Source organism: Nocardioides pyridinolyticus, from assembly GCF_054653575.1.
Genome location: NZ_BAAIFY010000030.1, coordinates 1 through 51,822 on the forward strand (window position 1 = coordinate 1; position 51,822 = coordinate 51,822).

The following is a 51,822-nucleotide window of genomic DNA, read 5'->3' on the forward strand; positions in this document are numbered from 1 at the left end:
ACAACGTCTCCACCCACGCCCGCGGCGGGGCCTTCGACACCGGCGGGGCGGCCATGTCGGCGGTGATGCGGGGCATCGGCGCGGTGTGCTGGCCGGCGTGGCGGTGCCAGTCGCTCTCGGACTCGATCAGCGCGCCGAGGTCGGCGCGAGCCAGGAAGACGCCGTGGCCGTCCGGACACTGGCTGAACTCGCCGTCACCCAGCGAGGCGCTCAGCGCCCGCGTGACCATCTCGGTGCCGCAACGAGGACAGGTCAAACTCTCCATGCGTAGACGCTACCGCCCCACCGCTCCCTGGCCGTGGAGCCCGGGCCGTGGATACTGCACCCCGTGGCCAGCTCGCGCACCGGGTTCCCCTACCTCGACGACCCGGGACCGGTGATCGCGTTCGCCCACCGCGGGGGCGCCTACCACCCCGAGGTCGAGGGGCTCGAGAACACGCTGGCGGCGTTCCGGCACGCCGTGTCCCTCGGCTACCGCCACCTCGAGACCGACGTCCACGTCACCCGCGACGGCGTCCTGCTGGCCTTCCACGACAGCGTGCTCGACCGGGTCACCGACCGCCGCGGCGAGATCGCCGCGCTCAGCCTCGCCGAGGTCCGCGAGGCGCTGGTGGCGGGCCGCGAGACGGTGCCGACGCTGGCGGAGCTGTTCGACGCCTTCCCGGACGCCCGGTTCAACATCGACCTCAAGTCCGAGAGCGCGGTCGCCGCGCTGGCCGACTTCATCGCCGACCGCAACGCCTGGGACCGGGTGCTCGTCGGCTCCTTCTCCCCCCGACGTACGGCGAGGTTCCGCGCGCTCACCGGAGGGCGGGTGCCGACCTGCGCCACGCCGGCCGAGATCGCGGCGTACCGGCTGCTCCCCCGGCGCCTCGCCGACCTGGTCACCCGACGCCGGTTCCAGGTGTTCCAGGTGCCGCTCACGCGGAGGTCGATTACGGTCGTCACGCCGGGCTTCGTGCGCCGCGCGCACGCGGCCGGCCGCCAGGTGCACGTCTGGACGATCGACGACGATGCGGAGATGAACGCGCTACTGGACCGGGGCGTCGACGGCATCTTCACCGACCGGACCGACATACTCAGGGACGTGCTGATCGCGCGCGGCGAGTGGCGAGGACCCCGATGACGAGCACCCGGCCCGACCAGAGGGCCGAGCAGAAGGCCTGGTACTGGTACGACTGGGCCAACAGCGCCTTCGTCACCACGACCGCGGCGGTGCTCTTCGCGCCGTACCTCACCTCGGTCGCCGAGAGGGCCGCGTGCGGTCCGGAGGAGGGCGAGGTCGGCACCTGCACGACCGACCTGCACGTCCTCGGGCTCGACGTGTCGGCCGGGTCGCTGGTCTTCTACATCGTCACGGTCTCGACGATCCTCTCGGCCGTCGTCCTCCCAATCGTCGGCGCGGTCGCCGACCGCAGCGCCCACAAGCCTCGGCTGCTCGGCGGGTTCGCCTGGACCGGCAGCGCCTTCGCCGCCGCGATGTTCTTCGTCGCGGGCACGAGCTGGCAGCTCGGCGCGGTCCTGCTGCTGCTCGCCACCCTCTGCCTCGGCGCCAGCCTGGTCGTCTACGACTCGCTGCTGGTCGACGTCGCCGACCCCGACGACCGCGACCGGGTCTCCTCGCGCGGCTGGGCTCTGGGCTACCTCGGCGGCGGCCTCCTGCTGGCCGCGAACTTCGTGCTGCTCACGGTGATGAGCGACGACACCGAGATGGCGGTCCGGATCAGCCTGCTCTCGGCCGGCCTGTGGTGGGCGGTGTTCACGATCATCCCGGTGCGCGGCATCCGGTCCCGCCCGCCGGTGAACCCGGCCGCCGAGCGCGGCGGGCTGGTGGCGGCGAGCTTCGGCCAGCTCTGGCACACGCTCAAGGACCTGCGGCGCTACCCCGTCACGCTGACCTTCCTGCTGGCGTACCTGTTCTACAACGACGGCATCCAGACCGTGATCTACGCCGCGTCGGTGTACGGCGAGAAGCAGCTCGGCTTCGAGAAGAGCGACGTGCTGCTCGCCTTCCTCGTGGTCCAGTTCGTGGGCATCGGCGGCGCCCTGCTCTTCGGTCGCGTGGCGAAGGGTCGCGGGGCGTACCGCGTGATCCTCGTCGGCCTGTTCATCTGGCTGGTCGTGGTCGTCGCCGGCTGGTTGACGCCCGAGAAGAACCTCCCGCTGTTCCTGGCCCTCGCCGTGGCGATCGGCGTCGTCCTGGGCGGCACCCAGGCGCTCTCCCGGTCGTTCTACAGCCAGCTCATCCCCCGGGGCCGGGAGGCGGAGTACTTCTCGCTCTACCAGGCGTGCGAGCGCGGCACGAGCTGGATCGGCACCCTGGTCTTCGGCCTCGTGCACCAGCTGACCGACTCCTACCGGCCCGCGCTGCTGGCGCTGGTCGTCCTCTTCGTGATCGGCATCGGGTTCCTGCTCCGGGTCGACCCGCGGCGCGGGATCGAGGAGGCGGGCAACCCGCTCCCCCGCGTCGTCTGAGCGCACGCCGAGGTGACCGAGCTGCCTGCGGTGCCGCCGCGGCGGTCCGGGGCCTGGGTGGGCGCGGGTGAGGCGGGCTGCTCCGTTCGCCGCCGATTCATCACGGTAGGTGGGTGAGCCCCCGCTCCCCGTGCTCGGTACGCCACGGGAAGTGCCGACCCACCTGCCTACCGTGATGATTCGCCACGAGGCGCCGCCGGCCCGAACAAGCAGCGACCCGGCAGACGGGACACCTGAGAACCTCCTGTGAACGAGGTCCGGGGCGCCGATTCCCGGAATCTTGCCCCGGCCCGTACCGTTGAACGGGTTGAGACGTGCACCGCCTGGGTACAACCCGGGCACGGAAGAGGCGTCACGAGCGCCGGCAGCACACGTCTCGGACACGCACGGGGGATCCAAGGAAATTCGGGAGGTGGCTCCATGGCAGAGCGCACGCTACGGGGAGCGCGGCTCGGCGGCCAGAGCTTCGAGGACGAGCGCGGCATCGAGTTCGCGGCTCGCCAGCAGGTCGGCTACCGGTGCCCGCAGGGGCACGAGTTCGAGATCACGATGTCGGTCGAGGCCGACGTCCCGGCGGTCTGGGAGTGCCCGCGCTGCGGCGCGGAGGCCCTCAGTGTCGCCGGCATCCAGCCCGAGGTGAAGGCCGAGAAGCCGGCCCGCACCCACTGGGACATGCTGCTCGAGCGTCGGTCCGAGAAGGAGCTCGAGGACATCCTCAAGGAGCGGCTCCAACTGCTCCGCGACGGGGAGATCGGCCCCGCGCACCTGCACCGCGCGAACCAGAAGAAGACCAAGAAGGTCTCCTGACGCGGCTGAGCCCCGCTCAGTCGTCGTCGACGACTTCGCCCCGGACGACCGGGCCCTCGGGTCCACGTCCGGGGCGAGTCACGTCCGGGACGATCCGGCGAGCCAGCATGCCGGACAGCAGGCCCCGGAACATCGGGCGCGTGAACGGCAGGATCAGCAGGATCCCCAGCGCGTCGGTCACGAAGCCCGGCGCCAGCATCAGCGCCCCGCCCAGCAGGATGAGCGCCCCGTCGGCCAGCTCCGTCGCCGGTATCCGGCCGCCCTCGATCGCCTCGCGCAGCGCCCGCCACGCGCGTGCGCCCTCGTGCCGGATCAGCAGGGTGCCGAGGGCGCCGCTGACCAGTAGGAGCACGACGGTCCAGCCCGTGCCGATCACCTGGCCCACCTGGACGAGGACGTAGAGCTCCAGCAGCGGCATCAGCACGAAGACGACGAACGCCACGAGCTGGAGCCTCCGGCGGCGGTTCATCGCCTGCTCCAGGCGCGGCGCAGCTGCTCGCGGCGTTCCCGCAGGCCCCACCGCGTGATCCGGCGCAGCGACTCGGTCGCGACGGAGCCGCTCATCTTCGAGTCTCCCCTGACCCGCTCCACGAAGTCGATCGGGACCTCCTTGACGACCAGCCCGGCGGCCAGCGTACGGGCGACCATGTCGGTCTGGAAGACGTAGCCGGTGGACTCGACCGAGGTGAGGTCGATCGTCTCCAGCGTCGCCCGCCGGAACAGCCGGTAGCCGGCCGTCGCGTCGCGCACCTTCACCCCGAGCAGCATCCGCACGTAGAGGTTGCCGCCGCGCGAGAGCAGCTCGCGCTGGAGCGGCCAGTTCACGACCGAGCCGCCCGGCACCCAGCGCGACCCGATCACCAGGTCCGCGGTCTCCAGGGCGGCCAGCAGCCGGTCCAGCTGCTCGGGCTGGTGGGAGCCGTCGGCGTCCATCTCGCCGATCACGTCGTAGCCGGCGTCGAGGGCGACCCGGAAGCCATGGACGTACGCCGCGCCGAGGCCCGCCTTCGCGGTCCGGTGCAGCACCTTCACCTGAGGGTCGGCGGCGGCGAGGTCGTCGGCGACGGCGCCGGTGCCGTCGGGCGACCCGTCGTCGACGACGAGCACGTCGACCTCCGGCTGCGCGGCGCGCACCCGCCCGACGATCCACGCGAGGTTCTCCGCCTCGTTGTAGGTCGGGATGACGACGACCACGCGTCCCAGACTCACCCGTCCGCCCCTTCGCTCGCGCCGTGCCCCGAGGCGGCCGCGACCGGGACGGCGGAGCCGAGATGGCCGTCGTCCGCGGCCTGCTGCCGGTTCCGGCGCCGACCATACGGCAGGCCGGGCCGGAGGACGGCGAGCACGAGGCCGACGCCGGTGAGCGCGAGGAGGAGCCGGCCGGTCCAGGCCCCGAGACGGACCGCCGGGGTGATGCTGGACTCGAGGCCCACCTGCTCGACCAGCACGTCCTGGGTGCGCTGCTCCGCGCTCGCCACGACCGACCCGTCGGGGGCGATCACGCCGGTGATGCCGTTGGTCGACGAGACCGCGAGCCAGCGCCCCGTCTCCATCGCGCGCAGACGGGTGATCGCGAACTGCTGCTCGACCTGGTCGGTGTGGATGAACGTCGCGTTGCTGGTCTGGACGGTCAGCAGCTCGGCGCCGCGCGCGACCTGGTCGTAGAGGGCGTCGTCGTAGGCGACGTCGAAGCAGATCGCGTCGGCGACCTCGACCCCCGCGACCCGGAGCGGAGTCCGGCGGGTGCCGCTGAGCATGTCGCGCGGGATCTCCGCGAGCCGCCCGAACTGGCGGGTGAAGAGCTCGCGCCAGGGGATGTACTCGCCGAACGGGACCGGGTGGCGCTTGGTGTACCGGTCCCCCGCCCCGGTGACCGGGTCCCACACGATGCCCTGGTTGAGCACGTGCTCCGGCCCGCCGTCGACGATCGCACCGACCAGGATCGGGACGCCGATGGCGGCGCTCGCGGCCTCGATGCCGGCGTTGGTCCGCGCATCCCGGAACGGGTCGACGGCGGTGGAGTTCTCCGGCCACAGCACGAAGTCGGGCCGCGGCTGCTCCCCCGCCGCGACGTCGCGCGCGAGCTGGACGGTCAGGTCGACCTGGTTCTGGGTGACCTGCCGGAAGTCGTAGAGGATGTCGTCCCCGTTGCCGGGCACGTCGCCCTGGACCACCGCGACGGTGACCTCCGACTCGGGCTCGGACTCCCAGGGCAGCGCGACCGGGACCAGCGTGACGACCACCAGCCCGGCGAGCACGCCTCCGGCGATCTTCCGCTCACGGTCGCGGGCCACGACCACCCAGGCGAGCAGCGTGCCGCTGAGCGCGAGCACGAAGCTCACGCCGACCGCCCCGACCCACGGCAGCGCTCCGGCGACGTAGGTGTCCGCGGTCGCGAAGGCGAGCCGGCCCCACGGCATGCCGCTGAACGGCCAGCCGCTGCGCCACACCTCGACGGCGACCCACGCGGCGGCGACCCACAGCGGCCACCAGCGGTGCCGGACGAGGACAGCGGTCAGCGAGCCGAGGATCCCCAGGAACGCCGCCTCCGCGGACGCGAGGGCGAGCCAGGCGTCGGAGCCGACGGCGCGCATCCACACGATGAGGACGAACTGGAAGCCGATGCCGAACGCCAGGCCCGGCAGCCACGCGCTGCGAGCCCGCAGGCCGCGGCAGCAGAGCACGAACGCGGCGACCGCGAACGGGATGACGATCGGGAGCGCGACCGGCTCGAACGCGAGCGACAGCCCGACCCCCGATGCCAGGGCGGCCAGCACGCGGAGCAGCATGGGACGAAACTACCCGTGAGATACCGGTCAGTCGGAAGGGACCCGCACCCTTCGGTCCAGTCCGTCACCGACCGGCTGCCGAGGACGAGGCTGTTGTCTAGGGGACGCGGGTCTCCTCCGAGTCCACCCTCGGGGGCGGACCGACCTCCGCGAACCACGTCTGACGGATGGCTGGCACTTCCATCCTCCGACCCGGCCACTCGGACGTCGGTCCGCCGGCCACGATCTGCACCGGGCGAACGGCACCGAGATTGGAACGTGACCCCCGTGATCGTCAAGAGCCCACTGACCTGCACAAACGCGCGAAACCGCAGGTCAGCGACGGGATCCGGCTCACGGAAATGCTTGAAAATTCCCGCTCCTCCCGGCGTGTCGCGCGCGACGCGCCGGGAAACCTCGCTATCGCGCCGGCACGACGACCGTGCCGGTCGCCGTCGTGGCGACGAGCGGCTCGTCCAGCACGACGGCCGCGCCGGGCCTCTCCGCGGTCGCCGCGCCCCGCGCGACCACGTGCACGGCGAACTCCAGGACCCGCGAACGGGTCCCGACCCGCACCAGCTCGCAGGTGATCTCGAGGACGTCGCCGGCGTGGACCGGCGCCCGGAACTGCACGTCGGAGTACGACGCGAACAGGCCCTCGTCGCCGTCGGTCCGGATGCACATCTCGGTGGCCACGTCGCCGAACAGCCCGAGGCTGTACGCGCCGTCGACCAGGTTGCCGGCGTAGTGCGCATGTGAGTACGGCACGTAGCGGCGGTGCGTGACGACGGTTCCGACCTCGGCAGCCATCAGGACGCCTTCCTCTCGACGAGCCGGTGGACCAGGTACGACGCGACCTCGCCGGGCGTCGTCCCGCGGGTGAACACGCGGTCGACGCCGAGCTCGTCGGCCATGGACTCGTCGAAGCGCGGGCCGCCGACGATCAGCAGCGGCCGCCGATCCGACGGGTAGGACTCGCGGAAGGCCGCCGACATCTCGCGGGTGTTGAGCAGGTGGGCGTCGCGCTGGGAGACGACCTGGGAGACCAGGACGGCGTCGGCCTTCTCGGCGCGGGCGCGCTCGACCAGCTGCGGGACGGAGACCTGCGCGCCGAGGTTCACGACCTTGAGCTCGCGGTAGTACTCCAGGCCCTTCTCGCCTGCGAACCCCTTGATGTTGAGGATCGCGTCGATGCCGACGGTGTGGGCGTCGGTGCCGATGCAGCCGCCCACGACGACGAGCCGGCGGCGCAGCGCCCGCTTGATCGCGGCGTTCGCCTCCTTGGGGGTCAGCAGCGGGTAGTCGCGCTCGACGGCCTCCACCTCGTCGAGGTCCACCAGGTGGCTGACCCGGCCGTAGACGACGAAGAACGTGAAGTCGGGTCCCATCGGCTTGGCGTGCACGACCAGCGCCGGGTCCATGCCCATCTTGCGCGCGAGCTGGGCGGCGGCGCCCTCGGCGACCTTCGAGTGCGGGCCCTGTCCCTTGACGGGCAGCGTGAAGCTGATCTGCACCATCCCGTCGCCGGTGGTGTCGCCGTACGGGCGCACGAGCTGGCTCACTTCGCCTCCAGGATCTCGGTCGCGGGGTTGTAGTAGGCGCTGGACTTCCGCGCCACGCCGTCCAGGCCCTTGCCGCCGTCCTGTGGTCGCTTCATCAGGCCGAAGGTGCCGTCCGCGATCGCGTCGAGCAGGCCGTGCTCGTGATCCAGGATCTGGTCGAGCAGGTCGATCGACTCCCCCAGCACCTGCCGCGCACGGTCGGCGATGAAGCCGTCGGGATCCGGTCGGAAGTCCTCGTGCAGGTTGCCGGCGGCGTTCATGACGTAGCGGACGTTCTGGAGCGCGAGGTCGCGGTCGGAGAGCCACGGCGTCACCACGGCCTCGGTCATCATGCCGACGAGCAGGATGCCCTGCCCGGTCAGCGCGCCGACCAGGTTGAAGAACCCGTCGAGCAGGTAGCCGCGGAACACGTCTCCGGTCATGTGCCGCGTCGGCGGCATCCACTTCAGCGGGGCGTCCGGGAACAGGTCGCGCGCGAGCATCGCGTGGGCCAGCTCGAGGCGGAACGAGTCGGGGACGTCGGGGTCGATCTCGAACGCGTGGCCCAGGCCGAGCTGCCAGTCCTCGAGCCCGGCCTCCTTGGCGAAGTACTCGTTGAGCAGCTGGCTGGTCGTCACCGTGTGCGCGGCCTCCACGGCGTCGGCGGTGGTGAGGTAGTTGTCCTCGCCGGTGTTGATGATGATGCCCGCGCGGGCGTGCACCTGGCGGCTGAACCGCTGGTCGACGAAGGTGCGCACCGGGTTGATGTCGCGGAAGAGGATCCCGTACATCGAGTCGTTGAGCATCATGTCGAGGCGCTCCATGCCGGCGAGCGCCGCGATCTCGGGCATGCAGAGGCCCGAGGCGTAGTTGGTGAGGCGGACGTAGCGGCCGAGCTCCTTGCTGGACTCGTCCAGGGCGGCCCGCATCAGGCGGAAGTTCTCCTGGGTGGCGTAGGTGCCGGCGAAGCCCTCGCGGGTCGCGCCCTCGGGCACGAAGTCGAGCAGGCTCTGGCCGGTCGAGCGGATCACCGCGATCACGTCGGCGCCCTCGCGGGCGGCCTGCTGGGCCTGCGGGATGTCCTCGTAGATGTCGCCGGTGGCCACGATGAGGTAGATCCACGGCTTGTGCGGCGCGTCGCCGAAGCGCGCGATCAGGCGCTCCCGCTCGACCCGGCGCCGGTCGATCAGCGTGATGCCGCGGCCGACCTGCCGGTGCGAGGCGCGGCGGGCGCGGTCGGCGGCCTTGCCCTCGGGCAGGCGGAAGGTCACCGAGCCGGCCGATGCCTTCTCCGCGAGCGTGGCCAGGTCGTCGGCCTCGCCGCGCAGCAGCGCGTCCCAGACGGGCAGCGCGACGCCGTGCTCCAGGCCGGTGTCGGCGCGGACGACGTCCATCAGCCGGTTCACCCACGGGGTGCCGTCGGGGTCGGAGCCCGCGAGGCCGGCCAGGCGCAGCGTGGCGCGCTCGACGGCGACCGTGGTGTGCTTCTTCGCCATCGTCACGATCGGGCGGCCGGCCCGGCGAGCGAGCGCCCGGGCCTGCCGGACCGTGGCGGGATCGAGGTCGAGCTTGCCGTGCCGCCGGGTCATCCCATCCTCCTCTCGAAGAGGCTGCGCACGCCGGGCGTCTCCCGCAGGAGCTCGAGGGCGTACGCCGCGTGGCCGGGCGCGTAGCCGTTGCCGACCAGCATGGTGACATCGGCGGCCAGGCCCTCGGCGCCGAGGGCGGCGGCCGGGAACGACGTGGCCATCGAGAAGAAGACGACCGTGCCGCGGTCGGCGGTGGCCAGGATCGCGCCGCCCTCGCAGCCCGGGACGTCGACGCAGACGACGGTGACGTCGGCCGGCCCTCCGGCGGTGGTCACCGCGTCGCGCAGCGCGATCGGGTCGCGGGCGTCGGAGACCACGACCTCGTCGGCGAGCCCGGCGCCCGTGAGCAGGTCGGCCTCGGCCTCGTGCGGGACCACGCCGATGGTGCGCTTGGCGCCGGCGCGACGGGCCGCGGCCAGGCTGAGCGAGCCGGACTTGCCGGCGCCGCCGATCACCGCGACCGTCGGTTGGTCTCCCCTGTCGACGTAGCCCTCGACGACGCGGGCGGTCAGTGCCGGGGCGCCGCAGACGTCCATGACCGCGAGGCTCAGCTCGGCCGGCAGGTCGTCGGGGAGCACCGCGGCGATCGAGCGACCGAACAGCACGGCGTACCCGTCGCAGGGCACCTGCTCCCCCCGGCCGTCCCAGCCCCGCAGCTCGTCCTCGACGACGAGCGGGGTGAGCGTGAGCGAGACGAGGGTCGCGACCCGGTCACCGACGGCGAGGCCGAGCGGGGACTCCGGGCCGACCTCCTCGACGGTGCCGACGAGCATGCCGCCGGAGCCGGTCTCGGGGTTCTGCATCTTGCCGCGGGTGCGGACGATCTCGAGGACCTCGGCGCGGACCGCGTCCCCGTCGCCCCGTCCGTCAACCGTGTGCTTGCGCTCGAGCTGGCGGAACGACGCCGCGTCGAGGTTGAGTCGCTCGACCCGGATCCGGACCTCGTCGGGCCACAGCTCGGGGCGGGTGTCGAGCCGGTCGGCGGCCTGGGGCAGGCGCACCGCCGCGTCGAGCACCCGGTGGAGCCCGGTGGGATCGCTGGGTCGGCCAGAGGGAACATCTCGCACAACGGCAGCCTAACGAAAGGATCTCCGGCGCGGCAGTCGACAGCCCGGAGAATCGCCACCTACAGTGGCGGGGTGAGCATCGAGACCTCGATCGGCCTGGAGACCGGCCAGCCGTACCCGTACCAGCGGGCCGAGCTGGTCGAGCCCGACTGGACCCGGTTCCCCGGCTGGCGCGACGTCACCGCCGAGGAGTGGGCGTCGGTGCAGTGGCAGCGCGCGCACTGCATCAAGAACGTCAAGCAGCTGCGCGAGCTCATGGGCGGGCTGCTCGACGAGCGCTTCTACGCCGACCTCGAGCGCGACCAGGCCGAGCGGGCCACGATGTCGATGCTGGTGCCGCCGCAGATGATGAACACGATGGTGCCGCACGCCAGGGATCACCAGGGCACCTCCGCTCCGGGCTCGCTGACCGAGGCCTTCTACGCCGACCCGGTCCGCCACTACATGATCCCCGTCTTCTCCGACCGGCGCACGGACTGGTCCTCCCACCCGCACGCCACCCGCGACTCGCTCCACGAGCACGACATGTGGGTGGCCGAAGGCCTGACCCACCGCTACCCGACCAAGGTGCTCGCCGAGCTGCTGCCGACCTGCCCGCAGTACTGCGGGCACTGCACCCGCATGGACCTCGTCGGCAACTCCACGCCGACCGTCGACAAGCTGAAGTTCCTGGGCAAGCCCGTCGACCGGCTCGGCGCGATGCTCGACTACCTGCGCACGACCCCGTCCGTCCGCGACGTCGTGGTCTCCGGCGGCGACGTGGCCAACATGCCGTGGCCCCGCCTGGAGGACTTCCTCGCCCGGCTGCTCGAGATCGAGAACGTCCGCGACATCCGCCTCGCCACCAAGGCACTGGTCGGCCTCCCCCAGCACTGGCTCCAGGACGAGGTCCGGGCCGGCATGGAGCGCGTCGCCGGCACCGCGCGCTCGCGCGGCGTCTCGATCGCGATCCACACGCACGCCAACCACGCCAGCTCGATCACCCCGCTGGTCGCCGAGGCGGCGAAGGCGATCCTCGAGGCCGGCGTACGCGACGTGCGCAACCAGGGCGTCCTGCTCAACGGCGTCAACGCCGACCCGCACGCGCTGCTCGACCTGTGCTTCCGGCTCCTCGATGGCGCGCAGATCATGCCGTACTACTTCTACATGTGCGACATGATCCCGTTCTCGGAGCACTGGCGGGTCTCCGTCGCCGACGCGCAGCGCCTCCAGCACCACATCATGGGCTACCTGCCGGGCTTCGCGACGCCGCGGATCGTCTGCGACGTGCCCTTCGTCGGCAAGCGCTGGGTCCACCAGCTCGCCGCCTACGACACCGAGCGTGGCATCTCCTACTGGACGAAGAACTACCGCACGTCCATCGAGGCGACCTCCGAGGACGCCCTCTCGCGGACCTACGAGTACTACGACCCGATCCACACCCTCCCGGCCGCCGGCCAGGCGTGGTGGGCCCGGCGCGCCGACCTCGACACCTCCGCGCTCAAGGCCGCCGAGGCGTCGCGTCGGACGGCGGCGCTCCAGGCCTGGTGACCGCCGGCCGCTCGTCGTCGATGTCGCGGTTTGGTCACCAACCGCAGGTGGGAGCGCTCCCAGTCCGCGGTTGGTGGCCAAACCGCAGCCCCAGGGGCATCCCCTCAGCTGACCGGGCGACCCTCGTACGGCGTGGAGAGGACGATCGTCGTCCGGGTCGAGACGTTCGCGGCGGCGCGGATCCGGGCGAGGAGGTCCTCGAGGGCGGTCGGGGTGGCGACCCGCACCTTGAGGATGTACGACTCGTCGCCGGCGACGGACCAGCACGACTCGATCTCGTCGATCGCGCGCAGCCGCTCCGGGGAGTCGTCGGGCTGTGAGGGGTCGATCGGGCGGATCGAGATGAACGCCGTCAGCGGCAGCCCGAGCTGCGCGTGGTCGATGGTGGCGCCGTACCCGGTGATGAGGCCGCGCGACTCGAGTCGCTTCACCCGCTGGTGGACCGCGGACGTCGACAGGCCGGTCGCCTTGCCCAGGTCGGTGAAGGACATCCGGCCGTCGGCGGCGAGCAGGCCGAGGATCTTGCGATCCGTCGCCTCGAGCTCTGACGTGGTCACGCGCACAGGCTAGGGCATCGCGCATGGCAGGATCGCGTCCGTGACAGACGCGCCCGGACGCCTGATGCTCCTCGACACGGCCTCGATGTACTTCCGGGCCTTCTTCGGGGTCCCCGAGATCAAGGGTCCCGACGGTACGCCGGTCAACGCGGTGCGCGGGCTCCTCGACTTCATCTCGCGGCTGGTGGCCGACTACCGGCCCACGGACCTGGTCTGCTGCTGGGACAACGACTGGCGCCCGCAGTGGCGCGTGGACCTGCTGCCGTCCTACAAGGCGCACCGGGTCGTCGCGGAGCGCACCGGCGCCCCCGACGTCGAGGAGGTGCCGGACCCGCTGGAGGTGCAGGTCCCGATCATCCTCGACGTGCTCGACGCGTTCGGGATCTGCGTGGTCGGCAAGGACGGCTACGAGGCCGACGACGTCATCGGCTCGTTCGCGGCCCAGGCGCGCCAGCCCGTCGACATCGTCACCGGCGACCGCGACCTGTTCCAGCTCGTCGACGACGAGCGCGACGTCCGCGTCCTGTACATCGCCCGCGGCGTCGGCAAGCACGAGCGCGTCACCAACGACTGGGTGCGGGAGAAGTACGGCGTCGACGCCCGCCAGTACGCCGACTTCGCGACCCTGCGGGGCGACGCCTCGGACGGCCTGCCGGGTGTCGCGGGCATCGGCGAGAAGACCGCGGCGACCCTGCTGGGCCGCTTCGGCGACATGGACGGCATCGTCGCCGCCGCCCTGGACCCGGACGCCGACATGGGCCCCGGTCCGCGCGGGAAGATCAAGGCGGCGGCGCCGTACCTCGAGGTCGCGCCGCAGGTGGTCGCGGTCGCCCGCGACCTCGACCTGGGCCGTCCGGACACCGCGGTCCCCCGCGAGCCCCGGGACCTCGCTAGCGTGGCCGCGCTCGGGACGACCTGGGGCATCGAGAGCCCCGTGCAACGACTCACGGAGGTTCTCTGCCATGGGTGACGGCGACCCGAGACCGGTCCGGGTGGCGATCTCGAACGACTACGAGCTCGCCCTGCTCGGGCTCGCCGCGATGCTGGCGCGCCACCCCGAGCACGTGCGGATCGTCGACATCGGCACGGACCCGCACCCGGCCCACGAGCCGGACATCATCCTGTTCGACACGTTCGGCCGTCTGCCCGACGAGGACGGCAAGCTGCGCCGCATGGTGGCGGAGAACGACGCCAAGGTCGTCGTCTACAGTTGGGACGACTACCCGGAGGCCGCGGCGCTCGCCGCGGGCGCGGTCGGCTACCTGCCGAAGCGCCTGACCGCCAGCGAGCTGATCGCGCGGCTGGTGGCCTTCCACGACGGCACCGCGCCGGCGCCCGCCCCGGACGACCAGGACCCCCAGCAGACCTGGCCGGGCCAGGTCCACGGCCTGTCCGAGCGCGAGGCCGAGATGCTCACGTTCATCGTCCGCGGCCTCGGCAACGAGGAGATCGCCGCGCGCGCCTACCTGAGCATCAACACGGTCAAGACCTACATCCGCACCTTGTACCGGAAGATCGGCGTCACCAGCCGCGCGCAGGCGGTCGCGTGGGGCTTCCGCAACGGCTTCGTGTCGACCGACGACTCCGGGGTCTGACCGGGAGTCTGACCACGGGTCTGACCGGCGCCGTACGCCGCTGGGTCGGCTCCGTACGGTGGACGGCATGACTCGGATCGCGATCGTCGGGGGCCACGGCCAGGTGGCCCGCCAGCTCATCCACGTCCTGCGCCGCGCGGACCACGACCCGGTGGCGCTCGTGCGCCGGGAGGAGTACCGCGCCGACCTCGAGGGGCGCGGTGCGGAGGTGCGCCTGCTCGACATCGAGCGGCAGGACGCCGCCGCGTTCGCCGCGGCCTTCGACGGCTGCGGCGCCGTCGTGTTCGCCGCGGGCGGCGGCCCGGACGGGAACATCGAGCGCAAGCGCACGGTCGACCTCGAGGGCTCGCTCAAGTCGATCGACGGCGCCCAGCGGGCCGGGATCGACCGGTTCGTGCAGGTCTCGGCCATCAACGTCGACGATCCGCTGCCGGCCGACACCGGCGACGTCTGGCGTGCCTACGTCGAGGCCAAGCGGGACGCCGATGCGGCCCTGCGCGAGAGCGGGCTGGCCTGGACGATCGTCCGGCCCGGGAGGCTCACCGACGACCCTGCCACCGGCCGGGTCGCGCTCGGGCCGGACGTGGCCCGCGGCGACGTGACCCGCGCCGACGTGGCCGCGGTGCTCGCGGCGGTGCTGGACGCGCCGGGGACCGTTGGGAAGCAGTGGAACCTGGTCAACGGCGACGTGCCGGTCGAGGAGGCGGTCCGGCAGGGTCAGTCCTCGTCGGCGAGTGCCGAGTAGGCCACCACTCCCCTGCGCAGCCGCCGCACGACCTCGCGAGCGTTCTCGCGGAGCGGGGTCGGGCCGGCCGCGTCGGCGACCTGACCGGCCAGGTCGATGAGCTGCTTCATCCAGCGCACGAAGTCACCGGCGGCCAGGTCGCTGACCATCAGCACGTCGTCGAGCTCGTCGCCCTCGGCCCAGCGGTAGGCCACCCAGGCGAACCCGAGATCGGGCTGGCGCAGGAAGTCGAGCTTGTGGTCGCGCTCGAGCGCGTCCAGGGCGCCCCAGAGCTTCACCATCTCGCCGATCACCTGGCGGATCTCGCCGCCGGGGATCCGCGGCGAGGAGGCGTCGTCGGCCCGGCGCGCCTCGAAGACCAGCACCGAGAGGGCGGCGGCGAGTCCGGACGGGTCGAGGTCGTCCCACAGACCGACCCGGATGCACTCCGCGGCGACCAGGTCGAGCTCGGAGTAGATCCGCATCAGGTGCTGCCCGCGCTCGGTGATCGTGTCGCCGTCGAGGTAGTCGAGCGCCGTCAGCACGTCGCAGACGCGGTCGAAGGTCCGGGCGACGGTGTTGGTGCGCTGCTCGACCCGCCGCTTGAGCGTCTGGGCGTCCCGGTCGAGCTTGAAGTACCGCTCCGCCCAGCGGGCGTGGTCCTCGCGCTCCGGGCAGGCGTGGCAGGGGTGCGCCCTGAGCTGGTCGCGCAGCGCGGCGATCTCGTCGTCGGCCGCGGTCCGGCTGCGGTCGGTCCGCGCGGTCCGCGACGGCGGGGGCGGCGCGAGGTCGTGGGTGCGCGAGCGCAGCGCCGAGGCGAGGTCACGCCGCATCTGCGGGTTGCGCCCGTTGAAGTTCTTCGGCACCCGCAGCCGGGCCAGCGCGGTCACCGGCGTCGGGAAGTCGATCATGGCCAGCCGCCGGGCCTGCCGGTCCTCGGTCACGACGTAGGGACGCGGGCCCTCCGGCGACCAGCCGGGGTCGACCACGACGGCGTACCCCTGGAACTTGCCGGTCGGCACCTGGATCACGTCGCCGGGCTTCAGTGCGCGCAGCGACTCGACGGCCTCCTCGCGCCGGTCGGCCTTGCGGGCGCGGCTGGCGCCCTTCTCGACGTCGCTGATCCGGCGGCGGAGGCCGGCGTACTCCATGAAGTCGCCGAGGTGGCAGGTGGCCGCCTGGCGGTAGCCGTCGAGCGCGTCCTCGGCCTTGCGCAGCTGCCGGGCCAGGCCGACGACGGCCTTGTCGGCCTGGAACTGCGCGAACGACTGCTCGAGCAGCTCCCGGGACCGCTCGCGGCCGAACTGGTGCGCGAGGTTGACCGCCATGTTGTACGACGGGCGGAACGACGACCGGAGCGGGTAGGTGCGCGTCGAGGCCAGGCCGGCCACCTGCCGCGGGTCCATGCCCGGCTGCCACAGGACGACCGCGTGCCCCTCGACGTCGAGGCCCCGGCGCCCGGCGCGGCCGGTCAGCTGGGTGTACTCCCCCGGCGTGATGTCGGCGTGGTTCTCGCCGTTCCACTTCGAGAGCTTCTCGATCACCACCGTGCGGGCCGGCATGTTGATGCCGAGCGCCAGGGTCTCGGTCGCGAAGACGACCTTGCACAGTCCGCGGAGGAACAGCTCCTCGACGCACTCCTTGAAGGCCGGGAGCATGCCGGCGTGGTGGGCCGCGACGCCGCGGGTCAGGCCGTCGAGGAAGTCGTGGTAGCCGAGGACGTGCAGGTCCTCGGAGGGCAGGTGGGAGCAGGCCGCCTCGACGTAGGCGTAGATCTCGTCGCGCTCCTCCGGCGTCGTCAGCCGGATCCCGGCGTTCAGGCACTGGGTGACCGCCGCGTCGCAGCCGACCCGGCTGAAGATGAAGACGATCGCCGGCAGCAGGGCCATCCGGTCGAGCTGCTCGATCACGTCGGGGCGGCTGGGGATCCACACCCGGCGGCCGTTGCCGACGTTGCGCTGTCCGGGCTTGCCCTTCCCCCGCGGGGTACGGCGGTCGCGGACCCGGTTGCTCGCCCAGTCGTCGCGCGCGATCTTGAGCAGCTCGTCGTTGACCGGCGCGCCCTCCTTCACGAACCCGGCGGCGGCGTCGACGTCGGACTTCGCGAACAGGTCGAGGACCCGGCGCCCGACCATCACGTGCTGGTAGAGCGGGACCGGCCGGCGCTCCTCGACGATGGTCTGGGTGTCGCCGCGGACGGTCTCGAGCCACTCGCCGAACTCCTCGGCGTTGGAGACGGTCGCGGACAGCGAGACCAGCGACACCGACTCCGGGAGGTGGATGATGACCTCCTCCCACACCGCGCCCCGCGACCGGTCGGCGAGGTAGTGGACCTCGTCCATCACCACGAAGCCGAGGCCCAGCAGGGTCCGCGACCCGGCGTACAGCATGTTGCGGAGCACCTCGGTGGTCATCACCACGATGGGCGCCTCGCCGTTGACCGAGTTGTCCCCGGTCAGCAGGCCGACGTTCTCGGGGCCGTAGCGGGCCACCAGGTCGTTGAACTTCTGGTTCGACAGCGCCTTGATCGGCGTCGTGTAGAAGCACTTGCGCCCGGTCTGCACCGCGAGGTGGATCGCGAACTCGCCGACGATGGTCTTGCCGGAGCCGGTGGGCGCCGCCACCAGGACCCCGCGGCCCTCCTCGATCGCGCGGCAGCCCTCGAGCTGGAACGCGTCGAGCGGGAAGTCGTAGAGCGACTGGAAGTCCTTGAGCACCGGGTGCCGCTGGTGCTTGCGGTAGTCGGCGTACCGCTCGGACGGGCTGAGGTCCGTCATGCGGTCAAACCTACGCGAGCACCTGCAACGCGCCCGCGGCACACTCCACCGTCAGGGGCAGCGCGCCGAAGCGCTCGCCGTCGGCGTACGACACGATGCCGGGCGCCGCGACCGTCACCGCGCGGACCCGGTGGTGCTCGTAGGCCGGGTGGGTGACGTGGGTGCCCTTGAAGAGCTTGGGGTAGGTCCGGACCAGCGCGGGCTTGCTCATCGGCTTGATGATCACGACGTCGAGCAGCCCGTCGTCCAGGAGCGCCCCCTCGGTGATCCGCAGGCCCCCGCCGAAGGACGGCCCGTTGCCGACCGCGACCAACATCGCCTCGAGGTTCCGGGACTCGCCGTCGAGCTCGATCGTGTACGGGATCGGCTCGAACGTGCGCAGCTCGGCCAGCGTGGCGATGTTGTAGCGCATCTGGCCCTTGGGCCAGGTCATCCGGTTCGCCCGCTCGTTGACGATCGCGTCGAAGCCGGCGGCCAGCACCGTGGTGAAGTACCGCGTGCCGCTGCGGGCCAAGTCGATCATCCGGGGCGAGCCGGCCAGCAGCCGCTCGGCGGCGGCGACCGGGTCCTTGCGCGGGACGTCGAAGTAGCGGGCGACGTCGTTGCCGGTGCCGGCCGGGATCACGCCGATCGGGGTGTCGGAGCCGGCGGCGGCCTGGACGCCGAGATGGACCAGGCCGTCCCCGCCGCAGAGCACGAGCGCGTCGGTGCCCCCGACGACCGCCGCGCGGGCCAGGTCGAGCGCCTCGTCGGCGTCGCAGCCCTCGATCGTGCGCACGTCGAGCCCGGCGGCGCGCAGGTGGTCGGCGGCGGCATCCCGGAACCGTGCGCCGCGTCCCTTCCCGGCGGACGGGTTGGTGAGCAGCGTGACGTGCTTCAGGGGCTCCACGCGCCGAAGACTAGGCCCTCGAGGTGCCGATCCGCAGACGGACGGAGTAGTGGTCCGGCGAGGCGCCGACCGCCTTCGCGAGCCGGCTCATCGCGTCGATCACCAGGTCCGCGGTGAAGCCGGTGCCCGGGACGGCGAGCGTGAGCCGCCCCTCGACCTCGACGACGAGCACCTGCCCGTGCCGCCACGCCTGGTGGGCGTCGTGCCGGACCTGCTGGTCGGCGACCGGGGCCGGGTAGGCCTCGTCGACGGCGAGCAGGTCGCAGGCCACGGGGTCGTGGCCTGCGCCGGAGAGCGTCCCGGCGACGTCGTACCCGCGACGGAGCCCGGACTCGGTGCTCCAGGTGACGTCCTCCTCGCCGAGCCACTCGGGGAGGTCGAAGGGGTCGACCGCGGTGAACGACCGGCTCATGGCGCTGTCATGGCGCGGTCATGGCGCGGTCATGACGCGGTCACAGGGGCGAGACCTCGTCGTCGTCCCACTGGCTCGTGTCGCCGTTCTTGCGCCCGCGCGCCCGGTCGACGAAACGGGCGATGAGCTCGGCGACGAAGAACAGCACGAGCATCGGCAGCGCGAGCATCGTCATCGAGAACGGGTCGGTGGACGGGGTCGCCACCGCGGCGAACACGAAGGTGCCGAGGATGATCCAGGGGCGGTAGCGGCCGAGCTGCCTGCCGGTGACCACCCCGGCGAGGTTGAGCATGATCACGAACAGCGGGATCTCGAAGGCGATGCCGAACACCAGCAGCATCCGGGTGAGGAAGCCGAAGTACTCGTTGAACTCGACCAGGTTCGCCAGGCCCTCGGGGGTGAAGCCGATGAGCACCTCGAGGCCGCGCGGGAGGACGTAGTAGCCGGTGAGCACCCCGATGATGAACAGCGGGCCGGCGATGGCCGCGAAGATGCGGCTCCACATCTTCTCGCTGTCGTGCAGCCCGGGGACGATGAAGGCCCAGATCTGGTAGAGCCAGTACGGGCTGGAGACCACGATCGCGGCGATGCCGCAGAGCTTGAGCTGCAGCATCAGGGGGCCGGTGGCGCCCTTGATGTAGGCCTCGGTCTGGACGGACTCGCCCAGCATCGCGCGGGCGTCGTTGTACGGGTCCAGCACCATGTCGAGCAGCTGGTTGTAGAAGAACAGCGCAACGATGAACGCCACCAGCAAGAACAGCGCCGACTTCAGCAGTCGGGCCCGCAGCTCGCGCAGGTGGTCGGACAGCGCCATCCGCCCGTCCGCGCCCACCGGGTGGTGGGGACGGCCGGAGAAGTAGCCGAAGACTCCGCTCAGGGACGACAACGAACGAGCAGGTCGTTCAGACGCTGTCGGGGCGGTTCAGCCGGTCGCGCTCGGCGTCGAGCTCGGCCTGCCGGCGCGTCAGGTCGTCCTGCTTCGCCTCGAGCTCGAGCTGCTCGGGGGTCTTCGGTGCGTCGGGGACGTCGTCGTCCATGAGGCCCTTGGTCTCGGTCTTGAAGATGCGCAGCGCGCGGCCGCTGCCGCGGGCGAGGTCCGGGAGCTTCGTAGCGCCGAACAGCAGGATGATGATGCCGAGGATGATGAGCAGCTCGGTCGTGCCGAGGCTGCCGATGAGCGGAAGCATGGGGATCCTCACGGACGGTGGTTCGAACGGGGCCAATGGTACGCGGGTTCAACGGTAGAGGCTGAGCGCGGCCCGTGCACGGACGATGAACGATTCGTCGTACTCCGGGGGGCTGATCACCCGGGCGTGCGGCGCGAGCCGGAGCAGCAGACGCTGGAGCCACCGCTCGTCGGCGACGAGCAGGTCGACCTCGAGGACACCGCCGCTGCGCTGGCGGACCGCCTCGACCGGGTAGTAGTCGATGATCCACCGCGCCTGCGGGGCCAGCCGGAGCGTGACCGGGGTCGTCCCGCTCTCCCGCGAGAACAGTCCCTCCCCCAGGTCCCGCGGGGCCTCGGCCGGCGTGCTGATCGGGTCGTCGAGGACCTCGGCGGCCTGGATCCGGTCCAGACGGAACAGCCGCGGGCCCTGCGCCGCGTGGCACCACGCGTCGAGGTAGGTGAAGCCCTCGGCGGCCACGATGCCGCGCGGGTCCACCGTCCGCTCGGACTGCTCGTCGCGGCTGGGCGCGAAGTAGGTGAGCCGGACCTGGCGCTGCCGGGCGACGGCGTCCTGGAGGTCGGCCTCCAGTTGGGCGAGGTCACGGCCCCGGGGCTCCTCCCCCGGGTCGATCAGGGTCGCCGCCGAGCCCTCGGCGGCGGCCGCCTCGAGCTTGGCCAGCGCGCGGTCGACCACCTCGCGGGTCTCGTCGTTGGCGCCGCCGCGCAGTGCGCGCAGGGCCACGATGATCGCGGTGGCCTCGGTGGGGCTGAGCCGCAGCGGGCGGGCGAGGTAGTCGGCGTTCGAGACCCGGATGACCCCGTCGGCCTCGGGGCCCTCGAGGGCGTCCAGGTCGACGTCGATGAGGTCGTCGGGGTAGCCGCCCGGCAGGCCGCACATGAGCAGCACCTTGAGGTCGCCGAGCACCTGGTCGGCGGGGACGCCGAGGGCGGCGGCCGCGTCCTCGAGCCGGACCTGGCCGTGCGAGTGGAGGTAGGGCACCAGCGTGAGCAGGCGGGCGACCTGGGCCTGCGCACCGGAGGCGGCGGTAGCGCTCACGACGCGGCCTCCACGACGTCACGCAGCCGGCGGACCAGGTGCTCCCGCAGCTCCTCGGGCTGCTCGACGTACACGTCGGGGCCGTAGCCGAGGAGCTCGTCGGCCGCGCTGCTGCTGCGGGTGAGGACCAGCCGGTCCCAGCCGGTGGCGTCGTCGGGTCCGTCCACCCCGGCCTCGACCGACTCGGCGTCGCGGCGCAGGGCGTGGCCGGCGTCCTCGCGGACCAGCAGCACCACGCGGGTCGTGCGCGGGGCCGGCGCGAGCCGGACCGTGGTGGCGCGGACGTCGGTGCCCGCCGGCACCTCGTAGGAGCCCGGCTTGCCCTTCTTGCGCGCCTCGCCCTGGACCCGGGAGAGGCGGAAGACCCGCTCCTCGCCGCGGTCGGTGTCGAAGCCCACGACGTACCAGCGCCCGGAGTAGCGGACGACGCCCCACGGCTGGAGGTGTCGGGTCGCGGCCTTGACCGCGCCCGCGCGCCGATAGTCGAACTCCACCGGCGTGCGCTCCTGGACCGCCTCCCAGAAGACGTCGAACGACGGCTCCTCGGCGCTCAGCCGTGGCTGGGCGATGTCCAGGGCGGTGACGTCGAGCGGCACGCCGAGCGCGGTGAGCTTGCGGACCGCCTCGGTGGTGGCCTCGGCGAGCCGGGCGTGCTCCCACACCCGGGTCGCCAGCCCGATGACCGCCGCCTCGTCGGCGGTCAGCGAGATGTCCGGCAGCGCGAGCTCGTCGGGGCGGATCCGGTAGCCCGGCTCGTCGTCGAAGTAGGCGTCCATGTTGCCCACCTCGATCGGCACGCCGAGGCTGCGCAGCTCCTCCTTGTCCCGCTCGAACATCTTCTCGAAGGCGTCGGTGCTCGAGTCGGGGTAGAGGATCGCGCGGATCCGGTCCTTGGAGACGTAGTGGCGCTGGACGAGCAGCATGATGAGCAGGTTGAGCAGCCGCTCGCTCTTCTGCCCGGCCAACGCGTCGTACCTCCGGTGTGCTCTAGCCCGCGCTCTTCGCGTTGCGGATGTCCACGACGAAGTAGAGCGTGCTGTTCGGGGGGATGCTCGGGTTGCTGTCGTCCGCGCCGTAGCCCAGCGCCGGCGGGATCTGCAGGATGACCCGCGAGCCGACCTTGAGGCCGGCCAGGCCGTAGGTCCAGCCCTTGACGACGCTCTGGAGGCTGAACGGAACCGGCTTCTCGGAGTAGCTCTCGTCGAACGGCTTCTTGGCGTCGTAGACCATGCCGAGGTAGTCGGCGGTGACCGTGTCGGTCTCCTTCACGACCGCGCCGTCGCCCTCCTTCACCACGCTGCGGAGCAGGTCGCCGTCCTCGGCGGGCTCCTCCACGCCGGAGAAGTCGAGGCCGGTGACGTCGGCACCCTTCTCGATGATCTTCGGCATCTGCGACTGCGGGACCTCCTTCGGCTTCGGTGCCTCGTAGGCCTCGACGAGGTCGACGATGATGAGGACCGAGTCCTTGTTGCCGATCTTGAGGTCGGTGTTGCCGCTGGCGCCGAACGCCTCCTCGGCGGTCGTCGTCACCGCGACGCGCGAGCCGATGGTCTGGCCGAGGATCGCGTCCCGGAACACCGGACTGAGGTCCTTGCTGGCCACCACGGTCTCCGGCTGGCCGGCGTCGTAGCCGCTGTAGGCCTCCTTCTCCGTGGTGCCGTTGCCGATCCACAGGTACGCCTGCACCTGGTCCCCCTCGGCCAGCTCCTCGCCGTCGCCCTCGATGACGACCGAGGTCTCGGTCTCGTCGGTCTCGAGCTCGCCGCCCCAGTCGACCTCGGGCTTCTCGCCCAGGTCGCCGGAGACCGTGATCCCGTGCAGGGTGTCGCCGGAGGAACCGCTGTCGGACCCCTCGTCGTCCCCGCACGCGACGAGCGTGGTCGCCAGCACGAGCGGCAGCAGCAGGGCAGGAAGGCGTCGGAGACGTCGAGACACGAGCTTCACCTATCGGATCGGGTTCGTACAGCGCCGCTGACCCTACCCGGCTGCCCTGAGTGGAGCCTGATTGGTGGGACGCCGGGGGCCGCGGTTTGGTCACCAACCGCGCACATGGGGCCCTCCGGCCTGCGGTTGGTGACCAAACCGTGACAATTGCGACCGCTCACATGCCGTCGATCAGGCGCTGCACGCGCTCGTCGTACGCGCGGAACGGATCCTTGCAGAGCACGGTGCGCTGCGCCTGGTCGTTCAGCTTGAGGTGGACCCAGTCGACGGTGAAGTCGCGCCGGCGCTCCTGGGCCCGGCGGATGAACTCGCCGCGGAGCCGAGCGCGGGTGGTCTGCGGCGGCACCGACTTGGCCTCGAAGATCTTCAGGTCGGTCGTCACCCGGGCGACGGCGCCGCGCTTCTCGAGCAGGTAGTAGAGGCCGCGACCGCGGTGGATGTCGTGGTAGGCGAGGTCGAGCTGGGCGATCCGGGGGTGGCCCAGCGGCAGGCCGTGCTTGGCACGGTACTGCTCGATCAGCTTCCACTTGATGACCCAGTCGATCTCGCGGTCGACCAGGCCGAGGTCGTCGGACTCGACCGCCTTGAGCCCGCGCTCCCACAGGTCGAGAGCCTGCTCGATCACCGGCGTGCTGATCTCGCGGCGGTCGACGAAGTCGCGCGCCTTGGCGAGGTACTCCTGCTGGATGTCGAGCGCACTGGCCTCGCGGCCGTTGGCGAGCCGGACCTTGCGGCGGCCCGTGACGTCGTGGGAGATCTCGCGGATCGCCCGGATCGGGTTCTCCATCGTGAGGTCGCGCATCACCACGCCCTCCTCGATCATCCGCAGCACGAGGTCGCAAGTCGCCACCTTGAGCATCGTGGTGGTCTCGCTCATGTTGCTGTCCCCGACGATCACGTGGAGCCGCCGGTACTTCTCGGCGTCGGCATGCGGCTCGTCGCGGGTATTGATGATCGGGCGGCTGCGCGTCGTGGCGCTGCTGACGCCCTCCCAGATGTGCTCGGCACGCTGGGAGACGCTGTAGCTGGCGCCCCGCGGGGTCTGGGTGATCTTGCCGGCGCCGACGATGATCTGACGGGTCACCAGGAACGGGATCAGTACGTCGGCCAGCCGGCTGAACTCCCCCGCCCGGCTCACGAGGTAGTTCTCGTGGCAGCCGTAGGAGTTGCCCGCGGAGTCGGTGTTGTTCTTGAACAGGTAGATCTCGCCGGCGATGCCCTCGTCGTGCAGTCGCTGCTCGGCGTCCAGGAGCAGCCCCTCGAGAACCCGCTCGCCCGCCTTGTCGTGGGTGACCAGTTCGGTGACGTCGTCGCACTCGGGCGTCGCGTACTCCGGGTGGCTGCCCACGTCGAGGTACAGCCGGGCGCCGTTGCGGAGGAAGACGTTGCTACTCCGCCCCCAGCTCACGACCTTCCGGAACAGGTAGCGCGCCACCTCGTCCGGGCTCAGACGGCGCTGCCCCTTGAACGTGCACGTCACGCCGTACTCGTTCTCGATCCCGAAGATCCGCCGGTCCACGCCCTCAGCCTAGGCGCACTGCGGTGGGTGCGGGGGCAGCCTGGGCGACGTCCGCGGTTGCGGTTTGGTCACCAACCGCGAGATTGCGGCCCCTGGTCATGCCGTTCCTGCCCAATCGATGATCCCGTTCTGGCGCCGCCAGCGGTTCATGACGCGCTCGCGGCCGGCCTCGGAGTAGAGGGAGTTGTCGACCAGGCGGCGCCAGCGTCTCAATCGGCGCAGGTCGACGGCTCGACCGAGCGCTTGGTCGATCTCCCGCATCACCACGGCGGGGTGGTTGAGCAGGTCGTCCAGCGTGTAGCCGTGCCGGGTGTACCCAGCAGCGAGCAGGGCGCGTTCTCGCCGCAGGTCGTCGCGGTGCTGCCGCCCGTCGCGGTGGTGGGCGCCGTCGTACTCGTGCAGCCGTTGCGTGCCGCGGACGATCAGGTCCGCGCGGCCCAGGTGGTTGCCGCCCTCGTCGAATACGTCGACCTGCGGGGAGCACGGCACGTCTACCTCGACGTGGAACTGCTGGAGCAGCGTCTCCGGCCCGGACTCGGCCAGACCGGTCGACCGGCGCCATGCTTCGCGCAGCATGCGTACGCCGGGGCGCCCCGAGGCCAGCAGAGCCTCCATCCGCTTCGGGTCCAGGTCGCCGGATCGGCGGGCGGAATCGACCAGGACCACAAGATCGAGCAGCCCGAGGTCGCGCGCCATCCTCAGGAGGATCTCCTCGGCCGAGTCGACCGGGAGGCCGTGACGCCGCAATGGTCGACGGTCGCGCCGCAGCCGCGAGCAGATGAGCCCGTGCCTCCGGGGTCGGCCGTCATCGTCGTCGACCGCGGCGAACACCGGCACCTGCTCGGGCAGCTTCGGCAGCTGCCAACCCAGCAGACGCGCCGCCGTGAGGTGGGTGTACACCGCCGAGGGCGGCAGCACGAGCAGGTAGGCGCGCAGGTCGCGCCGGAACTCCTCCTCGCTCGAGAGGTCGTTGCGCGCCACGACGAAGAGCCCGTGGCTCACCCGGCGGTGGCCCACCAGTCGTACCTCGCCCCTGATGGGATCGTCCGGTTTCTCCATGACTCAACGTTGTTCCGCCGGAGCCTGCGGCAAACCGGGCTCAGCGCAGGCTGTGGATGGCCGTTTGAAGTCCGCTGCCGTGGCCGTCCGACGTTTGGTCACCAACCACAGCCGGGAGCGCTCCCAATCTGAGGTTGGTGACCAAACCGCGAGGCTACGAGCGCCCGCTCACGAGATCGGCGGAGCGACCGGCGGGTCGTTGTCCGATGCGGAGGAGCCCGGGCCGACGGTGTCCGAGGAGCCGGTGTCGGACGAGCCGGTGTCCGACGAGCCGGTGTCCGACGAGCCGGAGTCGGGCGGGGCCGGGGTGGCCGGGCCGCGGTCGCCGAGGAGCTGCTCGAGCCGTGCGGGGCGCAGCCGAGCGAACTTCCGGGGCTGGGTGCGGGTGCGGTCGAGGACGGCCACCTCGAGGTCGTCGACGGGGATGACCCGGTCGTCGGAGTCCGAGTGGCCGAGCGCGGCCACCGCGAGCGACAGCGCGGAGGTCAGCGAGGCACCGGCCGAGTAGCGCTCGGAGAGGTAGCCCGCGACGACGTCGGCGGCGCCGCCCATGACGGCGAAGCCGTGCTCGTCGGCGACCTGGCCGTCGTACGTCAGCCGGTAGAGCTGGTCGTCCTCGACCGTGTCGCCGATCTCGGCGACGAACAGCTCGACCTCGTACGGCTTCTCGCCGCCGGAGGAGAAGATCGTGCCGAGGGTCTGGGCGTAGGCGTTGGCCAGGCCGCGGCCGGTGACGTCGCGGCGGTCGTAGGCGTAGCCGCGCATGTCGGCGAGGCGGACGCCGGCGATCCGGAGGTTCTCGAACTCGTTGTAGCGGCCGACCGCGGCGAACGCGATCCGGTCGTAGATCTCGGAGACCTTGTGGAGCGCCTGCGAGGGGTTCTCGGAGACGAACAGCACGCCGTCGGCGTACTGCACCGCCACCACGGACCGGCCGCGGGCGATCCCCTTGCGGGCGAAGTCGGCCCGGTCCTTCATCAGCTGCTCGGGCGAGACGTAGAACGGCATGCTCATCAGGCGTCACCCCCAGCGTTCGACGAGGTCAACGGTGCGGCGGGTCCGTCGGGCCGGGTCATCCGGCCGGCGATCACCTGGTCGGCGATCGTGGCGACCTCGGCGTCGGCGAGGCGCCGGCCGCCGCCGGCGGTGATCACCTGGACCACCGGGAAGATGCGTCGGGTCAGGTCGGGGCCGCCGGTCGCGGAGTCGTCGTCGGCGGCGTCGTAGAGCGCCTGCACGACCGCGGTGACGCAGCCGGTCTCGTCCAGGTCCTCGCGGTAGAGCTTCTTCAGCGACCCGCGCGCGAACAGCGAGCCCGATCCGACCGAGTGGAACGCCGTCTCCTCGTAGCGGCCCCCGGTGACGTCGTAGCTGAAGATGCGGCCCTGGTCGGTCGCCAGGTCGTAGCCGGCGAAGAGAGGGACGACCGCCAGCCCCTGCATGGCCATGCCGAGGTTGGACCGGATCAGCGCCGCGAGCCGGTTGGCCTTGCCGTCCATCGAGAGCGTGGTGCCCTCGATCTTCTCGTAGTGCTCGAGCTCGGTCTGGAACAGCCGCACCATCTCGACCGCGATGCCCGCGGTGCCGGCGATGCCGACCGCGGAGAACTCGTCGGCCGGGAAGACCTTCTCGATGTCGCGCTGAGCGATGATGTTGCCCATCGTGGCGCGCCGGTCACCGGCCATCACCACGCCTCCGGGGTACGTCGCCGCGACGATCGTCGTGCCGTGCGGGGCCAGGTCGCCGGCGTGCCCCTGGGGCACCGCGCGGCGGGAGGGCAACAGGTCGGGCGCCTGCTCGGCGAGGAAGTCGCTGAACGACGAGGTGCCCGGCTGCAGGAACGCAGCCGGGAGTCGGGGGTCCGTCACTGGCCGCCCTTCTGGATGAACGACTTCACGAAGTCCTCGGCGTTGGTCTCGAGCACGTCGTCGATCTCGTCGAGCAGGTCGTCGATGTCGGAGTCGAGGGCCTCCTTGCGCTCCGCGACGTCGGTCTCCGGGGCGGTCTCGACGACCTCCTCGGACTCCGTGGACTTCCGCGGTTGCTTCTGCTCCTGTGCCATACCGCGACCTTATCCACTCAACGGGTGAGAGCGGTGAACAAGGCCTCCGCCGTCTCACTCCGGTCGAGCAGGTCGCCCACGTGTGCCTTGCTGCCGCGCAGCGGGTCGATGGTCGGCACGCGCTGCAGCGACTCGCGGCCCGGCAGGTCGAAGATCACCGAGTCCCACGACGCGGCGGCGACGTGCTCGGCGTACTTCTCCAGGCAGCGGCCGCGGAAGTAGGCCCGCGTGTCCTCCGGCGGGTCGTGCATCGCGGCCTCGATCGAGGCGTCGTCGAGCAGCCGCTCCATCCGGTTGCCGGCCACAAGGCGGTGGTAGAGGCCCTTCTCGGGCCGGATGTCGGAGTACTGGTAGTCGATGAGCTGGAGCTTGGCGTCGTCCCACGCGAGCCCGTCGCGCTGGCGGTACTGCTCCAGCAGCCGCAGCTTGGCCACCCAGTCCAGCTCCTGGGCGCACAGCATCGGGTCGCGCTCGAGGCGGTCCAGCACCGACTCCCACCGCTCGAGCACGTCGACGGTCTGGGCGTCGGCGTCGGCGCCGTACCGGTCCTCGACGTACTTCTTGGCCAGGTCGAGGTACTCCAGCTGGAGCTGGATCCCGGTCAGCGACCGGCCGTCGGTGAGCGTGACGGTCTGCCGCAGGGTCGCGTCGTGCGAGATCGCGCGGAGCCCGGAGACGGGTCCGTCGACGGTGAGGTCGGTCGAGATGAACCGGTCCTCGATCATGGCCAGCACCAGCGCGGTCGTGCCTACCTTGAGGTACGTCGACACCTCGGACAGGTTGGCGTCGCCGATGATCACGTGCAGCCGCCGATACTTCTCCGGGTCGGCGTGCGGCTCGTCGCGGGTGTTGATGATCGGGCGCTTGAGCGTGGTCTCCAGGCCCACCTCGACCTCGAAGAAGTCCGCGCGCTGGCTGATCTGGAAGCCCTGCTCCCGGCCGTCCTGACCGCGGCCGACCCGGCCGGCACCACAGAAGACCTGTCGGCTGACGAAGAACGGCGTGAGGTGCCGGACGATGTCGCCGAAGGGCGTGGAGCGGCGCATCAGGTAGTTCTCGTGGGCGCCGTACGACGCGCCCTTGTTGTCGGTGTTGTTCTTGTAGAGCGCGATCGGCGACCCGCCGGGCAGCTGGCCGGCGCGGCGCTGGGCGTCCAGCATCACCTGCTCCCCCGCCTTGTCCCACCGCACGACGTCGAGCGGGGTGGTCACCTCCGGGGTGGAGTACTCCGGGTGGGCGTGGTCGACGTAGAGCCGGGCGCCGTTGGTGAGGATCACGTTGGCCAGGCCCATGTCCTCGTCGGTGAGCTGGCTCGGGTCGGCGACCTGCCGCGACATGTCGAACCCGCGGGCGTCGCGCAGCGGCGACTCCTCCTCGAAGTCCCACCGCGCCCGCCGGGCCTTCGCGGTCGCCGAGGCGTAGGCGTTGACCACCTGGGACGACGCGACCATGGGGTTGGCCAGGGGCTGGCCCTGCACGGCGATGCCGTACTCGACCTCGGTGCCCATGACCCGCCGCACGCTCATGTACCGAGGGTACGCGAGCCGCCTATGGTGAAGGCGTGACGCCCGACAACTCAGCCGATCGCTCGGACCGCGCGATCGCGGCCGCCGAGGCGCTGGGTCTCGAGCACACCGTGACCCGGCACGGCCCGGTGCGCTCGCTCGAGGAGGCCGCCGCGGCGCGCGGCGTGACGCCGCGGCAGATCGTGAAGACGCTGGTGGTACGGGTGTCCGAGGGCGACCACCGGTTCGTACTGGTGCCCGGCGACCGGGAGATCGCCTGGCCCAAGCTGCGCGCGCTGCTCGGCATCAACCGGATCTCGATGCCGGACGCCGAGGCGGCGTACGACGTGACCGGCTACGTCCGCGGGACGATCACGCCGCTGGGCAGCGCGAGCCCCCTCCCCGTGGTCGCGGACGCGTCGATGGTCGGCCCGGTCAGCATCGGCGGTGGCGCGCACGGCGTGGCGCTGACCGTCGTCGCCGGCGCCCTCGTCGAGGCGCTCGACGCGACGGTCGCCGACGTCACCGAAGAGAGCGGCGAGCCGCCGACCAGCTGACCGCGGCGCACAGCATCCCGACCGCGATCACTCCGAGCCAGAACATGCCGGGACGGTTCCCGCGGCGAACGAGCGGGAAACGCGGAAGTGGAGGACGCGGTTTGGTCACCAACCGCAGATGGGAGCGCGCCCATTCTGTGGTTGGTGACCAAACCGCGAGGTCCGACCTGGCCTACAGGTACTGGCCGGTGTTGGAGACGGTGTCGATGGAGCGGCCCGGCTCGGTGCCCTGCTTGCCGGTGATGAGCGTGCGGATGAACACGATCCGCTCGCCCTTCTTGCCGGAGATGCGGGCCCAGTCGTCGGGGTTCGTGGTGTTCGGGAGGTCCTCGTTCTCCTTGAACTCGTCCACGCACGCCTGGAGCAGGTGCGAGACCCGGAGACCGTGCTGGTCGTGGTCGAGGAAGTCCTTGATCGCCATCTTCTTGGCGCGGTCGACGATGTTCTGGATCATCGCGCCGGAGTTGAAGTCCTTGAAGTACAGGACTTCCTTGTCGCCGTTCGCGTAGGTCACCTCGAGGAAGCGGTTCTCCTCGGTCTCGGTGTACATCCGCTCGACGGTGGCGCGGATCATCCCGGCGACGGTGGCGTCGCGGTCGCCGCCGAACTCGGCGACGTCGTCGGCGTGCAGCGGCAGGCTCGGCGTGAGGTACTTGCTGAAGATGTCGCGCGCCGACTCCGCGTCGGGCCGCTCGATCTTGATCTTCACGTCGAGGCGGCCCGGCCGCAGGATCGCCGGATCGATCATGTCCTCGCGGTTGGAGGCGCCGATGACCAGCACGTTCTCGAGCAATTCCACGCCATCGATCTCGCTGAGCAGCTGCGGGACGATGGTGTTCTCCACGTCGGAGGAGACGCCCGAGCCGCGGGTGCGGAACAGCGAGTCCATCTCGTCGAAGAAGACGATGACCGGCGTACCGGAGCTGGCCTTCTCACGGGCGCGCTGGAAGACCAGGCGGATGTGGCGCTCGGTCTCCCCGACGTACTTGTTGAGCAGCTCGGGGCCCTTGATGTTGAGGAAGTACGACTTCCCCTCCTGGCCGGTCCGGGCCGCGACCTTCTTGGCCAGCGAGTTCGCGACCGCCTTGGCGATCAGCGTCTTGCCGCAGCCGGGAGGGCCGTAGAGCAGCACGCCCTTGGGCGGGCGGAGCTGGTGCTCCTTGAACAGTTCGGGGTGGAGGTACGGCAGCTCGACGGCGTCCTGGATCGCCTCGATCTGGCCGCTGAGGCCGCCGATCGACTCGTAGGCGATGTCCGGGACCTCCTCGAGGACGAGTTCCTCGACCTCGGACTTCGGGACCTTCTCGTAGACGTAGCCCGCGCGGGAGTCGAGCAGCAGCGAGTCGCCGGCGCGGATCGTCTCGGCGCGCAGCGGCTCGGCGATGCGGACGACGCGCTCCTCGTCGGCGTTCGCGATCACCAGCGCGCGGTTGCCGTCGGCGAGCAGCTCCTTGAACATCACGACCTCGCCGACCTTCTCGAACTCGAGCGCGGCGACGACGTTGAGAGCCTCGTTGAGCATGACCTCCTGCCCCCGCTGGAGGCTGTCGAGGTCGACGCTCGGGCTGACGTTCACGCGCAGCTTGCGGCCGCCGGTGAACACGTCGATGGAGTCGTCCTCGTTGCGGGTGAGGAACGTGCCGAAGCCGGCCGGCGGCTGCGCGAGCCGATCGACCTCTTCCTTCAGCTTCATGATCTGGTCGCGCGCCTCACGCAGCGTCTGGGCGAGGCGTTCGTTCTGCGAGGTCAGCCCGGCGAGGCTGCGCTGGGCGTCCGCGAGGCGCAGCTCCAGGCCGCGCGAGCCCGTGGGTCCATCAGCGAGCCGCCGCCGGAGGTCGTTCACCTCTGACTGCAGGAGTCGGACCTGATCCTCGAGCTCCTCGGAGCTCCGGCCACCTGTGACGCCATCCGATGTCGACATCAGCACCACCTCCTGTTCGATCGACCCTACCCGTGAGGCCTCCCATCGGAAGGGTTCATTTCGCGGTGTTGGTCACGATTTGGACGCGGTGCGTCGGCGAGGGGAGGTCGCGGTTTGGTCACCAACCGCAGCTTCTTGAGGCGAAAACCTGCGGTTGGTGACCGAACCACGTGCTCGAGCGGCTCAGTCGACGGGCTCCTCGACCGGCACGCCGGGCGGCCGCGGGCCGGCGTAGTCGGGCCCGTAGGCACCCGGCGCCGGGCGACGCTTCTTCAGCGGCGGACGCTCCCCCGGCGCCATCCGGCGGGCGGTGACGAGGAACGCCGTGTGGCCGATCATCTTGTGGCCGGGGCGGACCGCGAGGCCCTCGACGTGCCAGTCGCGGACGAGCGACTCCCAGGCCTGCGGCTCGGTGAAGCCGCCGTGAACCCGGACGGTCTCGACGAAGCGGGAGAGCTGGGTCGTGGTGGCGACGTACGCGCAGACGATGCCCCCGGGGCGCAGCGCGTCGGCGGTGGCGTCGAGGCACTCCCACGGGGCGAGCATGTCGAGGATGACGCGGTCGGCGCGCTCGCCGCACGCGGGCAGCGCCTCCGCGAGGTCACCGAGGGTGAGCCGCCAGGCGGGGTGGGTCTCCCCTTCCGGGGCGCCGAAGAACTGGTTGACGTTGCGCCGGGCGACGTCGGCGAACTCCTCCCGGCGCTCGTACGACGACACCCGGCCGTAGGGGCCCACGGCGCGCAGCAGGGAGCAGGTGAGCGCGCCCGAGCCGACGCCGGCCTCGACGACGTGCGCGCCGGGGAAGATGTCGGCGAGCGCGACGATCTGGGCGGCGTCCTTGGGATAGACGACCGCGGCGCCGCGCGGCATCGAGACGACGAACTCGGACAGCAGCGGCCGGAAGCAGAGGTACTCGCCGCCAGCGGACGAGACGACCGTGAAGCCCTCCTCACGTCCGATCAGCTCGTCGTGCTCGATGTGGCCGCGGTTGGAGAAGAAGCGCTTGCCCCGGACGAGCTCGAAGTTGTGCCGGCGGCCCTTCTGGTCGACGAGCCGGATCCACTCGCCCTCTCGCAGCGGACCGCGGTGGACGCCGGACCAGGCCTCGGCGGGGACGTCAGGACTCTGCTCGGACACGAGCGAGAACTCTAGTGCGCCGACGCGCGGAAGGCCTTGTCGACGTCGACGGTCGACAGCACCCCGACGACGGACCCGTCGGGCTCGACGAGCAGGTACTCATCCGACGGGGTCCGGCTGATCGCCATCACGAGCTCCTCGCCGCGGATGTCGGCCGGGAGCCGCAGCTCGTCGACGAGGGTGCGCGCGACCGTGGAGGTCGAGACCCACGGGCGCCGGTCGGCGGGGGTCGCGGCGACCGCCGCCTCGCTGACGATGCCCTCGGGCACGCCCGACCCAGTGACGGTGAGGATGCTGCCCGCCTCGGCGTCCTCCGCCCGGCGTACCGCCTCCGCCAGCGGGAGGTCGCCGGGCACCGCGAGGGTACGGCGGGCCAGCTGGCGCGCGACGAGGTCGGGGATCCGGCTGCGGAACCGGGCGGCGGCCATGGCCGAGGTCGACCCCGACCACAGGAACAGCGCGATGATCACCGCGAAGACCAGGTCGAGGACCTCGAGCTCGTGACCGCGTACCGGGCCCATCAGGAACGGCCAGCACAGCACGGCTACCGCGGCGAGGCGGCCGATCCAGCCCGCGACGATCGTGCCGCGGTGGACGTTGCCGGTGAGCGCCCAGACGGCGGACTTCAGCACCCGCCCGCCGTCCAGCGGCAGGCCGGGGACGAGGTTGAGCACGCCGACGAGGAGGTTGGCGCCGGCCAGGCCACCGACGGCCATCTGGAGCAGACCGTGGGGCGTGAACGGCCAGAGCGCGAGCGCAGCGCCGCCGACGACCAGCGAGGTGAGCGGGCCGACGACGGCGATGAAGAACTCCTGCCGCGGGGTCCGCGCCTCCCCCTCGATCGCGGTCATGCCGCCGAGGAAGTGCAGCGTGATCGAGCTGACCGGGAAGCCGTAGTGCCGGGCGACGAACGCGTGCGACGCCTCGTGCAGCAGCACGGACAGGTAGAGGATCACGGCGAACGCGAAGCCGGCGACGTACTTCCATGCGCCCAGTCCCGGCTCCACGGACTCGACGGCCGGGGCGACCAGGAACGCGATCAGGCCGGCCACCAGGAACCATGACGACGACACGAGGACGTCGCTCCCGGCGATGGTGCCGACCCGCAGGGTGCCCGGTGGTCGGGACGGCCGGGAAGGGTTGTCGGGCACGTGACCACGCTATCCGACGGGCGTCCACGGGACTGTCCACGGCCTCGCCTAGGGTGAGGGCGTGGGAGTGCAGCAGGAGTCTCCGGCGGTCCGGGTGGGTACGCCCGTGGACGGGGTCGAAGTCCTGGGCGCGCTCTCCCCCAGCCGCGCGGGCGACTTCCTGAGCTGTCCGCTGCTCTACCGGTTCCGGACCATCGACAAGCTGCCGGAGCCGTACTCCCCGGACGCGGTGCGCGGCACGGTCGTGCACAAGGTGCTGGAGGACCTCTTCGACCTGCCCGCCGCGGACCGGACACCGGCGCGGGCCGGGGAGATGCTCGTGCCCGCGTGGGACCTGCTGGTCGAGCAGGAGCCCGAGCTGGCCTCGATGTTCGGCGCCGACGAGGGTCCCGAGGCCGCGGCCTGGCTGGCGTCCTGCCGCACGGTCCTCGACCGGTACTTCACGCTCGAGGACCCGAGCCGCCTCGAGCCGGCCGAGCGTGAGTTGTACGTCGAGGCGCTGCTCGACTCCCGACTGCTGCTCCGGGGCTTCGTCGACCGCATCGACGTCGCGCCGACGGGCGAGCTCCGCGTGGTGGACTACAAGACGGGCCGCTCCCCCGGCGAGATGTTCGAGGCCAAGGCGCTGTTCCAGATGAAGTTCTACGCGCTGGTCATCTGGCGCACACGCGGAGTGGTTCCGGCGATGCTCCAGCTGGTCTACCTCGGCAACGGCGAGATGCTGAGGTACGTACCCGACGAGGCCGACCTCCTCGCGACCGAGCGGAAGGTCGAGGCGATCTGGACGGCGATCCGCCTCGCCGAGGAGTCCGGCGACTGGCGGCCGAGCCGCAGCCGGCTCTGCGAGTGGTGCGCCCACCAGGCGATCTGCCCGGCTTGGGGCGGCACGCCCCCGCCGCTGCCGGAACGCGGCAGCGCCGTCGTGGACGACACCGACGACAACTCGCTCTGATCCGGGAGGGCGCGAAAATGTCGCGGTTTGGTCACCAACCGCACGATTCGGCACCCGGAATCTGCGGTTGGTGACCAAACCGCGGAGCCGGAACAGCCCTCAGAGCCCGTTCCGCTCCGCCCAGAGCGCCGCCTGGGTGCGGTCGGAGACGCCGATCCGGGCGAAGGCGGACGTGAGGTGCGCCTTGACCGTGCGCTCACTGATGTCGAGGCGGCGGGCGATCTGCTTGTTGGCCAGTCCCTCGCGCACCAGCCCGAGCACCTCGGTCTCCCGGGAGGTCAGCTGCACGGTGGGCGAGCCGGCCCGGGAGCCGAGGAGGGCGCGGGCGGCCTTGGGGTGGATCGGTGACTCGCCGCGGCTCACCGCGCGGATGCCCTGGAGGACGTCCTCGGGGTCGGCGTCCTTGAGCAGGTAGCCGACGGCGCCGGCGTCGAGGGCCGCGATGATCCGCTCGCTGTCGGAGAACGATGTCAGCACGAGCACGTCGACGCCGAGCTGCTCGGACATGATCGAGCGGGTCGCCGCGACGCCGTCGACCTCGGGCATCTGGAGGTCCATCAGGACCACGTCGGGGCGCAGCCGGCGCACGACCTCGAGAGCCTCGGCCCCGTTCGCGGCCATGCCGACCACCTCGATGTCGTCGGTCCCGCTGAGCAGCTGCTCGAGGCCGGCGCGGATCACCGCGTGGTCGTCGACGAGGACCACCTTCACCGGATCGCTCACCGGGCATCCACCTCCATCCGAACCGTGGTCCCCTCGCCGGGAGAGGATCGCACCTCGAGTACGCCGCCGCTGTCGGTCACCAGGCTGCGCAACCCGCGCAGCCCGTAGCTGTCCTGGGTCACCCGCGCGGGGTGGAACCCGATGCCGTCGTCCACGACCTCCAGCGTCAACGTCCGGCCGTCGCCGCGGACGGTGACAGCCAGGGTCGACGCCTGGGAGTGCCGCATGGCGTTGCGGACCGCCTCCTGGGCGACGCGCCAGACGAGCGCGACGTGGTCGTCGGAGGCGGTCTCGGCACCCTCGACGCTCACCGAAGCCTGGATGTCGAGCGCGGCGGACGGCGCGATCAGGTCGGCGAGGGCGGCAGGCAGGCCGTCCGAGATCAGGTCGGGAGGGTGGATCTCGGCGAGCAGGGAGCGCAGCGACTTCAGGCTGGTGCGGAGCGACAGGCTGGCGCCGTCGAGCGTCCCGCGCGCGTCGTCGGAGAGGTCCGGCGTCCGGGCGACGGCGCTGACCGAGAACGCCGTGCCGGCCAGGTCCTGGACCACGCTGTCGTGCAGGTCACGCGCGATCCGCCGGCGCTCGGCGTCGGAGGCGTCCATCGCCGAGCGCAGGAGGCGCTCGCGCTCCTTGCTCGCGCTCGTGAGCTGGCGGGTGAGTGCGCTGAGGATGAGGGTGGCGAGCAGGATGAGGAGCAGGAGCGGGCCGATCACGATCCACCTGAACGTCCCGAAGAGCTCGCTCTGTCGCTCCTCGAGCTGGTCGAGCGAGTAGTACGAGTCGACGAGCAGCGGCGTGCCTTCCGGCGATTCGATCCGCGTGTAGACCTCGACCTGGGGAAGGTCGCCGTTGAAGTTCTCTGGCCGGTCCGGATCAGAGGTCTGGTAGCCGGAGCCACCCTGCTCGAGGACGCGCCGCTGATCCGCGTCCAAGGGGTATGCCTCCAACGGCACCGAACCGAAGCCGTCACTCGAGTAGACGACCGTGCCGTCCTCGGCGCGGACGGTGAACCGTTCGATGTCGTCGACCGATCCGACTCCCGAGAGTCGCCGGTCCAGCCGATCGATCGCGCCCGGCGCCCCCACCATCAGGCGGCGCGGGATCCGCGGTTCTACGAACTGTTGCGCGAGCACGTCGTTGACTCGGGTTGCCTCGGTAATCGCTTCGTCGGAAGCAGCTTCACCAGCCAGGTAGTTGACGCCGAAGATGATGGCCGTCACGGTGATGACACCGATCAGGAGAAACTGCGTAACCGGATTGCGCAACAGTCTCACTCGGCCGCCTTCTCATCGGGTGCGCCACAGGATAAGTGGTACCCGAGAGTCAGTAGTCCCTGGAGATCCTGCAAACCTCACCGGTGCGGCGGTTGACGGCTCGGAAGCCGACGTCGTCGACACCGTAGAAGTCGAGCATCGACCTGGAGATGCGGAAGGAGCGATCGATGTCGTCACGCGCTTGGACGTCCCCCTGAGCGGACACATCCCCGTTGTGGCGCATGGTCCAGTCCCAGATGTCGTCGTCGTTGCTGAACACGGCGCCGACCACGATGAAGCGGTCGCTGTTGCCGTCGATTCCCTTGAAGGTCAGACGGACATCGGAGGACCCGGCGCAATTGACGCGAGCAGGACCGTCCTTCGCAGCCCCGCCATCCTTTGCCAGGGCCGGAGCTCCTGACAGGGCCGCTGCACCCAGCACGAGGCTGAGCACGATGGCGAGGCCACGACGGACGATCATCATTCCTGCTTCCTAAAGAACCAGGGTGAGTGACCCCCCGGATGACTGGAGTCTGCCTGAGGACGAGGACACCGCGACATTGTCCGGTGGTACTAGGACTCCGGCGGGGTGATGACTAGTCCCTCGCCGCCCACACCTCGGCCAGGTCGAGACCTACGAGCGTGTCGGCGAAGACCCGGCGCTCGCCCGGCAGCACCGGCACGTGGTTCTCCACGACAAGGACCAGGCAGCCGGCGGCCTCGGCCGACTTGGCGCCGGTCTGGGAGTCCTCGATCGCCAGGCAGTCCGCGGCCGCGAGCCCGAGCGCCGCCGCGGCGGTCACGTACGGCTCGGGGTGGGGCTTGCCTCGGGAGACCCGGTCGCCGGTCACGACCACGCGGAAGGTCTCCGGCGGCAGCTCGGCCAGGATCGGCGCCACGAAGCGGTCGTAGGACATCGTCACCAGCGCGCACGGGATCCCCGCAGCGTGGGTGCGCTCGATCAGGTCGACGGCACCCGGGCGCCACGGGACCGACTCCTCGACCCGGCGTACGACGCCGTCGAGGAGCTCGTCGACGATCTGCTCGGGCGGGACGTCGATGCCCATGTGCTCGCGGATGTAGTGCGCCGAGACGAGCAGGTCGTTGCCGACCAGGGTCAGTGCGTGCGCCTGGCTCCACGTCCCGCCGTGCCGAGCGGCGAGCTCGAACTCGGTGTCGATCCAGTACGGCTCGGTGTCCACGAGCGTGCCGTCCATGTCCCAGAGGACGGCGCCGGGCAGATCAGTCATCCGGGTCATAGCCCAGGTTCGGCGACAGCCACCGCTCGGCCTCGGCGAGGGTCCAGCCCTTGCGTTCGGCGTAGTCGGCGACCTGGTCGCGGCCGAGCCGGCCCACGACGAAGTACTGCGACGCGGGGTGCGAGAAGTACCAGCCCGAGACTGCCGCCCCGGGCCACATGGCCATGCTCTCGGTGAGCTCGATCCCGGTGCTCCCCTGTACGTCGAGGAGCTCCCAGAGGGTGCGCTTCTCGGTGTGCTCGGGACAGGCCGGGTAGCCGGGCGCCGGCCGGATGCCGACGTACTTCTCGGCGATCAGCGCCTCGTTGTCGAGCTGCTCGTCGGGCACGTGGCCCCAGAACTCGGTGCGCACCCGCTGGTGCAGCCGCTCGGCGAACGCCTCCGCGAGCCGGTCGGCCAGGGCCTCCAGCATGATCGCGGAGTAGTCGTCGTTGGCCTCCTTGAAGGCCAGGATCCGCTCCTGGGCGCCCAGTCCGGCCGTCACCGCGAAGGCGCCGACGTGGTCGGCCAGCCCGGTCTCGCGCGGCGCGACGAAGTCCCCCAGCGACCGGTTGGGTACGCCGGGGCGGTGCTCGCCCTGCTGCCGCAGGTTGTGCAGCGTCGTGAGCACCTCGGACCGGGTGTCGTCGGTGTAGACCTCGATGTCGTCCCCGACCGCCGCCGCGGGGAAGAAGCCGAAGACGGCGTTGGCCGTCAGCCACTTCTCCTCGACGATCCGGTCGAGCATGGCCTGGGCGTCGTCGTACAGCGGACGCGCGGCCTCGCTCGTCGCGGGGTTGTTGAGGATGTCGGGGAACCGGCCCTTCATCTCCCAGGCGTTGAAGAACGGCTGCCAGTCGATGAAGTCGCGCAGCTCGCCGAGGTCGTAGTCGGTGAGCACGTGGGTGCCGGGCTGCCGCGGCGCGGGCGGCTCGTAGCCGGTCCAGTCGATCGGCGTGCGGTTGGCGCGGGCCTGCTCCAGCGTCACCATCGGCCGGTCGCTCTTGGCCGCGTGCCGCTCGCGCAGCGAGTCGTAGTCCGCCTTGACCTCGGCCATCAGCCGCGGCCGCTGGGCCTCGCTGAGGAGCGCGGCGAGCGTCGGGACCGAGCGCGAGGCGTCCTTGACCCAGACGACCGGTCCGTCGTACTTGCCGTCCACCTTGACCGCGGTGTGGGCGCGCGAGGTGGTGGCGCCGCCGACCAGCAGCGGGATCTCGAAGCCCTGGCGCTGCATCTCCGAGGCCACGTTGACCATCTCGTCGAGCGACGGCGTGATCAGGCCGGACAGGCCGACGGCGTCGGCACCGATCTCGGCCGCGGTGTCGAGGATCTTCTGCGCCGGCACCATCACGCCGAGGTCGACGACCTCGTAGTTGTTGCACTGCAGGACCACGCCGACGATGTTCTTGCCGATGTCGTGGACGTCGCCCTTGACCGTGGCCATGACGATCGTGCCGTTGGTCTCCTTGGCGGTGGCCAGCGCGGGGTTGTCGAGCTTCTCCTGCTCGATGAACGGGATGAGGTAGCCGACGGCCTTCTTCATCACGCGCGCCGACTTCACGACCTGCGGGAGGAACATCTTGCCGGCGCCGAACAGGTCGCCGACCACGTTCATGCCGTCCATCAGCGGGCCCTCGATGACCTCGATCGGGCGGCCGCCGCGCGCGGCGATCTCCTGGCGGAGCTCCTCGGTGTCGTCCTCGACGAAGCCGTCGATGCCCTTGACCAAGGCGTGTGTGATCCGCTCGCCGACCGGCAGCGAGCGCCACTCCTCCGCGGCCGCCTCCACGACCTCACCGGCCTTGTTGTGCTCCTCGGCGATCTCGAGCAGCCGCTCGGCGGCGTCCGGGCGGCGGTTGAGGACGACGTCCTCGATCCGCTCGCGCAGCTCCGGCTCGACCTCGGTGTAGGGCGCCAGGGCGCCGGCGTTCACGATGCCCATGTCGAGACCGGCCTCGATCGCGTGGAACAGGAACACCGCGTGGATCGCCTCGCGGACCGGGTTGTTGCCGCGGAAGGAGAAGCTCACGTTGGAGATGCCGCCGGAGACCTTCGCGCCCGGCAGGTTCTGCTTGATCCATCGGGTCGCCTCGATGAAGTCGAGGCCGTACGACGCGTGCTCCTCGATGCCGGTGGCGACCGCGAACACGTTCGGGTCGAAGATGATGTCCTCGGCCGGGAAGCCCACCTGGTCCACGAGGATCCGGTAGGCCCGCTCGCAGATCGCGGTGCGGCGCTCGAGGTTGTCGGCCTGGCCGTCCTCGTCGAAGGCCATCACCACCGCGGCCGCGCCGTACCGCCGGCACAGCCGGGCCTGCTCGACGAACTTCTCCTCGCCCTCCTTCAGCGAGATGGAGTTCACGATCGGCTTGCCCTGCACGCAGCGCAGGCCGGCCTCGATCACCTCCCACTTCGAGGAGTCGACCATCACCGGCACCCGGCTGATGTCGGGCTCGCTCGCGACCAGCTTGAGGAAGCGGTCCATCGCGGCGACGCCGTCGATCATGCCCTCGTCCATGTTGACGTCGATGACCTGCGCGCCGTTCTCGACCTGCTGCGCGGCCACCGTGAGGCCGGTGTCGTAGTCGCCGGCCTTGATGAGGTTCCGGAACCTCGCCGAGCCCGTGATGTTGGTGCGCTCGCCGACGTTGACGAAGAGGCTGTCGTCGTCGAGCGTGAACGGCTCGAGCCCGGCGAGCCGCATGGCGGCCGGGATCTTCGGGACGGTACGCCGCTGCTTCCCCTCGACCGCCCCGGCGATGGCCGCGATGTGGGCGGGGGTCGTGCCGCAGCAGCCGCCGACGAGGTTCACGAACCCCGCGTCCGCGAACTCGCTGATGACCGCGGCGGTCTCCGCCGCTGCCTCGTCGTACTCGCCGAAGGCGTTGGGCAGGCCGGCGTTCGGGTAGCAGGACACGAACGTGTCGGCGATGCGCGACATCTCGGCGATGTAGGGCCGCATCTCCTTGGCGCCGAGCGCGCAGTTGAGGCCGATCGCGAGCGGGCGGACGTGGCGCACGGAGTTCCAGAACGCCTCGGTGGTCTGGCCCGACAGGGTCCGGCCGGAGGCGTCGGTGATGGTGCCCGAGACGATGACCGGCCAGCGCCGGCCCGCCTCCTCGAAGAGCTGCTCGACGGCGAAGATCGCGGCCTTCGCGTTGAGGGTGTCGAAGATGGTCTCGATCACCAGCAGGTCGGCGCCGCCGTCGACGAGCGCGCGGGCCGCGGTGAGGTAGGCGTCGACGAGCTCCTCGAAGACGACGTTGCGCGCGCCCGGGTCGTTGACGTCGGGCGAGATCGAGGCGGTCCGGGTCGTGGGGCCGAGCGCGCCGGCGACGTACCGGGGGTGGTCCTCGGTGGCGACCGCGTCGACAGCGGTGCGCGCGAGTCGCGCCGCCTCGAGGTTGAGCTCGTAGGAGAGCTCCTCCATGTCGTAGTCGCCCAGCGAGATTGCGTTCGCGTTGAACGTGTTGGTCTCGATGATGTCCGCGCCAGCCTCGAGGTACTCGCGGTGGATGCTCGCGATGGTCTCGGGCTGGGTGAGCGTGAGCAGGTCGTTGTTGCCGACGAGGTCCTTCGGCCAGTCCGCGAAGCGCTCCCCGCGGTAGCCGGCCTCGTCGGGCCGGTCCCGCTGGATCGCGGTGCCCATCGCGCCGTCGATCACCATGATCCGCTCGCCCAGGGTGCGGGTGAGGGCATCGGTGGCGTCGGGGCGCCAGGCGGGCTGGGGGGACTGGGACAACGGGACTCCTCTCGAGCTTCCAGCGTAGGTACCCAGTCCACGGACTGGACCGGCTTCCCAGATCGTGACACCGGGCGTCTCGAGGGGAGAAATCGTGGCGCCGGACTAGGCTGGACGAGTGATCGAGCTGGAGGACGTCCCCGACCTGGTGGACCCGATCGTCGTCGCGGCCTTCGAGGGCTGGAACGATGCTGCCGACGCCGCTTCGTCGGTGGTCGACCACCTGATCCGCGTGTGGGACGCCAAGGTCGTCGGCGCGGTGGATCCCGAGGACTTCTACGACTTCCAGGTCAACCGCCCCTATGTCGGCACCGACGACCTCGGACACCGCAGGATCACCTGGCCGACCACGCGGATCGCCGTCGCCTCTCCCCCGGAGCTCGACCGCGACGTGATCCTCGTGCGGGGCATCGAGCCGAACATGCGCTGGCGCCAGTTCTGCGCGGAGGTGATCGCCGCGGTCGAGGAGCTCGGCGGCTCGATGGTCGTCACCCTCGGCGCCCTGCTCGCCGACACCCCCCACACGCGCCCGATCCCCGTGACCGGCACGGCGTCGGAGCCCGAGCTCGTCGACCGGCTCAAGCTCGAGCAGTCGACCTACGAGGGCCCGACCGGCATCGTCGGCGTCTTCCAGGACGCCTGCACGCTGCTCGACATGCCCGCGGTGTCGTACTGGGCCGCGGTGCCCCACTACGTCGCCCAGCCGCCCTGCCCGAAGGCCACGCTGGCGCTGCTCGGCCAGCTCGAGGACCTGTTGGAGGCGTCGATCCCCCTCGGCGACCTGCCCGAGGACGCCCGCGCCTGGGAGCGCGGCGTCGACGAGCTCGCCGAGGATGACGAGGACGTCGCCGACTACGTCCGCGCCCTCGAGGAGACCCGCGACACCACCGACCTCCCCGAGGCCTCCGGTGAGGCCATCGCCCGGGAGTTCGAGCGGTACCTCAAGCGGCGGCACGACGACGAGTAGGCGGGCCGCACGGTCGCGGTTTGGTCACCAACCGCAGATCGGGAGCGCTCCCACTTGCGGTTGGTGACCAAACCGCAGCAACCAGCCGGTTGAGGACGAGCCGCGTCAGCGCATCCAGATCGCCAGGCCCAGGGCCGCGTCGAGGAGCCGGAGCATCTCGCCGGCGGCGTCCGGGTCGCTGGTGTCGGCCAGGCCGTCGGTGCCGAGCGTGGCGGCGGCCCATCGGTCGACCGCCGCGGTCGCCCGCGGGGCGTCCAGGTCGTCCGCGAGGGCGGCGAGGACCTCGGTGACGACGGGGGCCGCGGGAGCGCCGGCGCCGAGCGACAGGGCACGGCGCCAGCGGTCGACGTCGTCTACCGCGGTCCAGAGCTGGTCGTCGGTCCACTCCCAGTCGGAGCGGTAGTGATGCCGCATCAGCGCGAGGCGGATGGCCATGGGGTCGACGTCGCTGTTGCGCAGGGCCGAGACGAAGACCAGGTTGCCGCGCGACTTCGACATCTTCTCGCCGTCGTAGCCGACCATGCCGCCGTGGCTGTAGACCCGCGCGAACGGCGTACCGGGGACGGCGACCTGGGCGTGGCCGGCGCACATCTCGTGGTGCGGGAACACCAGGTCGCTGCCGCCGCCCTGGACGTCGAACGCGCCGCCGAGGTGCTCCTGGGCGATCGCGGTGCACTCGATGTGCCAGCCGGGTCGGCCCGGGCCCCACGGGCTGTCCCACGACGGCTCGCCCTCGCGCTCGCCGCGCCAGACGACGCAGTCGAGCGGGTCCTTCTTGCCGGGGCGGTCCGGGTCTCCGCCGCGCTCGGGGTAGATCTCGAGCATCTGCTCGCGCGACCAGCCGGACTCGGCGCCGAAGGCGGGGTCGGCGGTCACGGAGAAGTAGAGGTCGTCCTCGACGCGGTAGATGGAGCCGGCCACCTCGAGCCTGCGGATCAACTCGATCACGAGCGGGATCGACTCGACGGCGCCGACGTAGTGGTCCGGCGGGATGACGCGCAGCGCGGTCATGTCCTGGCGGAACAGCTCGGTCTCGCGCTCGGCGAGCTCGACCCAGTCGACGTGCACCTTCTCGGCGCGCTCGAGCAGCGGGTCGTCGACGTCGGTGACGTTCTGGACGTAGGTCACGTCATGGCCGGCGTTGCGCCACGCCCGGTTGAGCAGGTCGAACGCGACGTAGGTGTTCGCGTGGCCGAGGTGCGTGGCGTCGTACGGCGTGATGCCGCAGACGTACATCCGGGCGGTGCCGTCCGGCGTGACTGTGACGCGGCCACCGGAGGCGGTGTCCTGCAGGACGACCGGCGGACCCGGGACGGACAGGGTCGGGGTCTCCGGGAACGGCCAGGCGCGCATGTCGCGAAGCCTATCGACTGCGGGTCAGAACGGCGGCCACGGGATCGCGGGCCACTCCCCGCGCGGCTCCGGCATCACGGCGCGGTGGGCGAGCCGGTCGCACCGGCGGGCCAGCGCCTCGATCTCCAGATCGCTGAGGTGGTCGGCCAGAGCATCCCCGAGCGTGGCGCGGACCTCCGCGGCGAGCGTGCGGACCACGGCCGCCTCGTCGTCGGCGAGCGGCTCGCCCAGCCATCCCCAGAGGACGGTCCGCAGCTTGTGCTCGCTGTGGAAGGTCACGCCGTGGTCGACGCCGTACCGGTGCCCGCCGCTCATCTCCAGGACGTGGCCGCCCTTGCGGTCGGCGTTGTTGACGACGATGTCGAACACCGCCATCCGCCGCAGTGCCGCGGAGTCCTCGTGGATCAGCGAGATCGGGCGGTCCTGCTGGTCGAGGCCGTCGAAGACGTGCTTCCAGCCCTGCGGGACCTCGCCCTCGGGCACGAGCGTGACCGCGACCTGCTCGCCGTCCGGCTCCTGCCAGCGCTGCACCATGCCGCGGCCGTGCGGCCCGTCGCGCAGCCAGGTCTCGGGCACGACGTCCCAGCCGGTCGCCGCCGAGACGAGATACGCCGCCCGCTCGCGGTCGGCGAGCGTGCCGTCGGGGAAGTCCCACAGCGGACGCTCCCCGGCGACCGGCTTGTAGACGACGCGGACGCCGTCGATCTCGCCGACGAAGGTCGCGTTGGAGGCGGGCATGATCCGGCCGTGGAGGACGAGCTCGCCCTCCACCAGGTCGGGCCCGGTCACGGGTCCCGTCGCCGGAAGCCGTTGGCCCGCACGCACAGGTGACCGTCGGGGTCGATCGGGTTGCCGCAGAACGGGCAGCTCGGCCGCCCGGCGTCCAGGACCTGCGCAGCGCGCTTGACGAACGCCCGGGCGGGACCGGCGGGGAGCCGGACCAGGAAGACCTCGTCCGGCTCGGGCTCCTCGAAGTCCTCGTCGAGCTGGTCGGGCGTCACGACCGCGGCCTCGGTGAACGGGAAGACCTCGATCACCAGGCGCTGGTCGTCGGGGTCCCAGGACAGCGTCATGGTGCCGGCCCGGAACTCCTCCTCGATCGGCTGCTCCAGCGGGTCGGAGTCCTCCAGGCCCAGGGGCGCGACCGCCGGGATCAGGCCCTCGGTCGCGTTGCTCGCCATCACCTCGTCCAGGAGCTCGTCGATCCTCTCCGCGAGCGCCTGCACCTGCTGCTTCTCGAGCGCGACGCTGACCACCCGGGCGCCGGAGCGCGCCTGGAGGAAGAAGGTCCGCTGTCCGGGCGGGCCGACGGTGCCCGCGACGAAGCGCTCCGGAGGGTCGAATCCGTGGACGACGGGCATGACCTCAAACCTAGTCGGTCGCCGAAGGACCGGCGCCACCGCCGACCACGGCGTCGGTCGAGGGCTTCCGGCGGGAGCCCTTCTTCCTCGCGGGCGGTGCGAGCCAGGCCAGGTCGCCCGCATGGGTGTTCGTCGCCAGCACGAACGGGCGGGCCTCGGTGTAGCGGACGATCGAGATCGAGGCCGGGTCGACGTGGAGCCGCTGGAACAGGTCGAGGTGCAGCCCGAGCGCGTCGGCGAGGACCGACTTGATCACGTCGCCGTGGCTGACCGCCACCCAGACCGCGCCCGGACCGTGCTCGGCCTCGAACGCCGCGTCCAGACGGCGTACGGCGGTCACGGACCGGGCCTGCATGGCGATCATCGACTCGCCACCCGGGAAGGTCGCGGCCGAGGGCTGGGCCTGCACGACCGACCACAGCTTCTCCTTGGCCAGCTCCCGGATCGGGCGTCCCGCCCAGTCGCCGTAGTCACATTCGGTGATCCCGCGCTCGGTGCTCAGCCGCGGCGCGGCGGGGTGGGCTCGCACGATCGCCTTCGCGGTCTGCTTGCAGCGCTCGAGGGGGCTGCTGACGACCCCGGCCAGCGGGACGACGGCGAGCCTCTCCCCCGTCCGCGCCGCCTGCTCGGAGCCCGTGTCGTCGAGTCGTACGCCGGGGAGCCGGCCGGCGAGCGTGCCGGCCGTGTTGGCCGTCGTCCGGCCGTGACGCACGAGGATCACGGTTGCCATGGCGGCGAGCGTAGTGGGACTACGGTGAACGCGTGATCGTCGACTGCGCGCTCTACCGCGACGGCCAGCGCACCGAGGTCGGCGGCCACTGGCGCGAGCTGCGCGCCCGGGCCGACCGCGACGGCGACTTCGTGTGGATCGGTCTCCACGACCCCTCGGAGGAGGAGATCAGCGAGGTCGCGGACGTCTTCGGGCTGCACCCGCTGGCGGTCGAGGACGCCGTGCAGGCGCACCAGCGGCCGAAGCTCGAGCGGTTCGGCGACCTGCTGTTCCTGGTGCTGAAGACCCTCTGGTACGTCGACGAGCACGACGCCGTCGAGACCGGCGAGATCGCGATGTTCGTGGGCGACGACTTCGTCGTCACCGTCCGCCACGGCCAGGGCAACGAGCTGCACTCGGCCCGGGCGGAGCTCGAGTCCAGCCGCAAGGTGATGGCTCACGGGCCCGGTGGGGTCCTGTACGCCGTGATCGACCGGATCGTGGACGAGTACCTCGACGTGGTCGACGATCTGGTCGTCGACGTCGACGAGATCGAGACGTCGGTCTTCTCCGCCGAGCGCACCAACGACTCCAGCCGCATCTACGTCCTCAAGCGCGAGCTCGCGGAGGTACGTCGGGCAGTACTGCCGCTCCGCGATCCGGTGGCGCGCCTCGCCGCCGGCGACGTGAGCGCCGTGCCCGAGAAGGCGGCGCCGTTCTTCCGCGACGTGTCCGACCACCTCGCCCGCGCCGCGGAGACCGTGGACTCGCTCGACGCGCTGCTGTCGACCGCCTTCGACGCCCACCTGGCGCAGATCTCGGTGCAGCAGAACGACGACATGCGGAAGATCTCCGCCGGGGCGGCGCTGATCGTGGTGCCGACGCTGATCGCGGGGATCTACGGCATGAACTTCGCCCACATGCCCGAGCTGGGCTGGACCTACGGCTACCCGTTCGCGCTGCTGCTCATGGGCGCGGCCGCCGGAGGACTGTGGGTGTTGTTCAAGAAGTCCGGCTGGTTGTAGCTACGCCGCGATCACGCCGGCCGCGACCAGCGCGAGCGTCAGCGTGCCGAGCGCGACCCGGTAGAGCACGAACGGCGTGTAGCTGTGCGTGGTCACGTACCGCAGCAGCCAGGCGATGGCGGCGTACCCGACGACGAAGGAGACGACCGTGGCCGCGATGGTCGGGCCCCAGCCGTAGAGGTTGTCGCCGTGCGGGATCTCCTTGAGCTGGAAGAGGCCCGCGCCGATCACGGCGGGGATCGCGAGCAGGAACGCGTAGCGCGTGGCGGTCTCGCGGTCGTAGCCGAGGAAGCGGCCCATCGAGAGCGTCGCGCCCGACCGGGAGACGCCGGGGATCAGCGCGAGCGCCTGGGCGAACCCCATGAGGAGCGCGTCGCGGAGCGTGAGCTGCTTGAGGGACTTGTCCGTGCGGCCGATCCGGTCGGCGATGCCGAGGACGATGCCCATCACGATCAGCATCGCGCCGATGATCCAGAGGCTGCGGAAGTCCTCCTCGATCACGTCCTTGAGGGCGATGCCGAGCACCACGATCGGCAGCGAGCCGAGGATGATGAACCAGCCCATCCGGGCGTCGAGGTGGCCGCGGTACTCGGCGTGGAAGAGCGACTTCACCCACATCGAGGCGATCCGCCAGATGTCCTTGCGGAAGAACAGCAACACGGCGAGCTCGGTGCCGATCTGGACGACCGCGGTGAACGCCGCCCCCGGGTCGCCCCATCCGGCCAGCTCCGGGAAGATCCGGAGGTGGGCGCTGCTGGAGATCGGCAGGAACTCCGTGAGTCCCTGGATGATCCCGAGGACCACGGCCTGGAGGAAGTCGACCACGGGTGGGAATCCTACGGTGGTGGTCTGGCGTGCCGAGGACCCCCGCCGTGGGCTCGCCGACTACCTTGTCGCCATGCAGCAGAGGCGAGTCGGCGCGACCGGCCTGTCCGTGTCCCGTCTGGGGCTGGGCACGATGACCTGGGGACGCGACACCGACGAGCACGAGGCGCGTGACCAGCTGATCGCCTTCGCCGAGGCCGGCGGCACCCTGCTCGACACCGCCGCCGGGTACGGCAACGGCGCGTCCGAGGAGCTCATCGGCACGCTGATCGGCGACGTCGTCGCCCGCGACGAGGTCGTGCTCGCCACCAAGGCCGGCATCAGCGCCCGCCGTGGTGGCCGCGAGTACAACACCTCGCGCGGCCACCTCCTGTCCACGCTCGACGCCTCGCTGCGCCGCCTCCGCGTCAGCCACGTCGACCTGTGGCAGGTCCACATCTGGTCCGACGACACCCCGATCGAGGAGACGCTCGCAGCGCTCGACACCGCCGTCGCGACCGGGCGGGCGTCGTACGTCGGCATCTCGAACTACTCCGGGTGGCAGACCGCCCAGGCGGCGACCTGGCAGCGGGCCGTGCCCGGCCGCGCCCCGCTGGCGTCGACCCAGGTGGAGTACTCGCTGCTGAACCGGGCCGTCGAGCTCGAGGTCGTCCCGGCGGCGAGGACGCTCGGCCTCGGGATCCTGCCGTGGTCGCCGCTCGGTCGCGGCGTGCTCACCGGCAAGTACCGCACCGGCACGCCCTCCGACTCCCGCGCGGCCTCGCAGCACTTCTCGAACTTCGTGGGCGCCTACCTCGACGACCGCTCCGCCGGCATCGTCGAGGCCGTCGCCCGCGCCGCCGACGGCCTCGGCTGGACGGCGCTCGAGGTGGCGCTGACCTGGGTCCGCGACCGCCCGGGCGTCACCGCACCGATCATCGGCGCCCGCACCGCCGCCCAGCTGCGCGGCGCGCTCGGCGTCGAGGAACTGGTCCTGCCTGACGAGATCTCCAGCGCGCTGGACGACGTCTCGGCAGAATGACGAGCAGCAAGGAGGCAGCATGACCCGTGCGTTGCGGCGTCCACCCGGTCGAGGGGTGGAGTGGGAGTTCGAGAAGGTGACCTTCTCCCGCGAGTTCTCACGCAACGTGGTCACCAAGCTGCTGGTCGAGCGCGCCGAGCACGGCGGCTGGGAGCTGGACCGGGTCCGCATCGGCGCCGACGGCACCCGGCGGGTCATCCTGCGCCGGAAGATCATCCGCGCCGTCCGGACCGCCTGACACCACCGCCGAAAAGCCCGCGGTTTGGTCACCAACCGCAACCTCTCGGCCCCGAGTCCTGCGGTTGGTGACCAAACCGCATCCCCTCACCCGGCGACCGGGAGCGCCGGAGACGGCCGAGACCCCGGAGACGCCGCCGACGATTCATCACGGTAGGGGGATGGATCGGCACCCCCCTCGGCGTACCCAACTAGGGAAGCGCGGACTCGCCTGCCTACCGTGATGAATCGGCAGCGCGAGGCACCCCGGGACCGCCCTACACCAGGTCGAGGAACCGGTCGAAGACCCGGGCGCCGAACTCGAGGGCGTCCACGGGGACCCGCTCGTCGACGCCGTGGAACAGCGCGGTGAAGTCGAGCTCCGCGGGCAGGCGCAGCGGGGCGAAGCCGTAGGACGCCATGCCGAGCTTGCGGAAGTGCTTGGCGTCGGTGCCGCCGCTCATGAGGTACGGCGCCACGATGGCGTCGTCGTCCTCGGCGAGGATCGAGCGGGTCATGGCGTCGACCAGGTCGCCCTCGTACGGCGTCTCCCAGGGCTGCTGCTTGCTCACGTAGTCGATCGAGATGTCGTCGCCGACCAGCTCGGCGACGGTGGCGAAGAACTCGTCCTCGTAGCCCGGCAGGAACCGGCCGTCGACGTGCGCGGTCGCCTCGGTCGGGACCACGTTCACCTTGTAGCCGGCGCCGAGCATGGTGGGGTTCGCGCTGTTGCGGATGACCGCGCCCATCATCCGGGCCGCGCCGCCGAACTCGGAGACCAGCGCCTCGGCGTTCTCCGGCGTCGCCTCCTCGCCGGCCAGCTCGCCGACAGCGGCGAGGAGCGTGCGCATGGCGGGCGTGAGCCGGACCGGCCAGTCATGGGCGCCGATCCGCGCGACGGCGCTCGCCAGCGAGGTCACGGCGTTCTCATGGTTGACCATCGAGCCGTGGCCGGCGCGACCGCGGGCGGTGAGCCGCATCCAGGCCATGCCCTTCTCGGCCGCCTCGATCAGGTAGATCCGCCGGCCTCGGACGGTGGCGCTGAACCCGCCGACCTCGCCCACCGCCTCCGTGCAGCCCTCGAGCTCCTCGGCGTGCCGCTCGACGAGCACCTCGGCGCCGAGGTGGCCGCCGGCCTCCTCGTCGGCGGTGAAGCACAACGTGATCGGGCGCTCCGGCACGCGGCCCGACCGCTGCCGCGCCCGTACGACGGAGAGCAGCATCGCGTCGAAGTCCTTCATGTCGACCGCGCCCCGGCCCCACACGTAGCCGTCCTGCACCTCGCCGGAGAACGGGTCGACCTGCCAGTCGTCGGCCGCGGCCGGCACGACGTCGAGGTGGCCGTGCAGCAGGAGCCCGTCGCGGCCGGACCCGGACGGCCCGCCCCACTGCGCGACGACCGACGTGCGACCCGGCTCGGACTCGTAGAGGTTCGACGAGATGCCCACCTCGTCGAGCAGCCCGGCGACGTACTCGGCCGCCTTCCGCTCCCCCGGGCCGTCCTCGTCGCCGTAGTTGGAGGTGTCGATCCGGATCAGCTCACGGCAGAGCTCCACGACCTCGGCAGCGGGGTCCACAGGCGCGTCCGTCATGGGCCCAGCATGGCACCCAGCCCGATGCGGAACTTCGGTCCACCCTTTGCTACTGTTCCACCGCACTCGTCCGGGTGGCGGAATTGGCAGACGCGCTAGCTTGAGGTGCTAGTGCCCGTATTAGGGCGTGGGGGTTCAAGTCCCCCCTCGGACACCGGAGAAGGCCCCGCGAGGGGCCTTTTCGCATTTCCGGCGCGTGTCTTCTTGAACGGTTCAAGAAAGTACGGCAGGGTAGGGGCATGCCCACCACGGCCGACTTCGAACGGATGCTCCGCGACGCGGACCTGCGCGTCACGCGCCCGCGGCTGGCGGTCCTCGACGCGGTGCACCGGCTCCCCCATGCCGACACCGAGTCGATCATCGGCGCCGCGCGCGCCGCTCTCGCCGACGTCTCCCACCAGGCCGTGTACGACGTGCTGCGGGCCCTCACGGGCGCCGGGCTGGTCCGCCGCATCCAGCCGTCCGGCGCCGTCGCCCGCTACGAGGCGCGCGTCGGCGACAACCACCACCACATCGTGTGCCGCTCCTGCGGCGCCATCGCCGACGTCGACTGCGCCGTCGGCCACGCTCCGTGCCTCACGGCCTCCGACGACCACGGCTTCGTGGTGGAGGAGGCGGAGGTCATCTACTGGGGCCGCTGCCCCGACTGCTCCACCGCTCAGTGACACACCCCTTCTGATCCGTTTCTGATCCGTTCGCCAGCTGGAAAGGTTGACCATGTCCGACAACGAGGACTCCACGAGCCCCCAGGGGATCGACCGCAAGGCGGCTGAGGGCTGCCCGGTCATGCACGACTCCGCCGCCGCCTCCGGCAGCGAGAGCGAGAACCCGGCGCTCGACTCGCCGACCCCGAGGACCGGCGGGCGGCCGCACTCCAACAAGGACTGGTGGCCGAACATGCTGGACCTGTCGGTCCTGCACGTCCACTCCCCGAAGGGCAACCCGCTCGGCGACGACTTCGACTACTCCGAGGAGTTCAAGAAGCTCGACGTCGCCGAGCTGCGTCGCGACGTCGTCGAGGTGCTCAACACCTC

The 51,822-nt window shown here is 71.3% G+C and carries 51 protein-coding genes, 1 tRNA gene and 1 pseudogene; 16 read left to right on the forward strand and 37 right to left on the reverse strand.

The window, feature by feature from the left end:
• Nucleotides 1–265 (reverse strand): TFIIB-type zinc ribbon-containing protein (locus tag ACYQ0U_RS19755; RefSeq protein ID WP_459975597.1); only part of this gene is annotated, 265 nt, incomplete at its 3' end.
• 63 nt (nucleotides 266–328) lie between these two features.
• On the opposite strand from ACYQ0U_RS19755, the gene ACYQ0U_RS19760 reads away from it, so the two are divergent.
• The 3 genes from ACYQ0U_RS19760 (at nucleotide 329) to ACYQ0U_RS19770 (ending at nucleotide 3,282) form a co-directional block, all read left to right on the forward strand.
• Nucleotides 329–1,126: a glycerophosphodiester phosphodiesterase family protein gene (locus tag ACYQ0U_RS19760; RefSeq protein ID WP_459975598.1), complete on the forward strand. Its 798-nt coding sequence runs from the start codon at nucleotides 329–331 to the stop codon at nucleotides 1,124–1,126.
• Complete coding sequence (locus ACYQ0U_RS19765) at nucleotides 1,123–2,475, forward strand: MFS transporter (protein ID WP_459975599.1); 1,353 nt, start codon at nucleotides 1,123–1,125, stop codon at nucleotides 2,473–2,475. Before ACYQ0U_RS19760 ends, ACYQ0U_RS19765 begins: the two co-directional genes overlap by 4 nt.
• Nucleotides 2,476–2,895: 420 nt before the next feature.
• Complete coding sequence (locus ACYQ0U_RS19770; RefSeq protein WP_459975600.1) at nucleotides 2,896–3,282, forward strand: RNA polymerase-binding protein RbpA; 387 nt, start codon at nucleotides 2,896–2,898, stop codon at nucleotides 3,280–3,282.
• Between the two features lie 16 nt (nucleotides 3,283–3,298).
• Here ACYQ0U_RS19770 and ACYQ0U_RS19775 read toward each other — a convergent pair whose 3' ends face one another.
• The 7 genes from ACYQ0U_RS19775 to kdd form a co-directional block, all read right to left on the reverse strand.
• On the reverse strand, nucleotides 3,299–3,751 hold the full coding sequence (locus ACYQ0U_RS19775) for an FxsA family protein (protein WP_459975601.1): 453 nt from the start codon (nucleotides 3,749–3,751) through the stop codon (nucleotides 3,299–3,301).
• Nucleotides 3,748–4,491, reverse strand: coding sequence for a polyprenol monophosphomannose synthase (locus ACYQ0U_RS19780; RefSeq protein ID WP_459975602.1), 744 nt, complete (start codon nucleotides 4,489–4,491; stop codon nucleotides 3,748–3,750). The genes ACYQ0U_RS19775 and ACYQ0U_RS19780 overlap by 4 nt, the downstream gene beginning before the upstream one ends.
• On the reverse strand, nucleotides 4,488–6,071 hold the full coding sequence (gene lnt / locus ACYQ0U_RS19785; protein ID WP_459975603.1) for an apolipoprotein N-acyltransferase: 1,584 nt from the start codon (nucleotides 6,069–6,071) through the stop codon (nucleotides 4,488–4,490). The genes ACYQ0U_RS19780 and lnt overlap by 4 nt, the downstream gene beginning before the upstream one ends.
• Nucleotides 6,072–6,470: 399 nt before the next feature.
• Nucleotides 6,471–6,860 carry a 3-aminobutyryl-CoA ammonia lyase gene (gene kal / locus ACYQ0U_RS19790; protein ID WP_459975604.1) on the reverse strand — a complete coding sequence of 130 codons (390 nt, stop codon included), beginning with the start codon at nucleotides 6,858–6,860 and terminating at the stop codon, nucleotides 6,471–6,473.
• Complete coding sequence (gene kamE, locus ACYQ0U_RS19795; protein ID WP_459975605.1) at nucleotides 6,860–7,612, reverse strand: lysine 5,6-aminomutase subunit beta; 753 nt, start codon at nucleotides 7,610–7,612, stop codon at nucleotides 6,860–6,862. Before kamE ends, kal begins: the two co-directional genes overlap by 1 nt.
• Nucleotides 7,609–9,180 (reverse strand): lysine 5,6-aminomutase subunit alpha, encoded by a 1,572-nt coding sequence (kamD, locus tag ACYQ0U_RS19800; RefSeq protein ID WP_459975606.1) that lies wholly within the window; start codon nucleotides 9,178–9,180, stop codon nucleotides 7,609–7,611. The genes kamE and kamD overlap by 4 nt, the downstream gene beginning before the upstream one ends.
• Nucleotides 9,177–10,196 (reverse strand): L-erythro-3,5-diaminohexanoate dehydrogenase, encoded by a 1,020-nt coding sequence (gene kdd, locus ACYQ0U_RS19805; protein ID WP_459975607.1) that lies wholly within the window; start codon nucleotides 10,194–10,196, stop codon nucleotides 9,177–9,179. The genes kamD and kdd overlap by 4 nt, the downstream gene beginning before the upstream one ends.
• A 129-nt stretch (nucleotides 10,197–10,325) precedes the next feature.
• Here kdd and ACYQ0U_RS19810 point away from each other — a divergent pair, with 129 nt between their 5' ends.
• Entirely contained in the window at nucleotides 10,326–11,777 is a 1,452-nt protein-coding gene (locus tag ACYQ0U_RS19810) for a KamA family radical SAM protein (RefSeq protein WP_459975646.1), read from the forward strand.
• A gap of 104 nt (nucleotides 11,778–11,881) precedes the next feature.
• Here ACYQ0U_RS19810 and ACYQ0U_RS19815 read toward each other — a convergent pair whose 3' ends face one another.
• Nucleotides 11,882–12,334: an Lrp/AsnC family transcriptional regulator gene (locus ACYQ0U_RS19815; protein ID WP_459975608.1), complete on the reverse strand. Its 453-nt coding sequence runs from the start codon at nucleotides 12,332–12,334 to the stop codon at nucleotides 11,882–11,884.
• A gap of 40 nt (nucleotides 12,335–12,374) precedes the next feature.
• On the opposite strand from ACYQ0U_RS19815, the gene ACYQ0U_RS19820 reads away from it, so the two are divergent.
• The 3 genes from ACYQ0U_RS19820 (at nucleotide 12,375) to ACYQ0U_RS19830 (ending at nucleotide 14,674) form a co-directional block, all read left to right on the forward strand.
• A complete protein-coding gene (locus ACYQ0U_RS19820; protein WP_459975609.1) occupies nucleotides 12,375–13,304 on the forward strand; it encodes a 5'-3' exonuclease in 930 nt (309 codons plus the stop codon).
• The gene (locus ACYQ0U_RS19825) at nucleotides 13,297–13,929 is read left to right on the forward strand and encodes a LuxR C-terminal-related transcriptional regulator (RefSeq protein WP_459975610.1); all 633 of its coding nucleotides are present in this window, start codon (nucleotides 13,297–13,299) and stop codon (nucleotides 13,927–13,929) included. The genes ACYQ0U_RS19820 and ACYQ0U_RS19825 overlap by 8 nt, the downstream gene beginning before the upstream one ends.
• Before the next feature lie 67 nt (nucleotides 13,930–13,996).
• Complete coding sequence (locus ACYQ0U_RS19830; RefSeq protein ID WP_459975611.1) at nucleotides 13,997–14,674, forward strand: SDR family oxidoreductase; 678 nt, start codon at nucleotides 13,997–13,999, stop codon at nucleotides 14,672–14,674.
• On the opposite strand, the gene ACYQ0U_RS19835 is transcribed toward ACYQ0U_RS19830, so the two are convergent.
• From ACYQ0U_RS19835 to dop, 14 genes are all read right to left on the reverse strand, one after another.
• A complete protein-coding gene (locus ACYQ0U_RS19835) occupies nucleotides 14,647–17,430 on the reverse strand; it encodes a DEAD/DEAH box helicase (RefSeq protein ID WP_459975612.1) in 2,784 nt (927 codons plus the stop codon). The genes ACYQ0U_RS19830 and ACYQ0U_RS19835 overlap by 28 nt on opposite strands.
• Nucleotides 17,431–17,440: 10 nt before the next feature.
• Nucleotides 17,441–18,319 carry a diacylglycerol kinase gene (locus tag ACYQ0U_RS19840; protein ID WP_459975613.1) on the reverse strand — a complete coding sequence of 293 codons (879 nt, stop codon included), beginning with the start codon at nucleotides 18,317–18,319 and terminating at the stop codon, nucleotides 17,441–17,443.
• 10 nt (nucleotides 18,320–18,329) lie between these two features.
• The gene (locus tag ACYQ0U_RS19845) at nucleotides 18,330–18,731 is read right to left on the reverse strand and encodes a hypothetical protein (RefSeq protein ID WP_459975614.1); all 402 of its coding nucleotides are present in this window, start codon (nucleotides 18,729–18,731) and stop codon (nucleotides 18,330–18,332) included.
• Between the two features lie 40 nt (nucleotides 18,732–18,771).
• Nucleotides 18,772–19,617 (reverse strand): twin-arginine translocase subunit TatC, encoded by an 846-nt coding sequence (gene tatC / locus ACYQ0U_RS19850; RefSeq protein ID WP_459975615.1) that lies wholly within the window; start codon nucleotides 19,615–19,617, stop codon nucleotides 18,772–18,774.
• A 16-nt stretch (nucleotides 19,618–19,633) separates the two neighbouring features.
• Nucleotides 19,634–19,918, reverse strand: coding sequence for a Sec-independent protein translocase subunit TatA (tatA, locus tag ACYQ0U_RS19855; RefSeq protein ID WP_459975616.1), 285 nt, complete (start codon nucleotides 19,916–19,918; stop codon nucleotides 19,634–19,636).
• Nucleotides 19,919–19,966: 48 nt separating this feature from the next.
• The gene (locus ACYQ0U_RS19860; protein WP_459975617.1) at nucleotides 19,967–20,956 is read right to left on the reverse strand and encodes a helix-turn-helix transcriptional regulator; all 990 of its coding nucleotides are present in this window, start codon (nucleotides 20,954–20,956) and stop codon (nucleotides 19,967–19,969) included.
• Complete coding sequence (locus ACYQ0U_RS19865) at nucleotides 20,953–21,921, reverse strand: helix-turn-helix transcriptional regulator (protein ID WP_459975618.1); 969 nt, start codon at nucleotides 21,919–21,921, stop codon at nucleotides 20,953–20,955. The genes ACYQ0U_RS19860 and ACYQ0U_RS19865 overlap by 4 nt, the downstream gene beginning before the upstream one ends.
• A gap of 22 nt (nucleotides 21,922–21,943) precedes the next feature.
• A complete protein-coding gene (locus tag ACYQ0U_RS19870; protein ID WP_459975619.1) occupies nucleotides 21,944–22,891 on the reverse strand; it encodes an FKBP-type peptidyl-prolyl cis-trans isomerase in 948 nt (315 codons plus the stop codon).
• A gap of 166 nt (nucleotides 22,892–23,057) precedes the next feature.
• Nucleotides 23,058–24,419 (reverse strand): Pup--protein ligase, encoded by a 1,362-nt coding sequence (gene pafA / locus ACYQ0U_RS19875; protein ID WP_459975620.1) that lies wholly within the window; start codon nucleotides 24,417–24,419, stop codon nucleotides 23,058–23,060.
• A gap of 96 nt (nucleotides 24,420–24,515) precedes the next feature.
• Nucleotides 24,516–25,478, reverse strand: coding sequence for a hypothetical protein (locus ACYQ0U_RS19880; protein ID WP_459975621.1), 963 nt, complete (start codon nucleotides 25,476–25,478; stop codon nucleotides 24,516–24,518).
• Nucleotides 25,479–25,646: 168 nt separating this feature from the next.
• On the reverse strand, nucleotides 25,647–26,492 hold the full coding sequence (prcA, locus tag ACYQ0U_RS19885) for a proteasome subunit alpha (protein WP_459975622.1): 846 nt from the start codon (nucleotides 26,490–26,492) through the stop codon (nucleotides 25,647–25,649).
• A complete protein-coding gene (gene prcB / locus ACYQ0U_RS19890) occupies nucleotides 26,492–27,346 on the reverse strand; it encodes a proteasome subunit beta (protein WP_459975623.1) in 855 nt (284 codons plus the stop codon). The genes prcA and prcB overlap by 1 nt, the downstream gene beginning before the upstream one ends.
• Nucleotides 27,343–27,540, reverse strand: coding sequence for a ubiquitin-like protein Pup (locus tag ACYQ0U_RS19895; protein WP_459975624.1), 198 nt, complete (start codon nucleotides 27,538–27,540; stop codon nucleotides 27,343–27,345). Before ACYQ0U_RS19895 ends, prcB begins: the two co-directional genes overlap by 4 nt.
• A gap of 17 nt (nucleotides 27,541–27,557) precedes the next feature.
• A complete protein-coding gene (gene dop, locus ACYQ0U_RS19900; protein ID WP_459975625.1) occupies nucleotides 27,558–29,066 on the reverse strand; it encodes a depupylase/deamidase Dop in 1,509 nt (502 codons plus the stop codon).
• A 35-nt stretch (nucleotides 29,067–29,101) separates the two neighbouring features.
• Between dop and ACYQ0U_RS19905 the strand changes: the two genes are divergently transcribed.
• Nucleotides 29,102–29,602: an aminoacyl-tRNA deacylase gene (locus ACYQ0U_RS19905; RefSeq protein WP_459975626.1), complete on the forward strand. Its 501-nt coding sequence runs from the start codon at nucleotides 29,102–29,104 to the stop codon at nucleotides 29,600–29,602.
• 172 nt (nucleotides 29,603–29,774) lie between these two features.
• Here the strand turns inward: ACYQ0U_RS19905 and arc are convergent, their stop codons facing one another.
• The 3 genes from arc to ACYQ0U_RS19920 form a co-directional block, all read right to left on the reverse strand.
• Complete coding sequence (gene arc / locus ACYQ0U_RS19910) at nucleotides 29,775–31,523, reverse strand: proteasome ATPase (RefSeq protein ID WP_459975627.1); 1,749 nt, start codon at nucleotides 31,521–31,523, stop codon at nucleotides 29,775–29,777.
• A 183-nt stretch (nucleotides 31,524–31,706) separates the two neighbouring features.
• Nucleotides 31,707–32,660 carry a tRNA (adenine-N1)-methyltransferase gene (locus ACYQ0U_RS19915; protein WP_459975628.1) on the reverse strand — a complete coding sequence of 318 codons (954 nt, stop codon included), beginning with the start codon at nucleotides 32,658–32,660 and terminating at the stop codon, nucleotides 31,707–31,709.
• Nucleotides 32,661–32,671: 11 nt separating this feature from the next.
• On the reverse strand, nucleotides 32,672–33,811 hold the full coding sequence (locus tag ACYQ0U_RS19920) for a site-2 protease family protein (RefSeq protein WP_459975629.1): 1,140 nt from the start codon (nucleotides 33,809–33,811) through the stop codon (nucleotides 32,672–32,674).
• Between the two features lie 61 nt (nucleotides 33,812–33,872).
• Between ACYQ0U_RS19920 and ACYQ0U_RS19925 the strand changes: the two genes are divergently transcribed.
• Nucleotides 33,873–34,763, forward strand: coding sequence for a RecB family exonuclease (locus ACYQ0U_RS19925; protein ID WP_459975630.1), 891 nt, complete (start codon nucleotides 33,873–33,875; stop codon nucleotides 34,761–34,763).
• A 99-nt stretch (nucleotides 34,764–34,862) separates the two neighbouring features.
• Here the strand turns inward: ACYQ0U_RS19925 and ACYQ0U_RS19930 are convergent, their stop codons facing one another.
• From ACYQ0U_RS19930 to metH, 5 genes are all read right to left on the reverse strand, one after another.
• Nucleotides 34,863–35,486: a response regulator gene (locus ACYQ0U_RS19930; protein WP_459975631.1), complete on the reverse strand. Its 624-nt coding sequence runs from the start codon at nucleotides 35,484–35,486 to the stop codon at nucleotides 34,863–34,865.
• The gene (locus tag ACYQ0U_RS19935) at nucleotides 35,483–36,619 is read right to left on the reverse strand and encodes a sensor histidine kinase (protein ID WP_459975632.1); all 1,137 of its coding nucleotides are present in this window, start codon (nucleotides 36,617–36,619) and stop codon (nucleotides 35,483–35,485) included. Before ACYQ0U_RS19935 ends, ACYQ0U_RS19930 begins: the two co-directional genes overlap by 4 nt.
• Nucleotides 36,620–36,809: 190 nt before the next feature.
• Entirely contained in the window at nucleotides 36,810–37,223 is a 414-nt protein-coding gene (locus ACYQ0U_RS19940) for a hypothetical protein (protein ID WP_459975633.1), read from the reverse strand.
• 112 nt (nucleotides 37,224–37,335) lie between these two features.
• Entirely contained in the window at nucleotides 37,336–37,989 is a 654-nt protein-coding gene (locus tag ACYQ0U_RS19945; RefSeq protein WP_459975634.1) for an HAD family hydrolase, read from the reverse strand.
• On the reverse strand, nucleotides 37,982–41,644 hold the full coding sequence (gene metH, locus ACYQ0U_RS19950) for a methionine synthase (protein WP_459975647.1): 3,663 nt from the start codon (nucleotides 41,642–41,644) through the stop codon (nucleotides 37,982–37,984). The genes ACYQ0U_RS19945 and metH overlap by 8 nt, the downstream gene beginning before the upstream one ends.
• Before the next feature lie 193 nt (nucleotides 41,645–41,837).
• Here metH and ACYQ0U_RS19955 point away from each other — a divergent pair, with 193 nt between their 5' ends.
• Nucleotides 41,838–42,686 (forward strand): PAC2 family protein, encoded by an 849-nt coding sequence (locus tag ACYQ0U_RS19955; protein ID WP_459975635.1) that lies wholly within the window; start codon nucleotides 41,838–41,840, stop codon nucleotides 42,684–42,686.
• A gap of 105 nt (nucleotides 42,687–42,791) precedes the next feature.
• Here the strand turns inward: ACYQ0U_RS19955 and mshC are convergent, their stop codons facing one another.
• Genes mshC through ACYQ0U_RS19975 form a run of 4 tightly spaced genes read right to left on the reverse strand, consistent with a single transcriptional unit; the run spans nucleotide 42,792 to nucleotide 46,130 of the window.
• Nucleotides 42,792–44,039, reverse strand: a complete 1,248-nt coding sequence (gene mshC, locus ACYQ0U_RS19960; RefSeq protein ID WP_459975636.1) for a cysteine--1-D-myo-inosityl 2-amino-2-deoxy-alpha-D-glucopyranoside ligase — start codon at nucleotides 44,037–44,039, stop codon at nucleotides 42,792–42,794.
• A gap of 24 nt (nucleotides 44,040–44,063) precedes the next feature.
• The gene (locus ACYQ0U_RS19965) at nucleotides 44,064–44,828 is read right to left on the reverse strand and encodes an SCO1664 family protein (RefSeq protein WP_459975637.1); all 765 of its coding nucleotides are present in this window, start codon (nucleotides 44,826–44,828) and stop codon (nucleotides 44,064–44,066) included.
• Nucleotides 44,825–45,400 carry a DUF3090 domain-containing protein gene (locus tag ACYQ0U_RS19970; RefSeq protein WP_459975638.1) on the reverse strand — a complete coding sequence of 192 codons (576 nt, stop codon included), beginning with the start codon at nucleotides 45,398–45,400 and terminating at the stop codon, nucleotides 44,825–44,827. The genes ACYQ0U_RS19965 and ACYQ0U_RS19970 overlap by 4 nt, the downstream gene beginning before the upstream one ends.
• 10 nt (nucleotides 45,401–45,410) lie before the next feature.
• On the reverse strand, nucleotides 45,411–46,130 hold the full coding sequence (locus tag ACYQ0U_RS19975; RefSeq protein ID WP_459975639.1) for a histidine phosphatase family protein: 720 nt from the start codon (nucleotides 46,128–46,130) through the stop codon (nucleotides 45,411–45,413).
• Nucleotides 46,131–46,162: 32 nt separating this feature from the next.
• Between ACYQ0U_RS19975 and corA the strand changes: the two genes are divergently transcribed.
• Entirely contained in the window at nucleotides 46,163–47,134 is a 972-nt protein-coding gene (gene corA / locus ACYQ0U_RS19980) for a magnesium/cobalt transporter CorA (RefSeq protein ID WP_459975640.1), read from the forward strand.
• On the opposite strand, the gene ACYQ0U_RS19985 is transcribed toward corA, so the two are convergent.
• Nucleotides 47,135–47,959: an undecaprenyl-diphosphate phosphatase gene (locus tag ACYQ0U_RS19985; protein ID WP_459975641.1), complete on the reverse strand. Its 825-nt coding sequence runs from the start codon at nucleotides 47,957–47,959 to the stop codon at nucleotides 47,135–47,137.
• 73 nt (nucleotides 47,960–48,032) lie between these two features.
• On the opposite strand from ACYQ0U_RS19985, the gene ACYQ0U_RS19990 reads away from it, so the two are divergent.
• A complete protein-coding gene (locus tag ACYQ0U_RS19990) occupies nucleotides 48,033–48,980 on the forward strand; it encodes an aldo/keto reductase (RefSeq protein WP_459975642.1) in 948 nt (315 codons plus the stop codon).
• A gap of 19 nt (nucleotides 48,981–48,999) precedes the next feature.
• Nucleotides 49,000–49,218, forward strand: a complete 219-nt coding sequence (locus ACYQ0U_RS19995) for a DUF5703 family protein (protein WP_459975643.1) — start codon at nucleotides 49,000–49,002, stop codon at nucleotides 49,216–49,218.
• Nucleotides 49,219–49,474: 256 nt separating this feature from the next.
• Here ACYQ0U_RS19995 and ACYQ0U_RS20000 read toward each other — a convergent pair whose 3' ends face one another.
• Nucleotides 49,475–50,788 (reverse strand): M20/M25/M40 family metallo-hydrolase, encoded by a 1,314-nt coding sequence (locus tag ACYQ0U_RS20000; RefSeq protein ID WP_459975644.1) that lies wholly within the window; start codon nucleotides 50,786–50,788, stop codon nucleotides 49,475–49,477.
• Nucleotides 50,789–50,856: 68 nt separating this feature from the next.
• Here ACYQ0U_RS20000 and ACYQ0U_RS20005 point away from each other — a divergent pair.
• The 3 genes and pseudogenes from ACYQ0U_RS20005 to ACYQ0U_RS20015 form a co-directional block, all read left to right on the forward strand.
• Nucleotides 50,857–50,942 (forward strand) — tRNA-Leu (locus ACYQ0U_RS20005).
• An 85-nt stretch (nucleotides 50,943–51,027) separates the two neighbouring features.
• On the forward strand, nucleotides 51,028–51,453 hold the full coding sequence (locus ACYQ0U_RS20010) for a Fur family transcriptional regulator (protein WP_459975645.1): 426 nt from the start codon (nucleotides 51,028–51,030) through the stop codon (nucleotides 51,451–51,453).
• Nucleotides 51,454–51,505: 52 nt separating this feature from the next.
• Nucleotides 51,506–51,822, forward strand: a pseudogene (locus ACYQ0U_RS20015) (catalase/peroxidase HPI); the annotation flags it as partial.

Excerpts from the sequence above, each read along its gene's own strand:
- ACYQ0U_RS19765 (WP_459975599.1), top strand. The coding sequence starts at position 1,123 with ATGACGAGCACCCGGCCCGACCAGAGGGCCGAGCAGAAGGCCTGGTAC.
- ACYQ0U_RS19770 (WP_459975600.1), top strand. The coding sequence starts at position 2,896 with ATGGCAGAGCGCACGCTACGGGGAGCGCGGCTCGGCGGCCAGAGCTTC.
- ACYQ0U_RS19775 (WP_459975601.1), bottom strand. The coding sequence starts at position 3,751 with ATGAACCGCCGCCGGAGGCTCCAGCTCGTGGCGTTCGTCGTCTTCGTG.
- lnt (WP_459975603.1), bottom strand. The coding sequence starts at position 6,071 with ATGCTGCTCCGCGTGCTGGCCGCCCTGGCATCGGGGGTCGGGCTGTCG.
- kal (WP_459975604.1), bottom strand. The coding sequence starts at position 6,860 with ATGGCTGCCGAGGTCGGAACCGTCGTCACGCACCGCCGCTACGTGCCG.
- kamD (WP_459975606.1), bottom strand. The coding sequence starts at position 9,180 with ATGACCCGGCGGCACGGCAAGCTCGACCTCGATCCCGCCACGGTCCGG.
- ACYQ0U_RS19825 (WP_459975610.1), top strand. The coding sequence starts at position 13,297 with ATGGGTGACGGCGACCCGAGACCGGTCCGGGTGGCGATCTCGAACGAC.
- ACYQ0U_RS19830 (WP_459975611.1), top strand. The coding sequence starts at position 13,997 with ATGACTCGGATCGCGATCGTCGGGGGCCACGGCCAGGTGGCCCGCCAG.
- ACYQ0U_RS19835 (WP_459975612.1), bottom strand. The coding sequence starts at position 17,430 with ATGACGGACCTCAGCCCGTCCGAGCGGTACGCCGACTACCGCAAGCAC.
- ACYQ0U_RS19845 (WP_459975614.1), bottom strand. The coding sequence starts at position 18,731 with ATGAGCCGGTCGTTCACCGCGGTCGACCCCTTCGACCTCCCCGAGTGG.
- tatA (WP_459975616.1), bottom strand. The coding sequence starts at position 19,918 with ATGCTTCCGCTCATCGGCAGCCTCGGCACGACCGAGCTGCTCATCATC.
- ACYQ0U_RS19880 (WP_459975621.1), bottom strand. The coding sequence starts at position 25,478 with ATGGAGAAACCGGACGATCCCATCAGGGGCGAGGTACGACTGGTGGGC.
- prcA (WP_459975622.1), bottom strand. The coding sequence starts at position 26,492 with ATGAGCATGCCGTTCTACGTCTCGCCCGAGCAGCTGATGAAGGACCGG.
- ACYQ0U_RS19895 (WP_459975624.1), bottom strand. The coding sequence starts at position 27,540 with ATGGCACAGGAGCAGAAGCAACCGCGGAAGTCCACGGAGTCCGAGGAG.
- dop (WP_459975625.1), bottom strand. The coding sequence starts at position 29,066 with ATGAGCGTGCGGCGGGTCATGGGCACCGAGGTCGAGTACGGCATCGCC.
- arc (WP_459975627.1), bottom strand. The coding sequence starts at position 31,523 with ATGTCGACATCGGATGGCGTCACAGGTGGCCGGAGCTCCGAGGAGCTC.
- ACYQ0U_RS19940 (WP_459975633.1), bottom strand. The coding sequence starts at position 37,223 with ATGATGATCGTCCGTCGTGGCCTCGCCATCGTGCTCAGCCTCGTGCTG.
- ACYQ0U_RS19945 (WP_459975634.1), bottom strand. The coding sequence starts at position 37,989 with ATGACTGATCTGCCCGGCGCCGTCCTCTGGGACATGGACGGCACGCTC.
- metH (WP_459975647.1), bottom strand. The coding sequence starts at position 41,644 with ATGGTGATCGACGGCGCGATGGGCACCGCGATCCAGCGGGACCGGCCC.
- mshC (WP_459975636.1), bottom strand. The coding sequence starts at position 44,039 with ATGCGCGCCTGGCCGTTCCCGGAGACCCCGACCCTGTCCGTCCCGGGT.
- ACYQ0U_RS19970 (WP_459975638.1), bottom strand. The coding sequence starts at position 45,400 with ATGCCCGTCGTCCACGGATTCGACCCTCCGGAGCGCTTCGTCGCGGGC.
- ACYQ0U_RS19975 (WP_459975639.1), bottom strand. The coding sequence starts at position 46,130 with ATGGCAACCGTGATCCTCGTGCGTCACGGCCGGACGACGGCCAACACG.
- ACYQ0U_RS19990 (WP_459975642.1), top strand. The coding sequence starts at position 48,033 with ATGCAGCAGAGGCGAGTCGGCGCGACCGGCCTGTCCGTGTCCCGTCTG.
- ACYQ0U_RS19995 (WP_459975643.1), top strand. The coding sequence starts at position 49,000 with ATGACCCGTGCGTTGCGGCGTCCACCCGGTCGAGGGGTGGAGTGGGAG.
- ACYQ0U_RS20000 (WP_459975644.1), bottom strand. The coding sequence starts at position 50,788 with ATGACGGACGCGCCTGTGGACCCCGCTGCCGAGGTCGTGGAGCTCTGC.
- ACYQ0U_RS20010 (WP_459975645.1), top strand. The coding sequence starts at position 51,028 with ATGCCCACCACGGCCGACTTCGAACGGATGCTCCGCGACGCGGACCTG.